We start from the raw sequence: 56373 nt of genomic DNA, 5'->3' as shown, positions 1-56373 counted from the left end.
AAACTCGAGTTTGATAGGGCTACGCATTGTGCATCTCCTGACTCCAATACGCTCACCTTAGGCAGCCAAGCGTTGGCGTCAGGTCATGCTGGTGTGAAAATTTTGTTAGTTTCAACGACAAAAGTTTCAATTAATTACAAACCTTCACACCTGGCCAATGGCCCTACTCAGGTTCCGAGGACCTTTGCGGCCCCAGGCTCAGGTCTACGTGAAAGCGGCAGCCATGCGGCACCATGGCGGTCAGGCCGACCGTCCAGCCCTGGTCATCGCAAATCCTCTGCACCAGTGACAAGCCAAGGCCCAAGCCCTCGCCGCGCTTCTCATCGCCGCGCACGAACGGCCGGAACATGGCTTCGCGCTGCTCTTCGGGGATCCCTACACCACTGTCTTCAACCAGAAAGCCGGCCGGCTCCAGGGTCAGGCGGATAAAGCCCTGATCGGTGTAGTGCGCGGCGTTGCGCAGCAGGTTGCCCATCACCGCCTGGAGGAAAGTGGCGTTGTACAGGCTCGAGGGGGCCGCCTTGGCGTCGTACAGCAAGGTCAGGCCTTTCTGCTCGATGGTGTCGCGCCAGACGCCTATCAGATCATCCGCAACTTCCTTCATGCTCGCCTGCGACGCCACTGCGCCTTCGTCGCGCTGGGCGCGGGCGAGCATCAGGAAGGTCTTCACCAGCTCCTGCATCTCTTCGGTTGCCCGGGCAATACGCTCGACCTGGGAACGCGCCCGGGTGTCGATATTGGGATTGACCAGCAGCAGCTCACAGGAGCTTGCCAGCACCATCAGTGGGGTGCGCAACTCATGGCTGACGTCGCTGGTAAACAGCCGTTCACGGGTCAGGGCATCACGCAGACGCCCCAGGGTGTCGTCGAACGCCACCGCCAGCTGGCCGACTTCGTCTGCGGCGTAGTCAGGTGCCAACGGGGGTGCCAGACCCAGCAACTGGTCACGGTGTCGTACCTGGCGCGCCAGGCGAATCACCGGCGCCATTACCCGGCGGGCCAGCACCCAACCCAGGAACACCGCCAGCGCCAGGCTCAGGACGAAACCGACCACCACCACCGCGAACAGCACCCGCTCGCGCTCTTCGAAGTCGCTCTGGTCCTGCAGCAGCACGTAGCGGCGGCCGTCGACGATCTCGACCATCGCGTGATAGGACAGGTCTTCACGAAACACCTCATGAAAACCGCGGTCGAGGTGACGCAGGTCCTTGGGCAGCTCGAAGTCGTCGCGCCCGCCGCTGAAATAGAACAGTTGATCCGGTCGCGGCCGGTGGCTCCAGTCGCCGACGCTGTCCATGCGCAGCAAACGTTGCAGGTCGCCGCCCAACACCGCGGAAATCAACCGTTCTTCAACCAGGTGGACGGTCGCGACAATACCGAAGGCGAAGGCCCCGGCCACCAACGCGCTCATCAGGGCAAAGGCGATGATGATGCGCTGGGCAAGGCTCTGTCTAAACTCCATCACGACCCTCGGCCAGACGATAGCCGACGCCGTGAACGGTATGCAGCAGGGCCTTTTCAAATGGCTTGTCGATCACCTGGCGCAGTTGGTGAACATGGCTGCGCAGGCTGTCGCTGTCCGGACAATCATCACCCCACAGGGCCTCTTCGAGCACTTCGCGGCGCAGTACATGGGGGCTCTTCTGCATCAGCACTGCCAGCAGCTTGAGGCCGACCGGGTTGAGCTTGAGCAGCTTGCCTTCGCGGGTCACTTCCAGGGTGTCGAGGTCGTAGACCAGGTCGCTGACCTGCAAGGTGCGCCGGCCACCGCCCTGGGCGCGGCGCAACACCGCCTCGATGCGCGCGGCCAGCTCCGACAGCGCGAACGGTTTGAGCAGGTAATCGTCGGCGCCGGAACGGAAGCCCTGCAGACGGTCATCGAGCTGGTCGCGGGCGGTGAGCATGATCACCGGGGTATCACGCCGGGCATCTTCACGCAGACGCTTGCACAGGGTGTAACCGTCGATACCTGGCAACATGATGTCGAGCACGATCAGGTCATAGTGCTCGGTGGCGGCCAGGTGCAGGCCGGACAGACCATCCTGGGCACAGTCTACCGTGTAGCCCTTCAGCCCCAGGTAGTCGGCCAGATTGGCAAGGATATCGCGGTTGTCTTCAACCAGTAGAATTCGCATTGGGGTGTCTCCCGTCCGACGCTTTTGCCTGCATGGCAGGCGCAGCTTAAGGCCATCAGCGGCGCCCGGCTAGGTCGGCGCGACTTTATTGCAGGTTAACGTTTTTTTCACCGAGCCTTCACGGACAGGTGATGGCGGCTGCCCGAGAATTGCCGGTCGGACTGCCCCTTCCACCCGCCTGGACTTGCCATGTCACAACCTGCCTATTCCCGCCCGCTGAATTTCTGGATCGCCCTGGGTATCCCTGCCGTCACCGCAGTCATACTGATCCTGTTGGAGCTGACCTCACTGGACATGGACCTGGCCAAGCTGGCGTTCGACCCGGTGGCCGGGCAGTTCATTGGCCGGCACAGCTACTTTCTCGAAGATATCCTGCATGACCGGGCGAAACAGGCCGTGATCGTTCTGGGCCTGGTGGCCGTGGCAGCCTTTGCGGCGAGTTTCTTCTGGTCGCGGCTGTTCAGTTGGCGCCGGGAACTGGGCTGTCTGGTTCTGGCCATGAGCCTGTCTACCAGCTTTGTCACGCCGATCAAGGCGGTGACTGCGGTGCAGTGCCCGTGGAGCCTGACCGAGTTTGGCGGCAAAGAGACCTACAGCGAACTGCTCAGCCCGCGTCCGGCCACCGACAAGCCCGGGCGCTGCTGGCCGGGCGGTCATGCCGCGACCGGTTTTACCCTGTTTGCCCTGTTCTTTGTCCTGCGTGATCGGCGTCCACGCCTGGCACGGGCGGCGCTGGTGTTCGCCGTTGGCCTGGGCACGCTGTTTTCAGTGGGGCGCATGCTGCAGGGCGCGCACTTCTTCTCGCACAACGTGTGGACCGCAGTGTTTTGCTGGCTGATCAGCCTTGGGTGTTATTACTGGGTGCTGTATCGCCGGCCGGTTGAGCTGCAGCAGAAGGCACGGGTTCCGGTAGGAGCGGGCTTGCCCCGCGATAAGGCTGGAACAGCCAACTCATCGGGTAGGGCCTAGACTGCGATCGCGGGGCAAGCCCGCTCCTGCAAGGTGTAAAAAGCAGGCATAAAAAAGGTTCTTCACGGAATCCTGGGTTGGGGGGCGCGAGCTTATCCATTCGATGTGGCGCTGCTGCTGGCCCCTTCCGCCCTTACGGCGGGTCCCTTTGCCAAGACAAAGGGACCCGCCGTAAGGGCGGAAGGGGCCGGCAGCAGCGCCACAGTGAATGGATAAGCTAGAAACCTCAACATCCCAACCCAAGGATCATAGCCCCCGGCAACCCGTGAAGAACCAAAAAAAAGCCCCGCACAAGGCGGGGCTTTTTATCGAACGGGTAAGGCTGGCTTACATCATGCCGCCCATGCCGCCCATACCACCCATGCCGCCCATGTCTGGCATGCCGCCGCCAGCACCAGCTTCGGCTGGAGCGTCAGCAACCATGGCTTCGGTGGTGATCATCAGACCGCCGATCGAAGCTGCAGCTTGCAGGGCCGAACGGGTTACCTTGGCAGGGTCCAGGATACCCATTTCGATCATGTCGCCGTACTGGCCGGTCGCAGCGTTGTAACCGAAGTTGCCGGAACCTTGCTTGACCTTGTCGACCACTACGCTTGGCTCGTCGCCGGCGTTGGCAACGATCTGGCGCAGTGGCGCTTCAACAGCGCGACGCAGCAGCTGGATACCAACGTTCTGGTCTTCGTTGTCGCCTTTGAGTTCGGAGATCGCTTGCAGCGAGCGAACCAGGGCAACACCACCGCCAGGTACCACGCCTTCTTCGACGGCTGCACGGGTAGCGTGCAGGGCGTCTTCAACGCGGGCTTTCTTCTCTTTCATTTCGACTTCGGTGCCAGCACCGACCTTGATCACGGCAACACCGCCAGCCAGCTTGGCCAGACGCTCTTGCAGTTTTTCACGGTCGTAGTCCGAGGAAGTCTCGGCAACCTGAGTGCGGATCTGGGCGATGCGCGCCTGGATGTCGCCTTCTACACCAGCGCCGTCGACGATGATGGTGTTTTCCTTGGACAGGGTCACACGCTTGGCGTTACCCAGGTGTTCCAGGGTAGCGGACTCCAGGCTCAGGCCGATTTCTTCGGAGATCACGGTACCGCCGGTCAGGACAGCGATGTCCTGCAGCATGGCCTTGCGGCGGTCGCCGAAGCCAGGCGCCTTGACCGCAGCAACCTTGACGATGCCGCGCATGTTGTTGACTACCAGGGTAGCCAGCGCTTCGCCTTCGACGTCTTCAGCCACGATCAGCAGTGGACGGCCGGCCTTGGCAACGGCTTCCAGAACTGGCAGCAGTTCGCGGATGTTGGAGATCTTCTTGTCAACCAGCAGCAGCAGCGGGCCATCCAGCTCGGCGACCATGGTGTCTGGCTTGTTGACGAAGTATGGGGACAGGTAGCCACGGTCGAACTGCATGCCTTCTACGACCGACAGTTCGTTTTCCAGGCCCGAGCCTTCTTCGACGGTGATCACGCCTTCTTTACCGACTTTTTCCATGGCTTCGGCGATGATGTCACCGATGGAGTTGTCGGAGTTGGCCGAGATGGTACCGACCTGAGCGATGGCCTTGGAGTCGGCGCATGGCTTGGACAGGGACTTCAGCTCTTTGACGATGGCGATGGTGGCTTTATCGATACCACGCTTGAGGTCCATCGGGTTCATGCCGGCAGCAACGGCTTTCAGGCCTTCGCTGACGATGGCCTGAGCCAGAACGGTTGCGGTGGTGGTGCCGTCACCCGCTTCGTCGTTGGCCTTGGAGGCAACGTCTTTGAGCAGCTGGGCGCCCATGTTTTCGAAGGCGTCTTTGAGCTCGATTTCTTTGGCAACCGACACACCGTCTTTGGTGATGGTCGGAGCGCCGAAGCTCTTGGCCAGAACAACGTTACGGCCTTTCGGGCCCAGGGTGGCTTTTACAGCGTCAGCCAGAACGTTGACACCAACGAGCATTTTCTTACGGGCGGAGTCGCCGAATTTTACGTCTTTAGCAGCCATGATCGTTTAATCCTTGAATACTTTGGAGTAACGGGAAACCAGCGGAATCAGCCTTCGATGACAGCGAGAATCTCGTTCTCAGCCATCACCAGCAGGTCTTCGCCGTCAACTTTCACAGTGTTGCTGCCCGAGTAAGGGCCGAAAACCACCTTGTCACCCACTTTCACGGCCAGCGCACGCACTTCACCGTTGTCCAGGATGCGACCGGTACCTACAGCGACGATTTCGCCACGGTTAGGTTTTTCAGCGGCCGAACCTGGCAGAACGATACCGCCAGCGGTTTTCGATTCTTCTTCGCTGCGACGGATAACGACGCGGTCATGCAGAGGACGAAGCTTCATTGTCGATCTCTCCTAATTGTGGTTTTCATCGGCCGGTATCGACACCGGCGGGTTGATGCTTGCGGCGTAGCCGCTCGTAGCCCGCGGGGCGGACCACACATGTAATGTCTGGTGCAAATCACCAGAAACCTTGCGGTGACCCATACATGAGGTCGCCAAGAGCAATTACAAGGCTTGGCTGTGAAATTTTTTAGCGATCAGCTCCGTGCAAAGCAAAACGGCCCCCAAAGGGGCCGCAGGCAAAGCACACGTAACCGTTACAGATCCCGAGGATTGCGCAAGTTAGGCTGAGCAGGATCTTCACGGCCCACCACTTCGCCTTCGATTACCGTTGGCTGATGACCACGACCTGGCTGGCCGGGCCGCGCCATGAACGGATCGTCGCCAAAGGCGCGCTGGCGCATGGCCTGGGCCTCGGCGCGTTCGCGCATCTTGCGCCCGAGCAGGCGGCGGGTGAACGGCAACAGGCAGACCAGGCCGATCACGTCACTGATAAAGCCAGGCAACAGCAGCAGGCCGCCACCGAGGGCCAGCATCAGGCCGTGGAACATGTCTTCGGCGGGCAACTCGCCACGTTGCAGGCTCTCGCGGGCACGCAGGGCGGTGGCAAGACCGGCCACCCGCACCACCAGCACGCCCAGGGCGGAGCCGGCGATGATCAGCAGCAGCGCCGGAAAGAAGCCGATCGCGGTGCTGACCTTGAAAAACACATACAGCTCCAGCACCGGAAAAATCAGAAACAGCAATAGAAAAGCACGCATCAACGGTTCCTCTGCGCAAGATGTCCTTGCAGTAGACCTTTAATGGATGCGATCCCTCGCCATTTCAAGCCTCTGCGCTTTCACGCTGTGGCCATTGCTCGGCGCGGGCCAGAAAAACCAGGGCTTCGCGCACTTGTATCGGCGTGTTGCAAGGAGCCGCGAACGGCAGCCAGTGCAGCGCCTGGCCAATGCGCAGGTGCATGCCCTCGCTGTCGATGCCGACCATCTGCGCCGCCGTGGCCTGAGGCAGGCCGCTGAGCTGGACGTAGTGTTCGATGGCGTTGGCATGATCGCTGTTCATGTGCTCGATCATGCTCTGTTCGGCCTTGCCGGCAAAGGGGTTGGCCAGGGTCAGGTGATCGACCCAGTGGATCGCGCCGAAGCCGCCGATGTAGCGATGGCGCACCGGCTTGAGCACCCAGAAGTCGAAATCGTGGGCTTTATGGTAGTTGGCCGACTCGGGGAAGTAACGATAGTAGCGCTCTGCTGCCGCTTCGACCGCTTCGGGCTCGACCAGCTTGTGCGCCTCGGCCAGTACGGTAAGGCGGCCCACCGCCTGGACATCTTCGGCATCACGCTCGCCCACCAGCAACGAGCACTTGGGATCTTTTTGCAGATTGTGGGTGTGCTGGGCAATGCGGCTGATCAGGATCAGCGGGTTGCCGTCGGCATCCAGGCAGTAGGGCACCACCGATCCGAAGGGAAACCCCGGCATCGACTTGGAATGGGTCGACAGCACCCCGCGGTATTCCTTGAGCAGCAGCTCCCGTGCCTGTGTTGCGGCTTTAGCGCTCACTGTATGACTCCCCGCTCGATAATCGTCGTAATCCTGGCCGTGCGTGCAGAGGCACGACCAGGCTGGTTAACCGACAAAATAATCATTATCGCTCAGGCTTGCCAGCGTGCTTACCAGGCGACGCCGAAACCTGCGGTATAGCGGGTCTTGTCCAGGTCGCTGTCGCGGGTGCCGCTGATGATGTCTTTCTCGGCCTTGAGGTTGAGCGAGGCCCATTCGGTGACCTTGTAGCGCAGGCCGACTTCGGCATCCAGCGCGTATTCGGCGACGCCGCCCAGTGGCTTGCCGACTTCGCCATTGGTGAAGAACTCGACGCGTTTGCCGATGAGGTAGCGGTTGTAGTCCCACTTCATGGCCAGCGAGTAGAAGTTGTCCTTGCCGCCGTCGGCGTATTCATAGTCGGTACGGTTGACCAGCGAACCGAGCGAGAACGCCCCCAGCTCGTTGTCCCAGAACTGGTAACCCGGGCCGGTACCCACGGTGCGCTGGCGGGCGAGGTCTTCGATATGGTCACGCTTGTATTCCAGACGGCCCTGCCAGAACCACTTCTCGGTGATGAAGCGGTCCAGCGCGTATTCGGCGCTCCAGTTGTTGGTGGTGGTGACGTCGTCCTTGCTTTCGCGGTTGTATTCACCTTCAGCCTGGTGGCGCCAGCGGCCGTGGCGGGCGGTGGTCTTGAAGTCGATGTCGTAGTCGTCGCTGTTGGTTTCGGCGCGCTTGTAGTCCATGGCCAGGTCGACGTTGCCCTTCCACGACAGGTCTTCGACCACAGGCTTTGGCTTCATGATCTGCTGGATACTGGCCAGCTCGACGGTCTTGGGCGTCTCGCCATTGGCCAGGATGACCTTGCCGTTGTCCGCTGCCTGCAGCGACTTGGCCTTCTCGCCGGTGTAGGCGTCCTGCTTGACCAGCAGCTCCTGGTCGCTCTCCAGGGTCTTGACCTGTTTCCAGTCCAGGGCGATGGAGCCGCCGTAGGGGGTTTCGAGCAACAGTTTGCCGCCATCGAAGACCTTGATCTTGCCACTGAGCTTGTCACCGTTTTTCATCCATACGGTGTCGGCAAGGGCGGGGGAACAGGCAGCAGCGAGGGCAACGCACAACAGGGCTCTAGGCAACATAAGCGGCAACGGACTCGGGTTAGCGAAAAAAGTCGGGCATTATCCAGATACCCGCCATCAGAGCAAGGACTGACCTGCACCATGTCGATGAGTTCAATTCTTATTTGCCCGCTCTGCCCGGCGCTTCGCGCGCGCGATCGGCGAATCCGGCGATGAACGGGATTCCCGGCGATCCGACCGAAAGCACTGAGGCCCGACGAATGGCACTCTATCTGGTACTTGGCCAGGTGCCCGAGGGCAAAGTGATCAGCTACGGGGAGCTGGCGCAATTGGCTGGCCTTGGCCGCGCAGCGCGCTGGGTCGGGCGTACCCTCAGCCAATTGCCCAGCGACACCCAGTTACCCTGGCACCGGGTGCTGGGCGCCGGCGGGCGCCTGAGTCTGGCCCTGGGTACCCCTTCGGGCGATGAGCAGCGTGCCCGGCTACGGGCAGAAGGCATTACCCTGCACAATAATCGTGTGGATATGTTGCGCCATGGCTGGCGCCCGATGGAGCACAGCGGTTAGAGTGCGCGCTTTGTTTTCGTAAACTTGAGGCAGATGTTGGCCCATGCCCCGTAAAACCTGGCGCGCTGCGCTCGCTGCCTATGCCAGCCCGTCGACACTGGTGCTGTTGTTGCTCGGCTTTGCCGCCGGCTTGCCTTACATGCTGGTGTTTTCAACCCTGTCGGTATGGCTGCGCGAGGCCGGCGTGGCCCGTGAAACCATCGGTTATGCCAGCCTGATCGGCCTGGCCTATGCCTTCAAATGGGTGTGGTCACCGTTGCTCGACCAATGGCGCCTGCCGTTGCTCGGCAAACTCGGGCGCCGCCGCTCCTGGCTGGTGCTGTCGCAGATCCTGGTAGTCATCGGCCTGATCGGCATGGGCTTCTGCGACCCGCAAAAACACCTGTCGTGGCTGATTGCCCTGGCGGTGCTGGTGGCCTTTGCCTCGGCGACCCAGGACATCGCCGTCGATGCCTACCGCCTGGAAATCGCCGACGACCAGCGCCAGGCCGCGCTTGCCGCCAGCTACATGGCCGGCTACCGGGTTGCCGCGCTGCTGGCCACCGCCGGTGCGCTGTTCTTCGCCGAAGGTTTCGGCTCTACCGGTTTCAGCTACCTGCACAAAGCCTGGACCGGCACCTATGTGCTGTTCGGCGTCTTGATGCTGCCGGCCGTCATCACCACCCTGTTGATGCGTGAGCCGCCCGTGCCGCTGCGCACCCAACTGTCGGCGGCACGCTACGGCCTGGCCCACCAGCTGGTGTCGGTATTCGTACTGATCGTTCTGCTGGTGTCGGTACCGGCCACCTTCACCCAGCTGTACAACACCGATTTCGCCAGCGTGCTGTTCGAAGGCGTGAGCCTGCTCGACCTGCTGCTCGAAGACCGCGCCTTCCTGCGCGCGATCCTCTACATCACCCTCACCGCGCTGTGCCTGTCGGCCATGGGCCGCCGCGGCCTGGCGCCGGTGCTGACCCCGGTCAACGACTTCATCACCCGCTATCGCTGGCAAGCCCTGCTGCTGCTCGGGCTGATCGCCACTTACCGGATGTCCGACACGGTGATGGGCGTGATGGCCAACGTGTTCTACATCGACCAGGGCTTCACCAAGGACCAGATCGCCAGCGTCAGCAAGATCTTCGGCCTGATCATGACCCTGGTCGGCGCCGGTTTCGGTGGCCTGCTGATCGTGCGCTTCGGCATTTTACCGATTCTGTTCATCGGCGGCGTGGCTTCGGCGGCGACCAACATCCTGTTCCTGATGCTCGCCGACATGGGCGCCAACCTGCAGATGCTGATCGTGACCATCTCGCTGGACAACTTCAGCTCGGGCCTGGCCACCTCGGCGTTCGTCGCCTACCTGTCGAGCCTGACCAACCTGAAGTTCTCGGCAACCCAATACGCCCTGCTCAGCTCGATCATGCTGCTGTTGCCGCGGCTGATCGGCGGCTACTCAGGGGTCATGGTGGAGAAGTTCGGCTACCACGACTTCTTCCTGATCACCGCCCTGCTCGGCGTGCCGACCCTGATCCTGATCGCCCTGCAATGGCGCCAGGAGCGCGGCAAGCCAGAGCCGGTCGAGGACCAGGTTGCAGAACGCCCCTGAGCCGCGCTGAGGCTATCGCCGGAGTTACTCCGGGATAGCCTCGGGCATATCGCCAGAAGCGCTCAGAACGACCCTCAGCGGCCATAGCGCCAGAATCCCCGCAGCGCCTGCCGCCAGCGCGAAGTGCACCAGGCTGGCGCCAGCGCCGAGCATCGCCAGCAACGCCCCGCCAAGGCCCAGCAGGGCAATGGTGATCATCCCCAGCATCGCTGATACCAGGCCCTTGCTCTGCTCGCTGGAGAACAGCGTCATGCGATACAACACGGCGTTGGCGATACCCAGGCCCAGTGCATACACCGACATGCCGATCACCAGGCTCAGTACCGAAGGCAACAGCCAGGTGCCCAGCATCATCCCCAGCAAGCCAATCAGGAACGGCCACAACGCCAGACGTACCAGGGCGGTAAGCGCGTAGCGATCGGCAATCCGGTTGATCACCAGGTTGCCGAGGATCAGCCCGCCGAACACCGGCAATTGCCACAGGGCGTAATCCAGGGTGCTCAGGCCCTCGTCGTTGATCAACAGCACCGGCGACAGGCCGATCCAGCCGATCAGCGGCAAGCCGACCAGGCCCAGGGCGGCACTGCCGGCGACAAAACGGCGGTTGGCCAACAGTTGCCCGTAACCGGCCAGCAACGGCAGCAGGTGGATCGGCTGGAATGCCAGGCGCGAGCCGTCGCGGCGCTCGACGCCGAGGGTTTCCGGCATGAACCGGTACAGGGCAAACCAGGCCAGCACCGCCGCCGCGCCGAACAGCACGAACAGCCAGCGCCAGGACACCCACTCCAGCAGCAGGGTACCGACCAGCGGGCCGAGCAGTGGCGACAGCAAGGCGATATTGGCCAGCAGGGCCATCATCCGCACTGCGTCTGCCTCACTGAACGCCTCGTTGAGCGCCGGGTAGCTGACCGTCACGACAAACCCCAGGCCAATGCCCTGCAGCAGGCGCAGCAGGTTGAACAGCTCGATGCTCTGCACCCAGAAGGTGGCGATGCAGGCCAGGCAAAAGAACGCGCAGCCACCCAGCAGCAGCGGTCGACGGCCATAGCGGTCGGCCAGCGGACCGATCAGCCATTGCAGCACGACGCCACCGAGCAGGTAGAGGTTCAGCGCATGGGGAATGAATTCGGGGCTGGCGTTCAGGTCACCGACCACCACCGGCATGGCCGGCATCACCACATCACTGGCGAGGTAGGTAAGCAATTCGAACAGCGCCAGGGTCATGGCGAAACAAAACGCCCGTAACGGCGTGATGTTGATCAGGGGGGTAAGCATGATAAGACCGGGCAAACAGAAGTAAGCGAGCCTATATGCCAGAAAGCACCGGGCGCAGATAGCGCGAAGACGTGAACAAGTGTAATGGCTGCTGAAAGCATCGCGGGGCAAGCCCGCTCCCACCTGGTAGGAGCGGGCTTGCCCCGCGAAAGGTTTACTGCACCGCCGCTTCCTGCACCACGCGGATCACCCGCTGCGGAAAGGGAATATCGATGCCCTCGGCCTTCAGACGGTCACGGGCATGCTCATTGAGCATGAACATCACATCCCAGTAGTCGGCAGTGTTGACCCAGATACGCAGCGATACGGTGATCGAGCTGTCGCCCAGGGTCGAAATCACCGCCTGTGGCGCCGGGTCCTGGTGCACCCGTGGGTCCTGGGCCAGTTCCAGCAGCACGTTGCGGGCCTTTTGCAGGTCGGCGTCGTAATCAACGCCAACATCGAATACCACCTTGCGCGTCGGCTGGCGGTTGGTGTTGGTGATGATGCCGTTGGACAGGCTGCCGTTGGGCAGGATCACAGTCTTGTTGTCGCCGGTACGCAGCACGGTATGGAAGATCTGGATGCTGTCGACGGTACCCGACACACCCTGGGCTTCGATCCAGTCACCGATACGGAACGGGCGGAACAGCAGGATCAGCACGCCGCCCGCGAAGTTGGCCAGGCTGCCCTGCAGAGCCAGACCGATGGCCAGGCCCGCAGCACCGATGGCGGCGACAAACGAGGTGGTCTCGATGCCGATCATCGACGCCACGCTGACGATCAGCAGGATCTTCAGAATGATGTTGGCCAGGCTGCTGATGAAGCCTTGCAGGGCCAGGTCGGCATTGCGCAGGGCCAACAGTTTGCCCAGACGATAAGTGACCTTGTTGATCACCCACCAGCCAATGGCCAGGGTCAGCAGTGCCAGCAACAGGCGGCTGCCGTACTCCATGATCATTGGAAGCCAGGTTTGCGAAGCTTTGACCAGCTGGTCGACCTCAGCGTTTAAATCCATCGTGTGTTCTCCTGATGCCGGGCGGCAAAGAGCTGAAAAAGACCTGCCGCAAACGTTTCAGCGGCACCTCGGCCCTCGGACGCCAAAAAGGCGCCAAGGTTCCGGGCTCCGTGACTTCAGTCGCGGAAATTGTTGAACTGCAGCGGCATGCCGAACTCTTTGGCGCGCAGGGCGGCGATGGCCTCTTGCAGGTCGTCGCGCTTCTTGCCGGTGACACGAACCTGCTCGCCCTGGATGGCGGCCTGGACCTTGAGCTTGGCGTCCTTGATATGCGCGACGATCTTCTTCGCCAGTTCTTTATCGATACCCTCTTTGAGCACCGCTTCCTGCTTCATGACCTTGCCCGAGGCGAAGGCGTCCTTCACTTCCAGGCACTGCACGTCGATCTTGCGCTTGACCAGGGCCAGCTTGAGAATGTCGATCATCGCCTCGAGCTGGAATTCGGCTTCGGCGGTCAGGTTGACGGTCAGTTCCTTTTCCTTGAACTCGAAGCTGCCCTTGCCCTTGAGGTCATAACGGCGGTCCAGTTCCTTGACCGCGTTTTCCACGGCGTTGGTGACTTCGTGCTTGTCCAGTTCCGATACCACGTCGAACGACGGCATACCTTTTCTCCAAAAAATAAAGGCACCCTCGCGGCTCTGCTGAAAGAGCGCGATGGAGCGCGCAGGGTTTGACGGTTAAAATACCGGATCATTATAACGGTTGCGAAACGCTGATGAGCAGCACCTGGCATATTCTCGGCGCCGGCAGTCTGGGCAGCCTCTGGGCCTGTCGGCTGGCCCGTGCAGGTAAACCGGTCCGGCTGATCCTGCGCGACAAGGCGCGCGTGCAGGCTTATCAAGCCGCGGGCGGCCTGACCCTGGTCGAACAGGGCAAGGCGCAACTGCAGGCGATCCCGGCGCAACTGGCCGACGACAACACGCCGATCCACCGTTTGCTGGTGGCCTGCAAGGCCTACGACGCCGAACAGGCAGTGGCGCAACTGGCGCCGCGCCTGGCCAAGGATGCCGAGCTGATTCTGTTGCAGAACGGCCTGGGCAGCCAGGAAGCGGTGGCCAACCGTGTGCCCCACGCCCGTTGCGTGTTCGCCTCCAGCACCGAAGGCGCGTTCCGCGAGCAGGACTGGCAGGTGAATTTCGCCGGTCACGGCTTCAACTGGCTGGGCGATCCGGCCAACCCCGGCGCCCCGGACTGGCTCGATGACCTGAGCGACGCCGGCATTCCCCACCAGTGGACCCCGGACATCCTTACCCGCCTGTGGCGCAAGCTGGCGCTCAACTGTGCGATCAACCCGCTGACCGTGCTGCATGATTGTCGCAATGGCGGCCTGCAAGCGCATCACTGCGAAGTCGCCACCCTGTGTGGCGAACTTGCCGAGCTCCTGCAGTACTGCGGCCAGCCACAAGCTGCCGAGGGCCTGGTCGATGAAGTCGAACGGGTGATCCACGCCACTGCGGCCAACTACTCTTCCATGTACCAGGATGTTCGCCACGGCCGGCGCACCGAGATCCACTTCCTGCTCGGCCATGCCTGCCGCACCGCCAGCCGTCACGGCCGGCAGCTGCCGCACCTGGAACGGCTGTACCGGCGCCTGGTCGAACACCTGAACACGCGCGGATTGCCCAGCGACTGAGCACGGCGCTACCCTGCCCTTTCACCTACCGACCGGGATTACGCCTTTCACATGACCTTGCGCGAACGCCTGGAGAACCTGCCGGTCGGCCAGAAATTGCTGGCCGCCCTGCTGGTGTTGTTGATCACCATCCTGTTGGTGGCCAACCTGACCTTTATCAGCGCCGCCTACTGGATTTCCCAGGAGAGCATGGCCCCGCAGGCGCTGCAGACCATCGGCCGGCTGGTGTCCAACCCGCAACTGGCGCAACAGGCCAGCGATTCGCCGGAAGCCGCCAAGGTCCTGCTCAAGGAACTCGACAGCTACACCCCGCTGCGCGCCGCCGCCCTGTACGGCAGCGACGGCAAGATGCTCGCGCAACTGCAGCACGGCGAAGCCCTGCCACTGCCCAAGCGCTACCGCAACATCGAGAACTGGCGCCTCACCGAATTTCGCAGTACGCAACTGGTGAACCTGCCGCGCGCGGATGGCCCGCCCGGGCACCTGTTGCTGGTGGCCAGCAGCGAACTGCCGATGGCCTTCTACACCGGCACCCTGACCGCCAGCCTGGGTATCCTGGTGTTCAGTATCCTGCTGTGGATGATCATCGCCCGGCAGATCAAGCGCCTGATCACTCAACCGATCTACCAGCTCGAAGAGCTCTCGCGCCAGGTCACCCGCGAAGAAAACTACGCCCTGCGCGCCAAACGCGGCAACGATGACGAAATCGGCAGCCTGGCCGACGCGTTCAACACCATGCTCTCGCGCATCGAAGCCCGCGAGCAGCAGCTCAAGCGCACCCGCGACGAGTTCCAGGACGCCTACGACCAGGCTCAGGGCCTGGCCGAGGAAACCCGCCACACCAACCGCAAGCTGGAGCTGGAAGTCCAGGTGCGCAGTAAGATCGAGAAAAAACTCACCGGCTTTCAGAATTATCTCAACAGCATCATCGACTCCATGCCCTCGGCGCTGATTGCCCTCGACGAACAGCTCTACGTCACCCAGTGGAACCAGGAAGCCAGCGCGCTTTCCGGCACGCCGCTGGACGAGGCGCTGAACCAACCGATCTTCCTCGCCTTCGAACCGCTCAAGCCGTTCCTGCCGCAGCTCAAGGAGAGCGTCGAGAAGCATCGGGTAGCGAAGATCGAGCGAGTGACCTGGACCAAGGACGACGACGCCCGCCACTACGCCCTGACCTTCTACCCGCTGATGGGCGGCGGTGGCCGTGGCGTGGTGATCCGCATCGACGACATCACCCAGCGCCTGTCGCTGGAAGAAATGATGGTGCAATCGGAGAAAATGCTCTCGGTCGGCGGCCTGGCGGCGGGCATGGCCCACGAGATCAACAACCCTCTGGGCGCCATCCTGCACAACGTGCAGAACATTCGCCGGCGGCTGTCGCCGGATCTGGCCAAGAACCTTGAACAAGCCGACGAGATCGGCATCGATCTACCTACCGTCAACCGCTACCTGGAAAGCCGCGAAGTGCCGCAGTTGCTCGACGGCATCCAGCAGGCCGGTGCCCGCGCGGCAAAAATCGTCACCCACATGCTCAGTTTCAGCCGCCGCAGCAACCGCCAGCTGGCGCCTTGCGACCTGCCGGCGCTGATCGACCAGGCGGTGGAAATTGCCGGCAACGACTTCGACCTGACCATCGGCTTCGACTTCAAAGGCCAAGCCATCGTCCGTCAGTTCGACCCCAACCTCGGCCCGGTGCCGTGCACTGCCAACGAACTGGAACAGGTGCTGCTCAACTTGCTGAAAAACGCCGCCCAGGCCATTCACCTGCGCCAGGACGACAGCGAGCCCGGGCGCATCACCCTGCGTACCCGGCTCAACCCGCCCTGGGCGGAGATCCAGGTCGAGGACAACGGCATCGGCATGCCCGAAGCGGTGCGCAAACGCACCTTCGAGCCATTCTTCACCACCAAGGAAATCGGCCAGGGCACGGGCTTGGGCCTGTCGGTGTCGTATTTCATCATCACCAACAATCACAAGGGGCAGATGGAAGTGCAATCGGCACCGGGCCAGGGCACCTGCTTCACCTTGCGCCTACCGCTTGCCCCACTGAAAACGGAGTCTTGAGCATGGGTTTTCGTTTGTCGAAGATCTACACCCGCACCGGCGACAAAGGTGAAACCGGCCTGGGCGATGGCCGCCGTGTGCCCAAGGACCACCCGCGGATCGAAGCCATTGGCGAGGTGGACAGCCTCAACAGCCAGTTGGGATTGCTGCTGGCCGGGTTGGCCGAACAGGGGCTGGATGAGCTCAGTGAGGTGTTGGCCCCTTGTCAGCACCGGCTGTTCGATCTGGGTGGGGAATTGGCGATGCCAGCCTATCAGGCGTTGAACAATGCTGAAGTGGAGCGCCTGGAAGCGGCTATCGACCGCTGGAACGAAGAGCTGGGGCCGCTGGAGAACTTCATCCTGCCCAGTGGCTCGGCGCTGATTGCCCAGGCCCACGTGTGCCGCAGCCTGGCCCGCAGTACCGAGCGGCGTTGCCAGCAGTTGAACAGTGTCGAGCCCTTGGCCGGGGTGGGGCTGGCGTATATCAACCGGTTGTCGGATTTGCTGTTTGTCGCGGCGCGGTTGATAGCGCGGCGCCAGGGGGTGGCCGAGGTGTTGTGGCAGGCTGCAGCCAAACCCTAAGGGCCTCATCGCTGGCTTGCCAGCGATGGGCTGCAACGCAGCCCTTGTTCAGACCTCAGGCCAGAACGCGCGGATCCCCGCTACCCCTTGAGCCCCGTTCAACCAAGCCTTGTCCCGCTCAGCAACACCCACACCACCGAGCAGATACACCGGCTTGTTGAAGCCGTCGATCAGTTGCTGCGCCTGCTCCCAGCCCAATGGCACGGCATCCGGGTGGGTCTGGGTCGCCTGCACCGGCGACAGGGTGACGAAATCCACGCCCATCTGCTCGGCCAACGCCAGTTCTTCAGCGTTGTGGCAAGACGCCGCCAGCCAGCGTTCCTTGGGGAACGGCCGGCCTTTGCTGGCGTACTTGCGCAGTTGCTCGGAGGTCAGGTGCCAACCGGCCGCGGGGAAATCCCCCAGCCACTCCAGCGGCCCCTTGAGCATCAGTTGCGCCTTGCCGGCGCACAGCCCGACCGCATCCACCGCGACATCGCGGTACTTGGGGTCGTACATGTTCGGCGCCCGCAGTTGCACCAGCTTGATCCCGCCGGCAATGGCCTTCTGGATGCCACGCAGCATCTGCGGGACTTCCAGGCCTTCGGGGGTGATCAGGTATTCAGCCGGCAAACGCGCGGCGGCGACGATCGGCTGGTTGGCTTCGGGGAAGTCGTAATCCGCCAGTTCCCGCGCGCTCACCCAGGCCAGGGGCTGGCCTTCGGCGCCATGGGGCTCGCCAGTAAAGCCGTTGACCTCCCAGACATCCAGCAGCACCTGCTTGTCCGGGTAATCGTGTTTGACCTTGATCAGCGGCCGGGCTGCCGTGACGACGATGCCCAGCTCTTCCTGCAGCTCACGGGCCAGGGCCAACTCGACTGCTTCGCCCTCTTCGACCTTGCCGCCGGGGAATTCCCACAGGCCGCCCTGATGCTGGCTGTCAGCTCGGCGGGCAATCAGGATGCGCCCGTCGCTGCTACGGATGACCGCGGCGGCTACATGTACACGTTTCACCCTTCACGCTCCGCCAGGCCAGCTTTTTGCCAGGCCTGGAAGGCTGGCCACTGGTAGATGGTTTCGATATAAGCCGCCGCGTCTGCCGGTACTTCAACCCGGTAGGTGCGCAGGCGCACGGCGATCGGGGCAAAGAAGGCGTCGGCCAGGCTCAGGCTGCCGAACAGGTACGGGCCGGCCTCTTTGGCTGCCAGGCGGCATTCGGACCAGAGCGCGACAATGCGGTCGATGTCGACTTGCACGTCCAGCGGCATGGTTTCCAGCGCTTGATCCCGGGACAGGTCGAACGGCATGTTGCCGCGCAGGGCGAAGAAGCCGCTGTGCATCTGCGCGCAGGCTGAACGGGCCTGGGCACGGGCAGCGATGTCGGTGGGCCAGAGGTTGGCTTGAGGATGACGCTCGGCCAGGTACTCGGCGATCGCCAGGGAGTCGGCAATTACGCCGTGTTCGCTTTTGAGCAGCGGCACTTTGCCGGTGGGCGAATGCTCGAGCAGGCGCTGACGGGTATCGGCCTGGTTGAGTTTGATCAGGGTTTCATCATAGGAAGCACCGGCCAGCTCCAGGGCCAGGGCGGCGCGCAGCGACCAGGAGGAATACAGCTTGTCGCCGATGATCAGGTGGTAGCTCATGGTTCAGCTCCGTCAGGGACTTTTCGCGGGGCAAGCCCGCTCCTACAGGTTTTGTAGGAGCGGGCTTGCCCCGCGATGAGGTTAGGTACGGTATTCGGCGTTGATTTTCACGTACTCGTGGGACAGGTCAGTGGTCCAGATGGTTTCGCTGCACTGGCCACGGCCCAGCTCGATACGGATGGTGATCTCTTCCCGGGCCATGACCGCCGAGCCCTGGGCTTCGGTGTAGCTGGCGCTGCGCCCGCCCTTGCTGGCGATACACACATCACCCAGGTACACGTCGATCAGGCTGACGTCCAGGTCCGGCACACCGGCACGGCCAACGGCAGCAAGGATCCGGCCCCAGTTCGGGTCGGAGGCGAACAGCGCGGTCTTGATCAGCGGCGAGTGGGCCACGGCGTAGCCGACATCCAGGCACTCTTGATGATTGCCGCCGCCGTTGACTTCAACGGTGACGAACTTGGTCGCGCCTTCGCCGTCACGGACGATGGCCTGGGCCACTTCCATACACACGTCGAACACGGCTTTTTTCAGCGCTTCAAACAGCGGGCCGCTGGCTTCGGTGACTTCGGCGACGTCGGCCTTGCCGGTGGCAATCAACATGCAGCAGTCGTTGGTCGAGGTGTCGCCGTCGATGGTGATGCGGTTGAACGACTTGTTGGCGCCGTCGAGGATCAGGTCCTTGAGCACCGCCGGGGCCACCTTGGCGTCGGTGGCGATGTAACCGAGCATGGTCGCCATGTTCGGGCGAATCATGCCTGCACCCTTGCTGATGCCGGTGACGGTAATGGTCACGCCGTCGTGCTGGAACTGGCGGCTGGCGCCTTTTGGCAGGGTGTCGGTGGTCATGATGCCGGTAGCGGCAGCGGCCCAGTTGTTTTCCGACAGGTCATCCAGGGCAGCCTGCAGGGCGCCTTCGATCTTCTCGACCGGCAGCGGCTCACCGATCACGCCGGTGGAGAATGGCAGCACGGCGCTGGCATCGACGCCAGTCAGCTCGGCCAGCTTGGCGCAGGTGCGCTCGGCCGCAGCCAAGCCCGGCGCGCCGGTGCCGGCGTTGGCGTTGCCGGTGTTGGTCAGCAGGTAGCGCACGGTGCCCTGTACGCGCTGCTTGGCGAGGATCACCGGGGCGGCGCAGAAGGCGTTCAGGGTGAACACGCCGGCGACGCTGGAGCCTTCGGCGCAGCGCATCACCACCACGTCCTTGCGCCCAGGGCGCTTGATGCCCGCAGAGGCGATGCCGAGTTCAAAACCTGGAACCGGGTGCAACGTTGGCAAAGGACCAAGACCAACAGCCATGAAAGCGCTCCTAGAAAAAATGCACCGGGTCGAGATTACCGGCGCTTGAGATGGAACAACGCCGCGACGGTGAGGACCAGTCGCGGCGCGGTGTTCAGATGTCAGCGAGGTGCAACGACGGTGTGATCAGTCGATCTTGCCGTGGCACTGCTTGAACTTCTTGCCCGAACCGCACCAGCATGGCTCGTTGCGGCCCAGCTTCTGCTCGTTGCGTACAGGCGCGGTGGCCACGGCAACGTCAGCGCCCTCTTCCTGCGGCTGCGCTTCCAGGCCAGGGGCCTCGGCGTGCTGGAACTGCATGCGTGCGGCCAGTTCTTCGGCTTCGCGGCGCAGACGGGCTTCTTCCTCGACCGGATCTTCGCGGCGCACCTGAACGTGCGAGAGCACGCGGATGGTGTCGCGCTTGATCGAATCGAGCAGTTCCTGGAACAGGTTGAACGACTCGCGCTTGTACTCCTGCTTCGGGTTCTTCTGCGCATAGCCGCGCAGGTGGATACCGTGACGCAGGTGGTCCATGGTCGACAGGTGGTCTTTCCACAGGTCGTCCAGTACACGCAGCAGGATCTGCTTCTCGAAGGTGCGCAGGGCTTCGGCGCTGGCCTGCTCTTCCTTCTCGTTGTAGGCCGCCAGCAACTCGGTCATGAGCTTGGCGCGCAGGGTTTCTTCGTACAGGTGGTCGTCTTCGTCGAGCCATTGCTGGATCGGCAGCTTGACCCCGAAATCGCTGGCCAGGGCCCCTTCCAGGCCGGCTACGTCCCACTGCTCGGGCAGCGACTGTGGCGGAATGTGCTGGGCGACGGTGGCGTCGAGCACTTCCTGGCGGAAGTCGGCGATGGTGTCGCCAATGTTGTCGGCTGCCAGCAGGCTGTTACGCATGTGGTAGATGACTTTACGTTGTTCGTTGGCGACGTCGTCGAATTCCAGCAGCTGTTTGCGAATGTCGAAGTTGCGACCTTCGACCTTGCGCTGGGCTTTTTCGATGGCGTTGGTGACCATGCGGTGCTCGATGGCCTCACCGGACTGCATGCCCAGCGCCTTCATGAAGTTCTTCACCCGGTCAGAGGCGAAGATACGCATCAGGCTGTCTTCCAGCGACAGGTAGAAGCGGCTCGAACCCGGGTCGCCCTGACGGCCGGAACGGCCACGCAGCTGGTTGTCGATACGGCGCGATTCGTGACGCTCGGAAGCGATCACGTGCAGGCCACCGGACTCGATCACCTGCTGGTGACGCTTCTGCCAGTCGGCCTTGATCTGCGCGATCTGCTCAGGGGTCGGGCTCTCCATGGCGGCGACTTCGACTTCCCAGTTACCGCCCAGGAGGATGTCGGTACCGCGACCGGCCATGTTGGTGGCGATGGTCAGCGCACCCGGGCGACCGGCCTGGGCAATGATCTCGGCTTCTTTTTCGTGGTACTTGGCGTTGAGGACCTTGTGATCGATACCTTCCTTCTGCAGCAGATTGGACATGTGCTCGGAGGTTTCGATGGTCGCAGTACCCACCAGGACCGGACGACCCTGGGTCATGCTTTCCTTGATGTCGGCAATGATCGCCTGGTACTTCTCGTCGGCGGTCAGGTACACCAGGTCGTTGAAGTCCTTGCGGGCCAACGGCTTGTTCGGCGGGATCACCATCACGTTGAGGCCGTAGATCGACTGGAACTCGAACGCTTCGGTGTCGGCGGTACCGGTCATGCCGGACAGCTTGTTGTACAGGCGGAAGTAGTTCTGGAAGGTGGTCGACGCCAGGGTCTGGCTCTCGGCCTGGATGTTCAGGTTCTCTTTCGCTTCGATCGCCTGGTGCAGGCCTTCGGACAGACGACGGCCCGGCATGGTACGGCCGGTGTGTTCGTCGATCAGCAGGATCTGGCCGTCCTGGACGATGTACTCGATGTTGCGATGGAACAGCTTGTGCGCGCGCAGGCCGGCGTAGACGTGGGTCAGCAGGCCCAGGTTGTGCGCCGAGTAGAGGCTCTCGCCCTCGGCCAGCAGGCCGACCTGGGTGAGCATCTCTTCGATGAACTGGTGACCGGCTTCGTTGAGTTCAACCTGACGGCTCTTCTCGTCGATGCTGTAATGGCCTTCCTGGGTAACCTGGCCCTCGACTTCCTCGATGTGCTGCTTGAGGCGCGGGATCAGCTTGTTGATCTCGATGTACAGCTTGGAGCTGTCTTCGGCCTGGCCGGAGATGATCAGCGGTGTACGGGCTTCGTCGATCAGGATGGAGTCGACTTCGTCGATCACGGCGAAATTCAGCTCGCGCTGGAATTTCTCTTCCATGCTGAAGGCCATGTTGTCGCGCAGGTAGTCGAATCCGAATTCGTTGTTGGTGCCGTAGGTGATGTCGGCAGCATAGGCGATGCGCTTCTCTTCCGGCGGCTGGAACGGTGTGACGACACCGACGGTCAGGCCGAGGAATTCGTACAGCGGACGCATCCAGTTGGCGTCGCGGCGGGCCAGGTAGTCGTTCACCGTGACCACGTGCACGCCTTTGCCCGACAAGGCATTGAGGTACACGCCCAGGGTTGCGACCAAGGTCTTGCCTTCACCGGTACGCATTTCTGCGATCATGCCTTCGTGCAAGGTCATGCCGCCGATCAGCTGCACATCGAAGTGACGCATGCCCATGACCCGCTTGCCCGCTTCACGGGCAACCGCGAAGGCTTCAGGCAACAGTTGGTCGAGGGTCTCGCCTTTGGCCAGGCGCTCTTTGAACTCTGCGGTCTTGGCGCGCAGCTGCTCATCCGAGAGGGCCACCATCTGCTCTTCGAAGGCATTGACGATCTGTACCGTCTTGAGCATGCGTTTGACTTCACGCTCGTTCTTGCTTCCAAAAAGTTTTTTTAACAAAGGCGCAAACATATCGGCAGGATCTTCCACACGTGGGGATGGAGGGCGGCCCCGTAAGTCGCCCGTGCAGCCCTAATGGCCGCATGCGAACGAGCATTCTACCCGGAAACGATGGTGAGGAAAGTGGCGGATTTCCACGATGCTGGCACAGCGCTTTGACGGGGCTTGGTTAAAATAAGGCCTTTTTCGCCAACTTCAACCCATTGCAACATGAAGTTTTGCCCTTGCAGCCCAAACAAGGCCTGTCCCGGGCGATCTGCTAAGATGGCAGCTCTGTAACTTCAGGTGTCCCTTCATGGCTTTTCGACCTTCGCCCGCTCGCGCCCCCGCTGTTCTTCTGCGCGAAGCCCGGCCGCTCAAAGCCCTGTTCAACCATGCCCAGCGCCTGGCGCATCTGCAGAAGCTGCTGGATAGCCAATTGCAGCCAGCGGCTCGCGAGCATTGTCATCTCGCCTCCTGGCGCGAAGGCACGCTGCTGCTGATCGTCACCGATGGCCACTGGGCCACCCGCCTGCGTTACCAGCAAAAACGCCTGCAACGCCAGCTACAGACCCTCGAGGCCTTTGCCAGCCTGACCCGGATCCAGTTCAAGGTGCAACCGCCAACCACCCAGAGCCGCGCCGCAGGCCATACCGCCGATCTGTCGACCCGGGCGGCCGAGAGCATCCAGGCAACGGCTGAAGGAATCAGCGATCCGAAGTTGCGCGCAGCGCTGGAGCGGCTGGCCAGCCATGCGCGGGACAAGGATCCCGAGTAGGAGCAGCGGTGCGATGCGTCTGAAACAAAACCGCTATCGCGGGGCAAGCCCGCTCCTACAGAGAACCCCGCAGCCGCCCAATAAAAAAGGCCACCCGAAGGTGGCCCAAAAAAACTAAAGAAGAGAGTGTTCGTACTTACACTGCCGCAACCGGACGCATGTAAGAGATCGGTGCCGTGCTGGCATCTTCGAAAGTCACCACTTCCCAGGCGTCTGTTTCCTCGATCAGCTTGCGCAGCAGCTGGTTGTTCAGCGCGTGTCCGGACTTGTAGCCCTTGAACTCGCCGATCAGGCTGTTACCCAACAGGTAGAGGTCGCCGATGGCGTCGAGGATCTTGTGCTTGACGAATTCGTCTTCATAGCGAAGACCGTCTTCGTTGAGCACGCCGTCCTTGTCGACCACGATGGCGTTTTCCACACTGCCACCGAGTGCGAGGTTGTGCTTGCGCAGGTACTCGATGTCGCTCATGAACCCGAAGGTACGGGCGCGGCTGACTTCCTTCACAAACGAGGTGCTGGAAAAGTCCACGCTGGCACTTTGAGTCCGGTTGCGGAACACCGGGTGATCGAAATCGATCTCGAAACTCACCTTGAACCCGTCGAATGGCAGGAAAGTAGCGCGCTTGTCGCCGTCTTCCACTGTCACTTCGCGCAGGATGCGGATGAACTTCTTGGCTGCGTCCTGTTCTTCCAGGCCGGCAGATTGAATCAGGAATACAAAGGGCCCAGCGCTACCGTCCATGATCGGCACTTCGGACGCGGAGAGCTCGACGTAGGCGTTATCGATGCCCAGGCCAGCCATGGCCGAGAGCAAGTGCTCAACCGTGTCTACCTTGGTATCGCCATTGACCAGTGTCGTCGACATGGTGGTCTCGCCAACGTTGGCCGCGCGGGCGGGAATTTCCACCACGGGGTCGAGGTCGGCACGGCGAAATACGATGCCGGTATCCACAGGTGCAGGTTTGAGGGTCAGGTAAACCTTTTCCCCGGAGTGCAGGCCGACACCTGTGGCACGGATAATATTCTTCAGGGTGCGTTGTTTAATCATGGCATTGGCCGCTTCAGCGCAAATTGCGAACTGGTATCAACAAAGGCTGAGGATAATACCAGACCCGGCCTTTGCTGAACACCAATCACCCTTATACCCCTGATAAATTTCATTAATCGGCCTGACGACGCAGGAATGCCGGGATGTCCAGGTAGTCCAGATCGTCTTGTGGATTAAGTTTTGCAGCAGCGGCAGCACCGGCGTGAGCCTGGTTGCGCATCACGGTCGGACGCTCCAGGTCACGGTAGTTCACCGAAGACTGCTCGTTGCGTACAGGGGCCGGTGCCGGGGTTTGCGCCGCAGCGGTCTGCATGGTGTTGTCGATAACCTTGACCGGCTTCTCGATTTTCGCACCCAGGCCAGTGGCAACCACGGTAACGTGCAGCTCATCGCGCATATCCGGATCGATAACAGTACCGACCTTGACCATAGCGTGATCGGAAGCGAAGGCTTCGATGATGCTGCCGACGTCCGAGTATTCGCCCAGCGACAGGTCAGGACCTGCGGTGATGTTGACCAGGATGCCGCGAGCGCCCTGCAGGTTGACGTCTTCGAGCAGCGGGTTACGGATCGCTGCCTCAGTCGCTTCACGTGCACGGTTAGGACCGCTGGCGCAGCCGGTCCCCATCATGGCCATGCCCATCTCGCTCATCACGGTACGCACGTCGGCGAAGTCGACGTTGATCATGCCCGGACGCTTGATGATGTCGGAGATACCGCGAACGGCACCGGCCAATACGTCGTCAGCCTTGGCGAAAGCCGACAGCAGGCTTGCGTCCTTGCCGAGGATGGTCAGCAGCTTCTCGTTGGGGATGGTGATCAGCGAATCGACGCTGTCAGCCAGTGCACGGATGCCCTCGTCGGCAATCTGCATGCGCTTGCGGCCTTCGAACGGGAACGGCCGGGTGACCACGGCAACGGTGAGGATGCCCAGCTCCTTGGCCACTTCGGCGATGATTGGCGCCGCACCGGTACCGGTACCGCCGCCCATGCCGGTGGTGATGAACACCATGTTGGTGCCTTGCAGCACTTCGGCAATGCGCTCACGGTCTTCCAGCGCGGCCTGACGGCCGACTTCCGGATTGGCACCGGCACCCAGGCCCTTGGTCACGCCGGTCCCCAGTTGCAGGATGGTGCGCGCGCCGATGTTTTTCAGCGCTTGAGCATCAGTGTTGGCGCAGATGAATTCGACGCCTTCGATGTTGCTCTTGACCATGTGATTGACGGCGTTGCCACCGCCGCCACCGACGCCGATCACTTTGATGACCGGACTTTGCGGGACGTTGTCTACGAGCTCGAACATTTTCCCTCTCCTTACAGTTCTCTAGTTTTTTGCGCCTACTACTACTGCTTTGAAACTTTAAAAGTTGCCCTGGACCCAACGTTTGAAGCGTTCAAACGCTGGAGCCTTCGGTTCATCGCCATAGCCGTTGTTGCTGCTGCTGATACCGGTCAGGGTCAAACCGTCGGACTGCTTCTGCAGGCCGTAGGTCAAAAGGCCCACACCGGTGGAATAGATCGGGTTGCGCACCACATCGCTAAGGCCGCGAACACTGTGCGGCACGCCCAGGCGTACCGGCATGTGGAAGATTTCCTCGGCAAGTTCTACCGCGCCTTCCATTTTCGAGGTACCGCCGGTCAGGACGATGCCCGCCGGTACCAGGTCTTCGTAGCCGCTGCGACGCAGTTCGGCCTGGATCAGGGTGAAGAGTTCGTCGTAACGCGGCTCGACCACTTCGGCCAGGGCCTGGCGCGACAGTTCGCGCGGCGGACGGTCGCCGACGCTCGGCACCTTGATGGTTTCACCGGCACCGGCCAGTTTGGCCAGGGCGCAGGCGTAACGGATCTTGATCTCTTCGGCGTACTGGGTTGGCGTACGCAGGGCCATGGCGATGTCGTTGGTCACCTGGTCGCCGGCAATCGGGATCACAGCGGTGTGGCGGATCGCGCCTTCGGTGAAGATGGCGATGTCGGTGGTGCCGCCGCCGATGTCGACCAGGCACACGCCCAGCTCTTTCTCGTCATCGGTCAGCACCGAGTAGGCCGAGGCCAGCTGCTCGAGAATGATGTCGTCGATTTCCAGACCGCAGCGGCGTACGCACTTCTCGATGTTCTGCGCGGCATTGACGGCGCAGGTGACCACGTGGACCTTGGCTTCCAGACGCACGCCGGACATGCCCAGCGGCTCGCGCACACCTTCCTGGTTGTCGATCACGTAGTCCTGCGGCAGGGTGTGCAGGACCCGTTGGTCGGCAGGAATGGCCACGGCCTGGGCGGCGTCGAGCACGCGCTCAAGGTCGGCCGCGCTGACTTCACGGTCGCGGATGGCGACGATGCCGTGGGAGTTCAGGCTGCGGATGTGATTGCCGGCGACACCGACGAATGCCGAGTGAATCCGGCAGCCAGCCATCAGTTGGGCCTCTTCGACCGCACGCTGGATCGACTGTACGGTGGACTCGATATTGACCACCACGCCCTTCTTCAGCCCGCGCGATGGGTGAGTGCCGATACCGACGATTTCCAGGGTGCCGTCGGCGGCGACTTCACCCACCAGTGCCACGACCTTGGAGGTGCCGATATCCAGCCCGACGATCATTTTGCCGCTATGCGCATTTGCCATGGGTCCTGCCTCTCTCTAATTCTTCGCAACGGCGGGTTGGGCCGTCGTCGGTGCATTCGGTTCCCGCCAGCCAACGGCCAGGCCATTGGCATAACGCAGGTCGATGCGGGCGATGTTCGTGATCTGTTCTTTGAGTGTCTTGTCGTAAATGGCAATGAAGCGGCGCATCTTTTCCACCAGATGATCGCGTCCCAGCAGCAGTTCGATACCTGGCCCGGCGCTTCCGGCACCGGTGGTCAGGAACCAGCTGCCGCGCTCGCGCAACTCCAGCCGGGCGATCGAAAAGCCCATCGGCCGCAACATCTGGCTCAGGACCTGATATTGCTGCATTACTTTTTGCTGCGCCCGCTGCGGCCCGAACAGCTGCGGCAGGTGCTCGTAGTTGGCCAGTTCACGCGGGGTGAAGGCCTGGCCCTGGTTATTGAGCAAGGCTTCGTCACCCCAGCGCGCGACTGGCAACTGTTCTTCCAGGCGGATCACCACTTCATCCGGCCATACCCGGCGCACTTCGGCGTGGGCGATCCAGGGCATCTGCTCCAGTTCCGCACGCATGCTCGCCAGGTCGACGGTGAAGAAGCTTGCCGCCACGTACGGTGCGATCCGCTGCTGCACCGCCTGCTGGCTGATGTAGCTCAGGTCACCCTGCACGGCGATCTTGGTGATCGGCCGGTCGGCGTACGGCATCAGGCGCTGGGCACCCTCGTAGGCGCCGAAGCCTGCGACAACCAGCAACACTGGCCAGAGCAGGCGTTTGAACACGCTGAAGTTGGCCTTGGGCAGGCGCGCCGACAGTGGCTCCTTGGCCACCATCCGGCTGGCACCACGCGGCACCGGCTTGTTACGGCCGGGGGCGGGTTGCTGATGACGTAACATCGCGCCTTGCATGGGCTTAACCTCGCGCCTCTACGCTGGCCGCCAGGATCGCCAGCACCAACTGCTGGAAGTCCAGACCGGCCGCGCGTGCCGCCATGGGGACCAGGCTGTGATCAGTCATGCCTGGTGCGGTGTTGACCTCAAGCAGCCAGAAACGCCCCTGCTCGTCCTGCATCACGTCCAGCCGGCCCCAGCCAGCAATGCCGATGGCGTCGCAAGCACGTGCGGTCAGGTCGATCAGCTCTTGTTCCTTGGCCGCGTCCAGGCCGCACGGGATGCGGTACTGGGTATCGTTGGCAATGTACTTGGCGTCGTAGTCGTAGAACGTATGCGGGGTGCCCAGGGCAATCGGTGGCAACACCTGGCCACGCAGGGTCGCGACGGTGAACTCAGGACCGTGAATCCATTGTTCGACCAACACTTGCGAATCGTAGGTAGCGGCGTCCTTCCAGGCGGCGATCAATTCGTCGACACCGTTCACTTTCGCCATACCGATACTGGAACCTTCATGGGCCGGTTTGACGATCAAAGGGAAGCCCAGTTCCGCACCTGCAGAAATACAGTCGGCTTCGCAGGTCAGCACGGCGTGACGCGGGGTCGGAATGCCCAGGCTGTGCCAGACCTGTTTGGTCCGCAGCTTGTCCATTGCCAGCGCCGAAGCGAGGATGCCGCTGCCGGTATAAGGGATGCCCAGGCACTCCAGAAGGCCCTGCATGCTGCCGTCTTCACCGCCACGACCGTGGAGGATGATGAAGGCGCGATCGATCTTCTCGTTCAGCAGGCGCTGCAGCAGGTCGTCAGCGACATCGATGGCGACTACGTCGACACCGGCGCGGGTCAATGCTTCGATGACCGCGGCGCCGGACTTGAGCGAAACCTCGCGCTCGGCGCTCTTGCCGCCGTAAAGCACGGCGACGCGGCCGAAGGCTTTCGGGTCGATGGTCGAGTGCAGCGTGGCGTATGCGTTATCAGTCATTTCGACTTCCCCTGACTGGCAACTGCACCAGCGAACAACGGACTCTTGAGTAATTGCGGGGCCAGGCCACCGATGTCACCGGCGCCCTGGCACAGCAGGATGTCGCCAGCGCGCAGCAGTGGCTTGACCAGCGGCGCCAGCTCGATGCCGCGCTCGATGTAGATCGGGTCGAGCTGGCCGCGCTGGCGGATGCTGTGGCACAGCTGACGGCTGTCGGCACCGGGGATCGGCTCTTCACCGGCCGGGTAGACTTCCATCAGCAGCAGTACGTTGGCATCGGCCAGGACCTGGACGAAATCGTCGTAGAGGTCACGGGTGCGGCTGTAACGGTGCGGCTGGTAAACCATCACTAGGCGCCGCTCAGGCCAGCCACCGCGCACGGCCTTGATCACCGCCGCGACTTCGGTCGGGTGGTGGCCGTAGTCGTCGACCAGCATCACGCTGCCGCCGTCCACCGGCAGTTCGCCGTAGACCTGGAAGCGCCGCCCTACCCCCTGGAACCCCGAGAGGCCCTGGACGATGGCTTCATCGCTGATGCCTTCGTCGGTGGCAATGGCGATGGTCGCCAGGGCGTTGAGCACGTTGTGGTTGCCCGGCATGTTGACCGACACGTCCAACGGCTCGCGATCGCGGCGCAGCACGGTGAAGTGGGTCTGCATGCCCGACTGGCGGACATTGATCGCACGCACGTCGGCTTCTTCGCTGAAACCGTAGGTCACCGCCGGACGCTTGACCTGCGGGAGGATCTCGCGCACTACCGGGTCGTCCAGGCACATCACCGCCAGCCCGTAGAACGGCAGGTTGTGCAGGAACTCGACGAAGGTTTTCTTCAGCTTGTTGAAGTCGCCTTCATAGGTCGCCATGTGGTCGGCGTCGATATTGGTGACAACGGCCACCAGCGGCTGCAGGTGCAGGAAGCTGGCGTCGCTTTCATCGGCTTCGGCGATCAGGTAGCGGCTGGTGCCGAGCTGGGCATTGGTGCCGGCTGCATTGAGGCGGCCACCGATGACGAAGGTCGGATCCAGGCCACCGGCGGCGAACACCGAGGCCAGCAGGCTGGTGGTGGTGGTCTTGCCATGGGTACCGGCAACGGCGATGCCGTGGCGGTAGCGCATCAGCTCGGCGAGCATCTCGGCCCGCGGCACCACCGGAATGCGCCGCTCAAGAGCGGTGGCGACTTCCGGGTTGGCGGTGTTGATGGCGCTCGACACCACCAGCACATCGGCGCTGGCAGCGTTCTCGGCACGGTGACCGATGAAGATCTGCGCACCGAAGGATTCCAGACGTTCGGTGACCGGCGAGGTCTTGAGGTCGGAGCCCGACACCTGGTAACCCAGGTTCAGCAGCACTTCGGCAATACCGCACATGCCCACGCCGCCGATACCGACGAAGTGGATACGACGGATACGGCGCATTTCCGGTTGTGGAATGGCTTTCTGACTTTCAACCATGGGCCACCTCCAGACAGATATCGACCACGGTGCGGGTGGCAGCGGGCTTGGCCAGGCGCCGGGCAGTGGCGGCCATGGTGGTGAGTTTTTCCGGTTGCATCAGCACCTCGTTCAGGCGTTCAGCGAGTTGCGCTGCGCCAGTTGTCGCTTGTGGCATCAGGAAGGCAGCGCCTTCACGGGCCAGATAATGGGCGTTGTGGGTCTGGTGGTCGTCGATGGCATGAGGCAAGGGCACCAGCATCGAGGGCAAGCCGGCCGCAGCCAGCTCGCTGACAGTCAGCGCACCCGCGCGGCAGACCACCAGATCAGCCCAGCCATAGGCATGGGCCATGTCCTTGATGAACGGCTCTACCTGAGCCTCGACACCGGCCTGGCGATAACGCTCGGCGGTAATCTGGTCGTGCTGCTTGCCAGCCTGGTGGAATACCTCGGGACGAATCTCCTGAGGCACCTGGGCCAGGGCCTGGGGCAGCAGCTTGTTCAGCGGTTCGGCACCCAGGCTTCCGCCGAGTACCAGCAAACGAGGCTTGCGCGCGCCCAGGGGCTCGCGCAGGGTTTCCATGAACAGTTCGCTGCGCACCGGGTTACCGGTGGTGCGCAGTTTGTCCGACGCCGCGAAGGTGTCGGGGAAAGCTTCGCAGACTCGGCCAGCCAAGGGCACCAGCAGCCGATTGGCGGTACCGGCACGGGCGTTCTGCTCGTGAATCACCACCGGCACGCCGCACAGCCGGGCAGCGACGCCGCCGGGGCCGGTCACGTAGCCACCGAAGCCGACCACACACACCGGCTTGAGCTGACGGATGATCCGCCGCGCCTGCAGCACAGCCTTGACCAGGGTGAACGGTGCCTTGAGCAGCGACAGCTTGCCCTTGCCACGCAGGCCGGTGACCTGGATCAAGTGCAACTGCAGGCCAGCCTGGGGCACCAGTTCGTTCTCGATACCGCGAGGGGTGCCCAGCCAGTGCACGCTGTATCCGCGCGCCTGGAATTCACGGGCGCAGGCCAGCGCCGGGAACACGTGGCCCCCGGTGCCGCCCGCCATGATCAATACGTTCTTGCCGTTAGCGGCCATGATTCGGCTCCTCGGCAAAATCGCTTTCATCGAATTCGTGTTCTTCACTGCCCAGGTGCGTACGGCTCTCCCATTCGATGCGTAGCAGCAAGCCGACGCAGGCGCAGCAGATCACCAGGGAGCTACCGCCGTAACTGAGGAACGGCAGGGTCAGGCCCTTGGTCGGCAGCAGGCCGACGTTCACACCGATGTTGATCAAGAACTGACCGATCCACAGGAACGCCAGGCCGAAGGCCATGTAGGCGGCAAAGAACTGCTTGGCTTTTTCCGCCCACAGGCCGATGTACAGCGCGCGCACGGTGACGAACACGAACAGCGCCACGGTGACCAGCGAACCGACCACACCCAGTTCTTCGGCCAGTACCGAAAAAACGAAGTCGGTGTGCGCTTCGGGCAGGTAGAACTGCTTCTGCACGCTGTTGCCCAGGCCAACCCCCAGCCACTCGCCGCGACCGAAGGCGATCAGCGCCTGGGTCAACTGGTAGCCGGAGCCGAACTGATCCGACCAGGGGTCGGTAAAGGTGATCAGACGCGCCATCCGGTACGGCTGGGCCTGAACCAGGATGAACACCGCCGCCACCGCCAACACCACCATCAGGCTGAAGCGGAACAGGCCGACGCCGCCGAGGAACAGCATCGCCGCCGCCGCGCCCATCATCACCACCGTGGCACCGAAGTCCGGCTCCATCAGCAGCAGGCCGGCCATCGGCAACAGGACGATGAAAGGCTTGAAGAAGCCCATCCAGCTTTCGCGCACTTCCTGCTGGCGACGCACCAGGTAGCCGGCCAGATAGATGACCACAAAGACCTTGGCGATTTCCGAGGGCTGGACGTTGAAGAAGCTGAAGCCGATCCAGCGCATCGAACCGTTTACCTCACGGCCAATGCCCGGCACCAGCACCAGCACCAGCAGCGCGAAGGCGCCAACCAGCATGGTGAAGCCCATCTTCTGCCAGGTGGCGATCGGCACCATCATGGTGACGATGCAGGCAAAGATGCCGATAGCCACGTACACCAGGTGGCGAAACATGTGATACAGCGGGTTGCCCGATTGCACTGCGGCCACTTCCGAGGACGCCGAGGTGATCATCACCAGGCCAAGGCCCAGCAGCGCCAGGCAACCGGCGAGCAAGGCGAAATCGAGGTCGATGCCGCGGCCGCTGATCAGCGGCGATGGATAAGGCTTGATGATGCCGAAGATCATGCCAGCCCTCCTACGGCCTGGGCGAACAGGCGCCCACGCTCTTCGAAGTTCTTGAACATGTCCAGGCTTGCGCAGGCCGGCGACAGCAGCACGGCATCGCCGGGCTGGGCCAGTTCGGCGCATTGCTGCACCGCGTCTTCGAGCGTTTTCACCCGGATCAGCGGCACGCTGTCACCCAGGGCTTCGGCCAAACGCTCAGCATCACGGCCCAGCAGCACGACGGCGCGGCAATTGGCCGCGACCGGTACACGCAGGGCGCTGAAGTCGGCACCTTTGCCATCGCCACCGGCGACCAGCACCAGCTTGCCTTCAATGTCTGCGCCCAGGCCCTCGATCGCCGCCAGGGCGGCACCGACGTTGGTCGCTTTGGAATCGTCGTACCAGTTCACGCCGTTACGCTCGCGGATCCACTGGCAACGGTGGGCAAGGCCGGCGAAGGTGCGCAGGCTTGAGAGCATGGCATCCATCGGCAGGCCGACTGCGTGACCCAGAGCCAGGGCGGCCAGGGCGTTGGATTGATTGTGCGCGCCGCGAACCTTCAGTTCGCGCACCGGCATCAGGTTCTGGAATTCGAACGCCAGGTACTTCTCGCCGTTCTCTTCACGCAGGCCGAAGGCCTTGAAGTCGGGAGCGTTCAGCCCGAAGGTCCACACCGGCTGACCTTCAGCCAGCAGCGGCCGGCTCAGGGCGTCCTGGCGGTTGACCACGACCTGGCGCGCACCACGGAAGATCCGGTGCTTGGCCAGGTGATAGGCCGGCAGGCCGCTGTAGCGGTCCATGTGGTCTTCGCTGACATTGAGCACGGTGGCCACTTCGGCGTTGAGCTGGTCGGTGGTTTCCAGCTGGAAGCTCGACAGTTCCATCACGTACAGCTCGACGTCATCGCTGAGCAGGTCCAGCGCCGGGGTACCGAGGTTGCCGCCGACCGCCACACGCTTGCCCGCCGCATCGGCCATTTCGCCGACCAGGGTGGTGACGGTGCTTTTCGCGTTGGAACCGCTGATGGCAATGATCGGCGCCTTGGCATTGCGGGCGAACAGTTCGATATCGCCCGACAGCTTCACGCCACGGGCAGCAGCCTGCTGCAGGGCCGGGGTGGCCAGGGCCAGGCCGGGGCTGACGTACAGCTCGTCGGCACGGCAGAGAAACTCTACGTCCAGCTCGCCACAGCGCACTTCCACCTGCGGGAAATCGCGGCGCAGGGTGTCCAGTTCCGGCGGGTTGTCACGGGTGTCGGCAACCGCAAAGGCAACGCCCCGGTTCGCCAGGAAGCGAACCAGGGACATGCCGCTCTTGCCGAGGCCGACAACGATGCGGAAGTGGTCAGAAGCGATCAAGGACACGCGTTTCTACCTCAGTTTCAGGGTGGCAAGGCCGATCAGCACCAGAATCACGGTGATAATCCAGAAGCGGACGATCACCCGAGGCTCGGGCCAACCCTTGAGTTCAAAGTGGTGGTGAATCGGCGCCATGCGGAATACGCGCTTGCCGGTCAGCTTGAAGGAAGCCACCTGGATCACCACCGACAGGGTCTCCATGACGAACACACCGCCCATGATGAACAGGACGATTTCCTGGCGCACGATCACGGCGATGGTGCCCAGTGCCGCGCCCAGTGCCAGGGCACCGACGTCGCCCATGAACACCTGGGCCGGATAGGTGTTGAACCACAAGAAGCCCAGGCCGGCACCGATCAGCGCGCCGCAGAACACGATCAGCTCACCGGCGCCCGGTACGTACGGGATCAGCAGGTATTCGGCGAATTTCACGTTACCCGACAGGTAGCAGAAGATGCCCAGGGCACCACCGACCATCACCGTTGGCATGATCGCCAGGCCGTCGAGGCCGTCAGTGAGGTTCACCGCGTTGCTCGAACCAACGATGACGAAGTAGGTCAGGACCACGAAGCCGATACCCAACGCAATGGTGACATCCTTGAGCATTGGCACGATCAGGGTGGTTTCGACGCTGGTCGGGGCGGTCATGTACAGGAAGATCGCCGCGCCCAGGCCAAACACCGACTGCCAGAAATACTTCCAGCGGCTCGGCAGGCCGCGCGAGTTCTTCTCGATCACCTTGCGGTAGTCATCGACCCAGCCGATGGCGCCGAACAGCAGGGTGACGATCAGCACCACCCAGACATAACGGTTGGTCAGGTCGGCCCACAGCAGGGTGCTGATGCCGATGGCGGACAGAATCAGCGCGCCACCCATGGTCGGGGTGCCGGATTTGGACAGGTGCGATTGCGGGCCGTCGTTACGGACCGCTTGACCGATCTGGCGAATCTGCAGGGTACGAATCATCCATGGGCCCAGCCACAGGGCCAGCGACAACGCGGTCAGTACACCCAGAATCCCACGCAGGGACAGGTACTGAAAGACCGCGAAGCCTTTGTAGAACTGTTGCAGATACTCAGCCAGCAGCAGCAGCATTAATGTTTCTCCCCGCTGGAACCGCACAAAGCCGCCACGACGTTCTCCATCGCAGCGCTGCGCGAACCCTTGATCAAAATAGTGGTGTTGGTGGCCTGCTCGGCGACGCGAACGGCGTCGATCAGGTCAGCTTGATTAGCGAAATGTCGGGCATTGGCGCCGAACGCTGCTACCGCGTGGGCCATGTTGGTGCCCACCGCATAGAGTGCCGAAACCTTGTCTTTGGCGTACTCGCCTACCTGCCGATGCCCTTCCTCAGCCCACTGGCCCAATTCGCCGATATCCCCGAGCACCAGGACGGTGCGGCCGGAAAAGCCGGCGAGTATATCAACGGCAGCGCACATGGAGGTGGGGTTTGCGTTGTAAGTGTCATCAATCACCCGCACACCGTTGGGCGCCATCTGCACCACAGTGCGGCCCTTGACCGGTTGCACGGCATTGAGGCCCTGGACGATACCGGCCAGCGTCAGACCAAAGGCATGCGCGGCGGCGGCAGCGGCCAGCGCATTGGCCACGTTGTGGGTGCCCAGCAGGTTGAGCTGGACCCGCGCCACGCCCAGCGGGCTATGCAGCTCGAACGACGGGCAACCGCGCTCGTCGTGGGCAATGCTGGCGGCGTGGAAATCGGCGTCGGCGTTGTGCAGGGCAAAGGTCAGCACCTGGCGATTGCCGGCGCGCTGTTTCCAGATGGCGAAGGCCTTGTCATCAAGGTTCAATACGGCCACGCCATCCTGACCCAGACCTTCGAGGATCTCGCCCTTGGCTTCGACAATCTTCTCTGGCCCACCGAACTCGCCGACATGAGCGGTTCCGGCATTGTTGATCAGCGCTACCTGCGGCTTGGTCAGGCCGACGGTGTAGGCGATTTCGCCGATACGCGAGGCGCCCAGCTCGATGACCGCCGCAGTGTGTTCCGGGGCCAGTTCGAGCAGGGTCAGCGGTGCGCCGAAATCGTTGTTGAGGTTGCCACGAGTGGCCAGCACCGGGCCACGGGTGCGCAGGATGCTGGCAAGCATTTCCTTGACCGTGGTCTTGCCGCTGGAGCCGGTAATGGCAGCGACCGGCTTGTCGAAGGCGGCGCGGTTCAGCGCGCCCAACTGGCCCAGGGCCAGACGGGTATCGGCAACCACCAGTTGCGCCAGGCTGCTGCCCGGCACTTCGCGCTGCACCAGGGCGGCGACCGCGCCTTTGGCAGCAACATCGTTCAAGTAATCGTGACCGTCAAAGCGCGGCCCGGCCAGGGCAACGAAAAGCTGCCCGGAAGTGATTGCACGGCTGTCGATGCTGACACCATTGAAGGTTGCATCCTGGCCCTGCAGGCGGCCGTTGAGCGGCGCAGTCAGCTGGCTGAGGGACAATGGCTTAAGCATGGGGAGCCTCCCACACGGCGAGGGCTTTCTCGGCTTCGACCAGGTCGGAGAAGTCGTGGCGCTCGCCGTTGATTTCCTGATAGTCCTCATGCCCCTTGCCGGCCAGGACGATGACATCGTCAACACCTGCGCTGGCAATCAACTGCGCGATGGCAGGGCCGCGACCGGCAACGAACTCGACCGCACCGCCCCGGGCAAAGCCTGGGCGGATATCGGCGAAGATCTGCTGCGGATCTTCAGTGCGCGGGTTGTCATCGGTGACCAGCACGCGGTCAGCCAGGCGCTCGGCCACTTCCGCCATCAGCGGGCGCTTGCCGCGATCGCGGTCGCCACCGCAGCCGAACAGGCACAGCAACTGGCCCTTGGCATGCGGGCGCAACGCTTGCAGCACCTGCTCCAGAGCATCGGGGGTGTGCGCGTAATCGACCACCACCAGCGGCTTGCTGCCGCCGCCCAGGCGCTGCATGCGCCCGACCGGGCCTTCCAGCGCCGGGGTGACCTTGAGAATCTCGTCCAGCGGGTAATCCAGGGCCAGCAAGGTGCCGACCGCTGCAAGCATGTTGCTCAGGTTGAAGCGCCCAAGCAGGCGGCTGCGCAGCGAGTGTTCACCCTGGGCAGTGACGATCACGGCGCGCACGCCATCATCATCGAAATGCGCTTCGCGGCAGTACAGCGAAGCGGACGGGTCCTTGAGGCTGTAGCTGATCAGGCGCGATTCGCCCTGCTCGACGGCCAGGCGCCGACCGAAGTCGTCATCGAGATTGACCACCCGGCAGCGCAGGTTCGGCCAGGCGAACAGACGCGCCTTGGCCTCTTCGTAGGCTTGCATGCTGCCGTGGTAATCGAGGTGATCACGGGACAGGTTGGTCATCACCGCGATGTCGAAAGCCAGGGCAGCGACCCGGCCCTGCTCCAGAGCATGGGAGGACACCTCCATGGCCACAGCTTTGGCCCCGGCCTTTTTCAGGTCGTTGAGAGTCGACTGCACGGCAATCGGGTCCGGCGTGGTCAGACGCCCGCTTTGCAGCTCGCCATAAAAGCCAGTGCCCAGCGTACCGATAAGGCCGCAGCGTTGGCCGAGCCGATCCAGGGCCTGGGCCAGCAATTGGGTAACGCTGGTCTTGCCGTTGGTACCGGTGACGCCAACCAGGTTCAGTTGGCGGCTCGGCTCGCCATAAAAACGCCCGGCGATATCCGACAGCTGGGCAATCAGGCCCTTTACCGGAATCAGCGGCGCTTCGGTAATCGGCAACACGGTAGCGCCTTCAGCCTCATAGGCCACGGCGGCGGCGCCGCGCTTGAGGGCATCGGCAATATGCTCGCGGCCATCGACCTTGGCACCCGGCACCGCCAGGAACAGGTCGCCCGGGCGCACGTTACGACTGTCCAGGGTCAGTTCGCGAATCGACGGATCGCGGCTGGCCTGGGTAAAAAGCTTGCTCAATGGCATTGTCATCAACCGCGTCCTCCCTTGGCCGGTGCAGCGTTAACCTGCTGCGGTGGTGTTGCCGGCGGCAGGTTGTCCGGCGGAATGTTCATCAGGCGCAAGGTGCCGGACATGACTTTGCTGAAGACCGGTGCCGACACCAGGCCGCCGAAGTAACCGCCCTTGCTGGGCTCATCGATGACCACCACCACGGCATAGCGCGGGTCGCTCATCGGCCCGAAGCCGGCGAACAGCGAACGGTACGAGTTTTCGGTGTAGCCCTTGGAGCCGATGGTGGCTTTACGCGCCGTACCCGACTTGCCGCCCACGTGGTAGAACGGCACCTGGGCGCGGAACACCCCGCGCGGCGCTTCGATGACCTGCTGGACCATGCCCTGGATGGTTTCGGCAACTTCCTTGGGCACTACCTGGGTGGATTCCGGCACCTTGTCGACCTTGAGAATGCTCAGCGGCACCATCTTGCCGTCGTTGGCCAGCGCCGCGTAGGCGTGCACCAATTGCAGCGCGGTGACCGACAGGCCGTAGCCATAGGACAGGGTCGCGGTCTCGGCCTTGCGCCATTCACGGTGGTTCGGCAGGTTGCCGACACGCTCGCCCGGGAAGCCCAGGCCGGTGTACTGACCCAGACCCAACTGGGACATCACCCGGTAGATCGATTCGCCACCGATATCGAAGGCGATCTTGCTCATGCCGACGTTACTGGAGTTGATCAGGATGCCGGTCAGGTCAAGGATCGGACCCTCGCTCCTGGACACGTCACGAATGGTGTAACGGCCCAGTTGCAGGGTGCCGGGATAGACCTCGACCTTGTCGGTCGGCTTCCAGCGCCCGCTCTGCAGGGCCGCGCTCATGGACAGTGGCTTGACCGTGGAGCCGGGCTCGAAGACGTCGATGATCGCCCGGTTACGCATGGCAGCCGGGAACATGCTGCGACGGTTGTTGGGGTTGTAGGTCGGCTGGTTGACCATGGCCAGCACTTCGCCGGTCTTGACGTCGAGGATCACCAGGCTGCCGGCCTTGGCTTCCTGCTCGGCGATGGCGTTACGCAATTCGCGAGTAGCCAGGTACTGAAGGCGCAGGTCGATCGACAACGCCAAGGTCTTTCCGGCCTTGGCGTTTTTGGTTACCTGGATGTCCTTGATCAGCCGGCCGCGCCGGTCCTTGATCACCTGTCGCTTGCCGGGCACGCCGGCCAGCCATTCATCGTAGGCCAGTTCCACCCCTTCGCGACCGTGGTCGTCGAGGTCGGTAAAGCCGACCATGTGCGCGGCGACATCGCCGGCCGGGTAGAAACGGCGAAATTCCTCGATGCCGTAGACACCGGGGACTTTAAGATCGAGCACCACCTGGCCCTGCTCCGGGGTCAGGCCGCGGACCAGGTAGATGAACTCCTTGCTGGCCTGTTGCTCAAGGCGCGCCGCCAGTTGTTGCGGGTTCTGCTTGAGGGCTGCGGCCAGGGCCGGCCAGCGGTCCTTGGCAGCCTGCATTTCTTTCGGGTTGGCCCACAGGGTGGTCACCGGCGTACTGACGGCCAACGGCTCGCCATTACGGTCAGTGATCAGCCCGCGGTGCGCAGGAATAGGAATATGCCGCAGGCTACGGGCATCGCCCTGGCCCTTGAGGAAGGCACGGTCGACCACCTGCAGGTCAATGATGCGCCAGGCAATCGCGCCGACCATCAGAGCCAGCAGGGCGATGACCACGCGGAACCGCCACGGGTAAAGTGCGCCTTCGAGTTTCATCATGGCGCCACCATCCGTACTTCGTCAGCGGCCGGAATGCGCATTTTCAGCTGTTCGCTGGCGAGGTTTTCGATACGGCTGTGGGCGGTCCAGGTGCTCTGCTCGAGAATCAGCCGGCCCCACTCGGCCTGGGCTTTGTCGCGCTCGCTGAGTTCACCGTACAGGGTGTTGAGCAACTGACGATTCCAGTGCGCGCTATAGGACACCGCTACCGAAGAAACGAGCACGGCAATGAACAGCAGAAGCATCAGGAAGCTTCCGCCTGGCAAAGGCTTGGCGAACAAGCGGCTCACCGCAGCTTCTCGGCAACGCGCATGACCGCGCTACGCGAACGAGGGTTGGCCTTGAGCTCGGCCTCGGAGGCGAACTGGGCCTTGCCGTGAACCTTGATCTTCGGTTCGAAATGCTTGTGCTGGACCGGCAGGTTGCGTGGCAGGTTGTCGGCCTCGCCCTTGACCAGCTTGCGCATGAACAGCTTGACGATGCGGTCTTCCAGAGAATGGAAACTGATCACCACCAGGCGCCCACCGACTTCCAGCGCCTCAAGCGCAGCATCGAGGCCAGCCTCAAGATCACCGAGTTCGTTGTTGACGTGAATGCGCAGGCCCTGGAAGGCACGGGTGGCCGGGTTCTTGCCCTTTTCCCAGGCGGGATTGGCAACCTTGAGCACTTCGGCAAGGTCGGCGGTGCGGGTGAACGGGGTTTCTTCACGGCGCAGCACTACGGCTCGGGCCATGCGTTTGGCAAAGCGCTCTTCGCCGTATTCCTTGAACACCCGGGCGATTTCTTCTTCGGGCGCGCTGGCGATGAACTCGGCAGCACTGACGCCGCGGCTCGGGTCCATGCGCATGTCCAGCGGGCCATCGTTGAGGAAGCTGAAGCCACGCTCAGGGTCGTCCAGCTGCGGCGACGACACGCCCAGGTCGAGCAGGATGCCGCTGACCTTGCCGGCCAGGCCGCGCTCGGCAACTTCGGCGCCCAGCTCGGCAAAACTGCGCTGCACAATGACAAAGCGGCCGTCTTCGGCCGCCAGCGCTTGCCCGGTGGCAATCGCTTGAGGATCTTTATCGAAACCCAACAGCCGGCCCTGCGGCCCGAGCTTGCTGAGGATCAGCCGGCTATGCCCGCCGCGGCCGAAGGTGCCATCCAGATAGCAGCCATCGGCGCGTACGGCGAGAGCCTCAACGGCTTCGTCAAGCAGTACGGTGATGTGGTTAAAGCCGCTATCTATAGTCACAGGATCAAATCACGCAGTTCATCAGGCATGGCGCCCGGTTGTTGGATAGCTGCAAGGTCGGCTGCCGAAACCGCGTTCCAGGCATCCTCGTCCCACAGCTGAAATTTGTTCAGTTGCCCCACCAGCATTGCCTTCTTGTCGAGCTTGGCGTACTCGCGCAAACGCGGTGGCACCAGGAAACGCCCACTGCCATCAAGCTCCAGATCCACCGCATTGCCGATCAGCAAACGCTGCAGGCGACGGTTCTCTTCACGCAATGACGGCAAGGCACGCAACTTGGCTTCAATCAGTTCCCACTCATCGAGCGGGTACACGCACAAACAGGGATCAACCGCATCGATGGTCACGATCAACTGCCCGGAACTACGCGAATCGAGCTCGTCACGGTACCGGCTCGGCATTGCGAGACGGCCCTTTGCGTCGAGGTTGATGGCGTTGGCTCCGCGGAACACGGCTGCGATTCCCCACAATGTTAGCGTTTTTGCGTCAGAAAACCCACTTCATGCCACTTTCTGCCACTTGCGCACACTATAGGAATCCGCCTACCACACCGTCAAGGCACGCTTATAAGGAAATCCCTTACAGATCGGAGATTTAGCGCACACAGAGAAGATAGAAAGGCAATTCGGAAGGGATTTTGACGAAAAAACTCAAACCCACTCAGACGGATAGCGAGCGAAGTTAAAGTAATTTATTAAGAGTAAGATTTTTTCGGTATTACGAAGACGCATCTGCTATCGATTCAAGCAGGAGGGGAGAAAGGTGGAGAGTCGATCTGTAAGCCGGGTTCTGTCGAGGACAGTCATTCCTCTACGACGGCCATCACTGGACGCCTTTAGCAACCTACCCGGTTCCAACGCGGGCCGCGCCATATGGAACCCTATTTGGTCTTGCTCCGAGTGGGGTTTACCTAGCCATGAACTGTTGCCAGTCATGCGGTGCGCTCTTACCGCACCTTTTCACCCTTACCGGCACCGAAGTGCTTAGGCGGTTATTTTCTGTGGCACTTTCCGTAGGCTCGCGCCCCCCAGGCATTACCTGGCACTCTGCCCTATGGAGCCCGGACTTTCCTCCCCCCTCTATTGCGGAACAATAGAAGGCAGCGACTGTCCAATCGACTCTCCGCCGCAAAGGTTAACGGTAGCGGGCGCCAAGAACAAGCGATAAAACCGATAATAGCACTATAACATCAGTGGGCTTTCTGTTTTTCCAGCGCCACCTGGTACAGCAGATTCTTGCGCACTCCAGTGATTTCCGCCGCCAGCGCTGCGGCGCGCTTGAGCGGCATCTCGGCCAAAAGCAGGTCGAGGATGCGCATCGCCTCGGTGCTTACCGCCTGCTCATCCTCCGGCGCGGTATAGCCCCCCACCAGCACCACGCACTCGCCACGCTGCTGATTGCTGTCGGCCTCGACGAATGCACGCAACTGCGCCAGCGGCAAGCCCTTGAGGGTCTCGAAAGTCTTGGTCAATTCTCGAGCCAGCAGCGCCGGACGCTCGCCACCGAACACCTCTTCCATATCCTGCAGGCATTCGAGAATCCGGTGCGGTGCTTCATAGAAGATCAGCGTGCGCGGCTCTTCCTTTACCTGACTCAGGCGCGCGCGCCGCCCTACAGCCTTGGCGGGCAGGAAGCCTTCGAAGATGAAACGGTCCGACGGCAGGCCGGCGGCCGACAGTGCCGCGATCAGGGCGCAGGCGCCCGGCACCGGCACCACCGCTATGCCAGCAGCACGGGCCTGGCGCACCAGGTGATAGCCAGGATCGGAAATCAGCGGCGTACCGGCATCGGAAATCAGCGCGACGTTGTCGCCGGCCAGCAAACGGGTGAGAAAGCGGCTGCCCTCATCACGTTCGTTGTGCTCGTGGCAGGCGGCCAGCGGGGTATTGATACCAAAGTGTTGCAACAGACGAATGGAGTGACGGGTGTCCTCGGCGGCGATCAGCGCCACGTCACCGAGCACTTTCAGTGCCCGGGCACTCATGTCATCCAGGTTGCCGATCGGCGTGGCCACCACGTAAAGCGTGCCCGAAGTGGATTGGGAAGCCCCTGGAACATCAGTCACTGCACACACCTGTCATCATGATCAAAGCGCCATTGTAGCCCGAGACTCGGCAACATTGGGCAATCAGGATTGCCGCAAACCGGCCTTCCAGCACCTATATTGAAGGATTAACGCCAGCAAGATCGCGCCCCGGCCAGCGCTTGGGTACAATTGCCAGTTAATTTGATCGAGTAACAGGACCCTTACATGATCGCTTGCCTGCGGCTGCTCACAGCCCTTTGCCTCGCCGCCCTGCTGGCAGCCTGCGCCAGCTCGCCCTCGTCGAGCCTCGGCGAACTGCCGCGCACACCGGATGCCAGCATCGAGCAACTGCTTGAACAGGCCACCACCAGCAAGACGCCGGAGCAAGCTGCACTGTTGCGCCTGAGCGCCGCCGACCTGGCCTACAAGCAAAAGGACAATGCCCGCGCTGCGCGCATCCTCGAACAGGTGCCGCTGGAGCAGCTCAAACCCGCCCAGCAGATCTTCGCCAGCACCCTGGCGGCGGAACTGGCCATGAGCCGCAACCAGCCCAAGCTGGCCCTGACCGCCCTGAGCCACCCAAGCCTGGCGCGCCTCAACGAGCTGCCGGACGATCAACAAATCCGCACCCGCAGCGTGCACGCCGCCGTGCTCGAAGCCAACGGCCAGCCCCTGGCTGCCGCCCAGGAGCGCGCGCAACTGACGCCGCTGCTCAAGGGCGATGCCGCCAACGCCAACAATGACGCGATCTGGAACCTGGTTGCCGCCACCCCGCGTGACCAGTTGAAAAACCTCAGCACCGGCACCGACACCATGGCCGGCTGGGCCAGCCTGGCCCTGGCGGTCAAAGGCGCCGGCACGGTCGAGCAGCAACAAGCCGCCATCGACGCCTGGCGCGCCCAGCACGCCGATCACCCGGCCGCTGCGCAATTGCCGCCCTCGCTGATCAAACTGATGGAACTGACCAGCCAGCCGCTGACCAAGATTGCCCTGCTGCTGCCACAGGAAGGCCAACTGGCCGGTGTTGCCCGCGCCCTGCGTGACGGCTTCATGGCCGCGCACTTCCAGGCCCAGCAAGCCGGGCAGAAACCGCCGACCATCGAAATCTTCGACAGCTCGCGACTGACTTCGCTGGACGACTTCTACCGCCAGGCCCAGGCCTCGGGCGTGCAACTGGTGGTTGGCCCGCTGGAAAAACCACTGGTTAGAAAACTCGCCGCCTACCCGCAACTGCCCATCACCACCCTCGCCCTGAACTACAGCGACGCTGGCCAGAAAGGCCCGGAGCAGCTGTATCAGTTTGGCCTCGCCGCCGAAGACGAAGCCCGCGAAGTATCCCGCCGCGCCCGCGCCGACGGCATGGTTCGCGCAGTAGCCCTGGTGCCGAAAGGCGAATGGGGCGACCGCGTACTCAAAGCCTTCCGCCAGGACTGGGAAGCCAACGGTGGCAGCCTGCTGGCCGCCCAGCACATCGATCAGCCTGTGGCCCTGGCCCAGCAGATCGCCGAGCTGTTCCAACTGCGCCAGAGCGAAGGCCGCGCCAAGAGCCTGCAAAACACCGTGGGCGGCGCCGTATCGGCCCAGCCGTCGCGCCGCCAGGACATCGACTTCATCTTCCTTGCCGCCACCCCGCAGCAAGGCCAGCAGATCAAGCCGACCCTGAACTTCCAGTACGCCGGCGACGTTCCGGTGTACGCCACCTCGCACGTGTACAGCGCCAGCGGCGACGTCAACCAGTACAACGACCTCACCGGCGTGCGCTTCTGCGATACCCCGTGGCTGCTCGACAGCGGCAACCCGCTGCGCCAGCAGGTGGAGCGTCAGTGGCCACAAGCTGCCGGCAGCCTCGGCCGCCTGTACGCCATGGGCATCGACGCTTTCAGCCTGGCACCGCGCCTGGGCCAACTGCGCGCACTGCCTGAAAACCGCATCGACGGTTTGTCCGGCAGCCTGAGCATGAACGAAAACCAGCGCATCGAGCGGCAACTGCCCTGGGCCGAGTTCTCTGGCGGCCAGGTCAAACGCCTGCCCGACACCCCACGCTGATGCCCGACAGTTCGCGCCAACAGGCCGGCAAGGCCGCCGAACGGCAAGCCCTTGAATACCTTCAGGGGCAAGGCCTGCGGCTGTTGGCGCAGAACTGGCGATGCAAACGCGGCGAGCTTGATCTGGTCATGCTCGACAGCGATACAGTAGTATTCGTCGAAGTACGCTACCGGCTGCACGCGGACTTTGGCGGTGCGCTCGCCAGTATCGACGGGCGCAAGCAGGACAAACTGGTGCTAGCCGCCGAGTCTTTTCTGCAAAAGGAAACACGCTGGGCCAATCACCCCTGCCGTTTCGATGTCATCGCCTTGCAAGGCAGAGGTCATTCGGGCCCACCGCTGGACTGGCTGAAAAATGCCTTCGAGTGCTGAACCCGGCAACCCCCTGCCCCATTACCCCTACAACTTTTTTGCTCTTTGCTTCACGGGCTGCACAGTCATGTGCCGGGACCTTTTTTGTATACTCCCGACGCGCCCGGCCAGCCGCCCTACTTAAGGTCACACTGATGGACATGCAATCCCGAATTCGCCAGCTTTTTCAGGCCAGCATCAACACCAAGCAACAGGCGATGGAAGTCCTTGCACCACACATCGAGCAAGCCAGTCAGGTCATGGTCAATGCGCTGCTCAACGAGGGCAAGATGCTTGCCTGCGGCAACGGCGGCTCAGCCGGCGATGCCCAGCACTTCTCTTCCGAACTGCTCAACCGCTTCGAGCGTGAACGCCCGAGCCTGCCGGCCATCGCCCTGACCACCGACAGCTCGACCATCACCTCGATCGCCAACGACTACAGCTACAACGAAATCTTCTCCAAGCAGATCCGCGCCCTGGGCCAACCCGGCGACGTGTTGCTGGCAATTTCGACCAGCGGTAACTCAGCGAACATTATTCAGGCGATCCAGGCCGCACATGATCGCGAAATGATTGTCGTAGCTCTGACCGGACGCGATGGCGGCGGCATGGCCTCGCTGCTGCTGCCTGAAGACGTCGAGATTCGCGTACCGGCCAACGTCACCGCACGTATCCAGGAAGTCCACCTGCTGGCGATCCATTGCCTCTGCGACCTGATCGACAGCCAATTGTTCGGGAGTGAAGAATGACCCCTAACCGCCTCGGCCTGATGGCCCTGACCCTGTGCCTGAGCCTCACCGGTTGCAGCTCGGTGCTCACCGCCACCCGCGACAAGCCGATCGAGGACGACCGCGGCACCCGCACCTTCGGCAGCAAGATCGATGACTCGCTGATCGAAACCAAGGTATCGGTGAACGTCGCCAAGGCCAGCCCTGACCTGGACAAGAACTCGCACATCGTCGTCAGCAGCTTCAATGGCATCGTCCTGCTCGCCGGGCAAACCCCGCGCGCCGACCTCAAGGGTCTGGCCGAACAGGCCGCCAGCCAGGTCCAGCGAGTGAAGAAGGTGCACAACGAGCTGCAGGTGCTGCCACCCTCCTCGATCCTGGCACGCAACAACGACGCGTGGCTGACTACCAAGATCAAGACCCAGATGCTCACCGACAGCAACATCCCCGGTTCGCGCATCAAGGTGATCACCGAGAACGGCATCGTCTACATGCTCGGCCTGCTGACCCAACAGGAAGCCTCCCGCGCCACCAACCTGGTGCAGGGCGTGTCGGGCGTGCAGAAGATCGTCAAACTCTTCGAATACATCGACTGATAAACCTATCGCGGGGCAAGCCCGCTCCTACCAGTTCTGTAGGAGCGGGCTTGCCCCGCGATCCAACCACCTCTAGGAAGTACCCATGAAAAACGGCCTGCTGCCAACCTTGCTGATTGGCGCCTTCGCCACCCTGGCCGGCTGCTCCACCCCAAGCCAGATCACCCTCAACGACGGCCGCGAATTCCAGGCAGTCGATGCACCTCGCTACGACCGCGCTGCCGGCTTCTACGAGTTCAAGCAACTCGACGGCAAAGTCATCAAGGTCAACAAGGACCAGGTGCGCACCATCACCGACCTGTAATCCAGGCCGGGCAGACACAAAAAAGGCGATCCGCATGGATCGCCTTTTTTGTTACTTGACCACTTTCAGGCTTGGACGCCCGCTTGGCCGTGGCGGCTGGCTACCGGCAGGCGGCCCATCGTCATCCGGCTCGATGGTGTCGTCATCTTCTTCGTCTTCATCGTCGAGCAGCGGCGGCTCGAGCTCGAAGACCATACCCTGACCGTTTTCCCGGGCATAAATACCCAGAATTGCACCAGCAGGCACGAACAGGGTATGGGCAACGCCACCAAAGCGGCCCTCGAAGCTCACAGCCTCGTTATCCATGTGCAGGTGACGTACGGCACTGGGTGAGATGTTCAGGACGATCTGGCCGTCACTGGCGAAGCTCTGGGGTACCTGGACAGCCGGGTATTCGGCGTTGACCAGCATATGCGGTGTGCAGTCGTTGTCCACGATCCACTCATAGAGTGCACGTACCAAATAGGGGCGACTGGAGTTCATCGACAGCTCCTTAAAACCTAGCGCATTTCACGTTCAGCAGCGGACAGGCTTGCCTGGAAGGCTTCGCGGGCAAACTGTCGCTCCATGTAATCGAGCAACGGCTTGGCTGGCCGCGGCAGTTCGATACCCAACACTGGCAAACGCCAGAGTATGGGCAATAGACAACAATCGACCAGACTTTGCTCCTCACTGAGGAAACAAGGCTTGTCGGCAAACAATGGCGACACCCCGGTCAGGCTCTCGCGCAACTCCTTGCGCGCCTGCACGCGTGCAGGCTCCTTGCTGCGCGGGTCGAGTATCAGGTCGACCAGTGCACACCAATCGCGCTGAATGCGATGGATCAGCAGGCGGCTGTTGGCCCGCGCCACCGGATACACCGGCAACAGCGGCGGGTGCGGGTAACGTTCATCGAGGTATTCCATCACCACGGTCGACTCGTACAACGCCAGGTCGCGATCGACCAGGGTTGGCACGCTGCCATAGGGGTTCACTTCAACCAGCTTGGGCGGAAGGCGACCAGGATCGACGTTGATGATCTCGACACTGACACCCTTCTCGGCGAGAACGATGCGCACCCGATGAGAATAATGGTCAGCGGGGTCGGAGTAGCAGGCTAACCGGTTGGTCACGCCCATAGTGGTCCTCCTCGCGTATGAATTTATAAATGCTGCAAATGCAAACGCGCCCTGCGAACGCCCCTGTGAATCCAGAGGCGCCCCAGGGCGCGTTCAACTACCAGAAACTACTGCGTGATCAGTGCACGTCCTTCCAGTATTCGCGCTTGAGCAGGTAAGCGAATACGAAGAAGAAGGCCAGATACAGCAGCACATAGGTGCCGATGCGCTGGCTTTCCAGTTTGACCGGGTTAGCCGAGTAGGCCAGGAAGGTCACCAGGTTCTTGACCTTCTCGTCGAACTGCTCTGGCGTCAGGGTACCGGATTTCGGCTCCACGGTCAGCTGGTCACATGCTTCATGGGTCAACGGCGAGCCAGTCAGCGGGTCGTATTGCTTCTTGCCATCGACCACGGTCTGCACTTGCTTGCAGCCAATCACCTGGTTGCCTTGCAGGCCAACCAGCACGTTAGGCATACCGACGTTCGGGAAGACCTTGTTGTTCACACCCCATGGGCGCGACTTGTCTTCGTAGAAGCTGCGCAGATAGCTGTACAGCCAGTCGGTGCCGCGCACGCGGGCTACCAGGGTCAGGTCGGGCGGTGCGGCACCGAACCAGGCCTTGGCGTCGTTGGGCTCCATGCCGATCTTCATGTGGTCGCCAATCTTGGCGCCGGTGAACACCAGCTTCTCGAGCATCAGCTCGTGAGGAATGCCCAGGTCATCGGCAACCCGCTCGTAACGCTGGAACTTGGCGCTATGGCAACCCATGCAATAGTTTGCGAAGGTGCGCGCGCCGTCCTGCATGGCGGCCTTGTCGGTCAGGTCGATATCGACCTTGTCCAGCTCCAGGCCATGTTCGGCGGCGAAGGTGAACGCGGGCATCACTGCCAGAATCAATACTGCAAATAGCTTTTTCATCAGCCAGTCACCCTTTCCGGAACCGGTTTGGTCTTCTCAAGCCTGGTGTAGAACGGCATCAGAATGAAGTAGGCGAAATACAGGAAGGTGCATACCTGCGACAGCAGCGTACGGCCCGGGGTAGGTGCCAGAACGCCCAGCACACCGAGGATCACGAACGAGATGCAGAACACCAGCAGCCAGACCTTGCTCATCCAGCCCTTGTAGCGCATGGATTTGACCGGGCTGCGATCCAGCCACGGCAGGACGAACAGCACGGCAATCGCAGCCCCCATGGCGATGACGCCCAGGAGCTTGTCCGGCACCGCCCGCAAGATTGCGTAGAACGGAGTGAAATACCAGACCGGGGCAATGTGCTCAGGGGTCTTGAAGGCGTTGGCCTGTTCGAAGTTCGGTTTTTCCAGGAAGTAACCGCCCATTTCCGGGAAGAAGAACACGATGGCGCAGAACACGAAGAGGAACACGACGACGCCGACGATATCCTTCACGGTGTAGTAAGGGTGAAACGCGATACCGTCCAGCGGTACGCCGTTCTCGTCCTTGTGCTTCTTGATGTCGACGCCATCAGGGTTGTTCGAACCCACTTCGTGCAGCGCCAGGATGTGCAGCACTACCAGGCCGAGAATGACGATCGGCAGGGCTACCACGTGCAAGGCGAAGAAGCGGTTCAGGGTGATGCCGGAGATCAGGTAGTCACCGCGGATCCACTGGGTCAGGTCGTCGCCGATCACCGGAATGGCGCCGAACAGCGAGATGATCACCTGGGCACCCCAGTAGGACATCTGGCCCCACGGCAGCAGGTAGCCCATGAAGGCCTCGGCCATCAGCGCCAGGTAGATCAGCATGCCGAACACCCAGACCAGCTCACGAGGCTTCTGGTACGAGCCGTACAGCAGGCCGCGGAACATGTGCAGGTAGACGACGATGAAGAACGCCGAGGCGCCGGTGGAGTGCAGGTAGCGCAGGATCCAGCCGTATTCGACGTCACGCATGATGTATTCGACCGAGGCGAACGCCTCTTCGGCCGAAGGGGTGAAGCTCATGGTCAGCCACACGCCGGTGACGATCTGGTTGACCAGAACCAGCAGAGCCAGGGAGCCGAAGAAGTAAAAGAAGTTGAAGTTCTTCGGTGCGTAATACTTGCTGAGATGGTCTTCCCACATCTTGGTCGCGGGGAAGCGGGCGTCAACCCAATCCATGAACTTACTCATCACGCGTTCTCCTGATCGACGCCGACGACGATGATGTCGTCCGACTCATAAGAGTGCGGCGGCACTGGCAGATTGAGCGGCGCCGGCTGAGATTTGTAGACGCGGCCAGCCAGGTCGTAGTGGGAACCGTGGCACGGGCAGAAGTAGCCACCGACCCACTTCGGACCCAGGTCGACAGGTGCCACTTCCGGACGGAAGGTCGGCGAGCAGCCCAGGTGGGTGCACAGACCGACCAGCACGAGGATCTCCGGCTTGATCGAGCGATTTTCCGGGTCCACGTAGGTGGGCTGAACCGATGCCTTGGATTCAGGATCGGAGAGGTCGCCGGTGATCTTCTTGAGGTTACCGAGGATCTCTTCGGTACGACGGACGATGAACACCGGTTGGCCGCGCCACTCAGCAATCATCTGCTGACCAGGCTCTACCTTGGCAATATTGACCTTCACCGGTGCACCTGCGGCTTTCGCCTTGGCACTGGGGAACCATGACCCTACGAACGGGACCGCAGCCCCCACCGCTCCTGCAGCACCCACCACGGACGTGGCTGCTACGAGGAAGCGACGCCGGCCTGCATTGACGCCGTCATTGCTCATTCAGTCCTCTCCCATCAGCTTTATGGCCTGTTGCAACAGGCATCTACTAAGTAATTTCTGAACTGCTAAAAATTTGCCGCATGGTAATGAAAAGACCCTTCTCTGACAAGGTGATTAGCCTTGTGCCACCCCGCTATCCCTTGTAACTCTTGACTTGCGTCTATGCGGCAAGTTGTCACAGTAAAGAACAGCATAGTTATTCAAGACATAAAAAAAGCCCGGTTCCACCAGGAACCGGGCTTTTTTTGAACACCGAAGCGAAATTAACGCTTGGAGTACTGAGGACGCTTACGTGCTTTACGCAGACCCACTTTCTTACGCTCGACTTCACGAGCGTCGCGGGTGACGTAGCCAGCTTTGCGCAGAGCGCCACGCAGGGTTTCGTCGTAGTCCATCAGTGCACGGGTGATACCGTGACGGATTGCACCGGCCTGGCCGCTGACACCACCACCGATAACGGTGACGTAGATGTCGAACTTTTCGGTGGTCTCGGTCAGTTCCAGCGGCTGGCGTACTACCATGCGCGCGGTTTCACGACCGAAGAACACGTCCAGGGAACGGTTGTTGATGGAGATGTTACCGGTACCTGGACGCAGGAAAACGCGAGCGGTTGCGGTCTTGCGACGGCCAGTGCCGTAATTTTGAGTCGCCGACATAATGAACTATTCCGTTAAATCTTCAGTTCTTGGGGCTGCTGAGCAGTATGAGGGTGAGTAGCGCCCGCATAGACTTTCAGCTTACGGTACATGTCGCGACCCAGTGGGTTTTTAGGCAGCATGCCTTTAACCGCGGTCTCGATCACGCGCTCTGGGGCCTTGGCGATCAACTTCTCGAAGTTGATTTCCTTGATACCGCCCGGGAAGCCGGAGTGGGAGTAGTACATTTTGTCCGAAGTCTTGGCACCAGTGACACGAACTTGCTCAGCGTTGATGACGACGATGTAGTCGCCGGTGTCAACGTGAGGAGTGTACTCTGGCTTGTGCTTGCCACGCAGACGGCTCGCGATCTCAGTGGCCAGACGACCCAGGGTCTTGCCAGCAGCGTCAACGACGAACCAGTCACGCTTTACTGTTTCCGGTTTAGCAGTAAAAGTTTTCATTCTTTATAGCCTCAGGGGCCGCCCAGCGAAAATAAGACGGCAGATCTTACTGGATAGTGCGCACCTTGACAAGTCAAGGACACAGCCGCACACGGACGCTATCGGGGGCTCGGGTCAGCGCGTCCAATATTCGGCAGGGTTCTTCTATGGGGCGGGGCATCACTCCCACCGCACGGAGAGGGGCTGAATTATCCAGATTGCGAAAAAAAATTCAACCTGCTTTTATGCTTCTTTTAGACAGGAGGCAGCCGAATGGACTATCGCCAGCTGGGCCGAACCGACCTCAACGTCAGCGCCCTGTGCCTGGGCAGCATGACCTGGGGCGAGCAGAACGACCAGGTCCAGGCCTTCGCCCAGATCGAACGGCCAAGGCCGCCGGATCAATTTCATCGATACCGCCGAGATGTACCCCGTCCCTCCCCGCCCGGAAACCTACGCCGCCACCGAGCGCATGATCGGCAACTGGTTCAGCCAGCGCGGCGACCGCGCCGAGTGGATCCTGGCCAGCAAGGTGGCCGGCCCTGGCAACGGCATCAACCATATTCGCGACGGCCTGCTCAAGCACAACCGCCAGCACATCGTTGCCGCCCTGGACGACAGCCTCAAGCGCCTGCAGACCGACTGGATCGACCTCTACCAGCTGCACTGGCCCGAGCGCAGCACCAACTTCTTCGGCAAGCTGGGTTACCAGCACGCGCCGCAGGACCTGTTCACCCCGCTGGAGGAAACCCTCGAAGTGCTCGACGAGCAGGTCAAGGCCGGCAAGATCCGTCACATCGGCCTGTCCAACGAAACCCCGTGGGGCACCATGAAGTTCCTGCAACTGGCCGAAAGCCGTGGCTGGAGCCGTGCAGTGTCGATCCAGAACCCCTACAACCTGCTCAATCGCAGCTTCGAGGTAGGCCTGGCGGAAATCGCCATTCGCGAACAGTGCGGCCTGTTGGCTTACTCGCCCCTGGCCTTCGGCATGCTCTCAGGCAAGTACGAGAACGGCGCACGCCCGGCCAATGGCCGCCTGAGCCTGTTCAGCCGCTTCTCGCGCTACTCCAACCCGCAAACCGTGGCCGCCTGCAGCCGCTACGTGAAGCTGGCCCGCGACCATGGCCTGGACCCGGCGCAGATGGCCCTGGCCTTCGTCACCCGCCAGCCGTTCGTGACCAGCAACATCATCGGCGCCACGACGCTCGAGCAACTGGACAGCAACCTGGCCAGCTTCGACCTCAAGCTCAGCGACGAGCTGCTGGCAGGCATCGAGGCCATCCATCAGGACCAGCCCAACCCCGCGCCCTGAGGCGCGACCCCGGCTCCCACCAACAAGGTGGGAACCGAGGGTAGACACAATCGCCAAAAAATAAGACGATCCAGCCGGTGATTGACCACTCTACCCTATAAGAATAAAGAAAATGATGTTTACCCAACCCACGGCGTCCTTGCGGCGCGTCAGTATCCTGGCCATCGACAACGTCTTTGCATCGACCCTGATGCAGGCCAAGGATTTCTTCCACCTGGCCAGCCTGCGCTACAGCAAACAATTGGGCCTGGGCCTGCAGCCGATATTCGAAACCCGCCTGGTGAGCCCTGACGGCCAGCCCGTACGCAGCTTCAGCGAGGTGATGCTGCCGGTCGACAGCGGCCTGGAGCAGGCCGACATCATCATCCTGCCGGCGTTCTGGGACGATTTCGATGCCCTCTGCCAGCGCTACCCGCAAGTACTGCCCTGGCTACGCGAGCAGCACGCGCACGGCGCGGTGCTCTGCGGCGAGGCCAGCGGCGTGTTCTGGCTGGCCGAAGCCGGGCTGCTCGACGGCAAGGAGGCAACCACCTACTGGCGCTTCTTCGGCCAGTTCGAAGAGCGCTTCCCCAAGGTCAGCCTCAACCAGGACAAGCACCTGACCGACGCCGACAACCTCTACTGCGCCGGCGGCGCCACCTCGGCCTGCGACCTGTACATCTACCTGATCGAGCGTTTCTGCGGGGCCAACGTGGCGCAAGCGGTGGCCCGCGACATCCTCTACGAAGTACAGCGCAACTACACCCCGGGGCGCATGGGCTTTGGCGGGCAGAAACTGCACCAGGACCTGATCATCCTGCAGATCCAGCACTGGCTCGAAGAGCATTTCGCCGACAAGTTCCGCTTCGAGGACGTGGCCCGCAATCACGGCATGAGCATTCGCAACTTCATGCGCCGCTTCCAGAGCGCCACCGGCGACAAGCCGCTGCACTACCTGCAACGACTGCGGATCGAAACAGCCAAGGGCTTGCTGTCGGGCACGCGCAAGAGCATCAAGACCATCAGCTATGAAGTGGGTTACGACGATGCGAGTTTCTTTGCCCGGTTGTTCAGGCAGCACACGGAGTTGTCGCCGAATCAGTATCGGCAGCAATTTATGCAGGAGGCCTGAAAGGCCTCATCGCGGGCAAGCCCGCTCCTACCGGTAGGAGCGGGCTTGCCCCGCGATGAAAGCACCGCCGATTAAGGCTTATGCGCCCGCGACAGGAATTCGTGGGACTGCATCTCCAGCAAGCGGCTCAAGGTGCGCTGGAATTCGAAGGTCAGGCGACCACCGGTGTACAGGTCCTTGAGCTCAACCTCGGCCGAGATGATCAGCTTGACGTTGCGGTCATAGAACTCGTCGACCATGTTGATGAAGCGCCGGGCGATGTCATCGGTGGCCACGCTCATCTGTTCGACGTCGCTCAGCAGCACGGCATGGAAGATCTTGCCCAGTTCGATGTAGTCGTTCTGGCTGCGCGGGCCGTCGCACAGTTCGCGGAATTCGAACCAGGCCACGTCATCACAAGTGCGCAACGCACGAATCTCGCGGTTCTCGATCACCAGCACGTCGTTCTCAACCGCCTGGGTGCACTCCGGCGTCAGTGCCTTGAAGCTTTTGCGCAGGCTTTCGTGAGCGGCTTCGTCCAGCGGGAAGTGGAACAGTTCAGCCTGCTCCAGGTGACGCAGGCGGTAGTCGACGCCGCTGTCGACGTTGACGATCTCGGTGTTCTGCTTGATCAGGGCAATCGCCGGCAGGAAACGCGCGCGCTGCAGGCCGTCCTTGTACAAGCCGTCGGGCACGATGTTGGAGGTGGCCACCAGGGTCACGCCGTTCTTGAACAGCTCCTCCATCAAGGTGCCGAGGATCATCGCGTCGGTAATGTCGGAGACGAAGAACTCGTCGAAGCAGATCACCCGCGCTTCATCGGAGAAACGCTTGGCGATGATGGTCAGCGGGTTCTTCTCGCCCTTGAGGGTTTTCATTTCCTCATGGACGCGCTTCATGAAGCGGTGGAAGTGCGTGCGCACCTTCTGCTTGAACGGCAGCGCTTCGAAGAACGTGTCGACCAGGTAGGTCTTGCCGCGGCCTACCCCACCCCAGAAGTACAAGCCCTTGACCGGTGCCTGGTCCTTCTTGCCGAACAACTTGCCGAACACGCCCGGCTTGTTGTTCTGCGCCGCGATCAGATCGTCGTACAGGCGCTGCAGATGACGCACTGCAGTTTCCTGCGCCGCATCATGGAAGAATTCGGGACGTTTCAGATCTGCTTGATATCGTTCTAGGGGCGTCATAATTCGTTAGCAAGGTAACAAAAACGGGCCGTCACTGTAGCGACGGCCCGGGATAATGGCAATCAGACTTCCGATAAGCCGTTCAGTCCTGCTGGGGCACCAGGGCCGCGCGCAGGGTGTCGATCGCGCTGTCACGGGCAGCGGCATCGACGAACTGCGGGCCGTCACCGACGCACTCGCCTTCCAGCCACAGGCTGAAGCCCAGGCCTTCGTGACGCACATCGAGCTCGCCGCCCTGTTGCAGTTGCTTGCTCACCGCACCAGCGGTCTTGCCGTCGGCGAAGTTGCGCGACAGCAGCAGTTGCTCGCCATCGGCAGCCAGCAGACGGAAGCGGAAACTGCCGTCGTCTTCGCGGAAGCTGACAAAGCGCGCAGTCTTGGCCGCCTTCTTCTTGACCTGGGCAGTTGCCTGCTCGATGTTGCGGAACGAGCGCAGGCCCACCGCCTCACGCAGCTGCCCAAGGAACGGCGTGGCCACCTTGCGGGCTTTCTGCGCACCGGCCAGGAGGATGTCCTCAAGGTCGGCCGGGCGGCTGATCAGCTGGTGATAACGCTCACGCGGCTCGCTCAGTTGGCCGTCGAGCAACTGGAACAGACGCTGCTTGGCTTCGCCCCAGCCCAGGCCCTGCAGCAGTTCGCTGCGGAATTCTTCAGCTTGCGAGGCAGTGGCGAAGGCCTGGAACAGGGTGAACAGGTGCGAGTTGTCCGGGTCTTTGGCTTCGCCCGGGGCGCGGGAGTCGGTGACGATGCGCGAAATGGCATCCTTCATGTCCTTGGCGCTGGTGAACAACGGGATGGTGTTGTCGTAGCTCTTGGACATCTTGCGCCCATCAAGGCCCGGCAGCGTCGCCACGCTTTCCTCGATCAGCGCTTCGGGCATGGCGAAGAACTCCTTGCCCTGGCCGAACAGGTGGTTGAAGCGCTGGCCGATGTCGCGGGCCATTTCCACGTGCTGGATCTGGTCGCGGCCGACCGGCACCTTGTTGGCGTTGAACATCAGGATGTCGGCGGCCATCAGTACCGGGTAGCTGTACAGGCCCATGCTGATACCGGCATCCGGGTCTTCGCCGTTCTCGACGTTCTTGTCCACCGAGGCCTTGTAGGCGTGCGCACGGT

54 protein-coding genes, 1 other RNA gene and 1 pseudogene (2 of these 56 only partly in view) are annotated in these 56373 nt (G+C 62.1%); 14 read left to right on the top strand and 42 right to left on the bottom strand.

Annotation, left to right across the window (positions count from 1 at the left end; genetic code table 11):
- The 3 genes from F8N82_RS02445 to colR form a co-directional block, all read right to left on the bottom strand.
- Positions 1-27: the beginning of a class I SAM-dependent methyltransferase gene (locus F8N82_RS02445; RefSeq protein ID WP_038998898.1), read on the bottom strand. Its footprint begins 654 nt before the window's first position; 27 of the gene's 681 nt are visible here — the first part of the coding sequence; it begins with the start codon at positions 25-27; its stop codon lies beyond the left edge, outside the window.
- 136 nt (positions 28-163) lie between these two features.
- Positions 164-1462 (bottom strand): sensor histidine kinase, encoded by a 1299-nt coding sequence (locus F8N82_RS02440; protein WP_038998897.1) that lies wholly within the window; start codon positions 1460-1462, stop codon positions 164-166.
- Positions 1452-2135, bottom strand: a complete 684-nt coding sequence (colR, locus tag F8N82_RS02435; protein WP_038998896.1) for a two-component system response regulator ColR — start codon at positions 2133-2135, stop codon at positions 1452-1454. The genes F8N82_RS02440 and colR overlap by 11 nt, the downstream gene beginning before the upstream one ends.
- A gap of 189 nt (positions 2136-2324) precedes the next feature.
- Here colR and F8N82_RS02430 point away from each other — a divergent pair, with 189 nt between their 5' ends.
- Positions 2325-3104: a phosphatase PAP2 family protein gene (locus tag F8N82_RS02430; RefSeq protein ID WP_052251633.1), complete on the top strand. Its 780-nt coding sequence runs from the start codon at positions 2325-2327 to the stop codon at positions 3102-3104.
- 327 nt (positions 3105-3431) lie between these two features.
- Here the strand turns inward: F8N82_RS02430 and groL are convergent, their stop codons facing one another.
- The 5 genes from groL to F8N82_RS02405 form a co-directional block, all read right to left on the bottom strand.
- The gene (groL, locus tag F8N82_RS02425; RefSeq protein WP_038998895.1) at positions 3432-5084 is read right to left on the bottom strand and encodes a chaperonin GroEL; all 1653 of its coding nucleotides are present in this window, start codon (positions 5082-5084) and stop codon (positions 3432-3434) included.
- Between the two features lie 47 nt (positions 5085-5131).
- Positions 5132-5425, bottom strand: coding sequence for a co-chaperone GroES (locus tag F8N82_RS02420; protein WP_009050540.1), 294 nt, complete (start codon positions 5423-5425; stop codon positions 5132-5134).
- A gap of 257 nt (positions 5426-5682) precedes the next feature.
- Entirely contained in the window at positions 5683-6186 is a 504-nt protein-coding gene (locus F8N82_RS02415) for an FxsA family protein (protein WP_038998894.1), read from the bottom strand.
- 64 nt (positions 6187-6250) lie between these two features.
- Positions 6251-6982, bottom strand: a complete 732-nt coding sequence (locus F8N82_RS02410; RefSeq protein WP_038998893.1) for a HugZ family protein — start codon at positions 6980-6982, stop codon at positions 6251-6253.
- A gap of 110 nt (positions 6983-7092) precedes the next feature.
- Positions 7093-8100 carry a DUF481 domain-containing protein gene (locus tag F8N82_RS02405; protein ID WP_038998892.1) on the bottom strand — a complete coding sequence of 336 codons (1008 nt, stop codon included), beginning with the start codon at positions 8098-8100 and terminating at the stop codon, positions 7093-7095.
- Between the two features lie 152 nt (positions 8101-8252).
- Here F8N82_RS02405 and F8N82_RS02400 point away from each other — a divergent pair, with 152 nt between their 5' ends.
- Both F8N82_RS02400 and F8N82_RS02395 read left to right on the top strand, forming a co-directional pair.
- On the top strand, positions 8253-8606 hold the full coding sequence (locus F8N82_RS02400; RefSeq protein WP_038998891.1) for an MGMT family protein: 354 nt from the start codon (positions 8253-8255) through the stop codon (positions 8604-8606).
- Positions 8607-8649: 43 nt separating this feature from the next.
- The gene (locus F8N82_RS02395) at positions 8650-10191 is read left to right on the top strand and encodes an AmpG family muropeptide MFS transporter (RefSeq protein ID WP_038998890.1); all 1542 of its coding nucleotides are present in this window, start codon (positions 8650-8652) and stop codon (positions 10189-10191) included.
- Positions 10192-10215: 24 nt separating this feature from the next.
- Here the strand turns inward: F8N82_RS02395 and F8N82_RS02390 are convergent, their stop codons facing one another.
- The 3 genes from F8N82_RS02390 to F8N82_RS02380 form a co-directional block, all read right to left on the bottom strand.
- Complete coding sequence (locus tag F8N82_RS02390; protein ID WP_038998888.1) at positions 10216-11466, bottom strand: MFS transporter; 1251 nt, start codon at positions 11464-11466, stop codon at positions 10216-10218.
- Positions 11467-11620: 154 nt separating this feature from the next.
- Positions 11621-12463: a mechanosensitive ion channel family protein gene (locus tag F8N82_RS02385; RefSeq protein ID WP_038998887.1), complete on the bottom strand. Its 843-nt coding sequence runs from the start codon at positions 12461-12463 to the stop codon at positions 11621-11623.
- Positions 12464-12579: 116 nt separating this feature from the next.
- The gene (locus tag F8N82_RS02380) at positions 12580-13065 is read right to left on the bottom strand and encodes a YajQ family cyclic di-GMP-binding protein (RefSeq protein ID WP_010220808.1); all 486 of its coding nucleotides are present in this window, start codon (positions 13063-13065) and stop codon (positions 12580-12582) included.
- 113 nt (positions 13066-13178) lie between these two features.
- Here F8N82_RS02380 and F8N82_RS02375 point away from each other — a divergent pair, with 113 nt between their 5' ends.
- From F8N82_RS02375 to F8N82_RS02365, 3 genes are read left to right on the top strand one after another with little or no spacing between them, the layout of a single operon-like run.
- Entirely contained in the window at positions 13179-14096 is a 918-nt protein-coding gene (locus F8N82_RS02375) for a putative 2-dehydropantoate 2-reductase (protein WP_038998886.1), read from the top strand.
- Between the two features lie 51 nt (positions 14097-14147).
- Positions 14148-16160: a sensor histidine kinase gene (locus tag F8N82_RS02370; protein ID WP_038998885.1), complete on the top strand. Its 2013-nt coding sequence runs from the start codon at positions 14148-14150 to the stop codon at positions 16158-16160.
- 2 nt (positions 16161-16162) lie between these two features.
- Entirely contained in the window at positions 16163-16723 is a 561-nt protein-coding gene (locus tag F8N82_RS02365; RefSeq protein WP_038998884.1) for a cob(I)yrinic acid a,c-diamide adenosyltransferase, read from the top strand.
- 48 nt (positions 16724-16771) lie between these two features.
- Here the strand turns inward: F8N82_RS02365 and F8N82_RS02360 are convergent, their stop codons facing one another.
- The 4 genes from F8N82_RS02360 to secA all read right to left on the bottom strand — a co-directional run bounded on the left by F8N82_RS02360 (position 16772) and on the right by secA (position 22503).
- Complete coding sequence (locus F8N82_RS02360) at positions 16772-17716, bottom strand: Nudix family hydrolase (protein ID WP_038998883.1); 945 nt, start codon at positions 17714-17716, stop codon at positions 16772-16774.
- A complete protein-coding gene (locus F8N82_RS02355) occupies positions 17713-18345 on the bottom strand; it encodes a glutathione S-transferase (protein ID WP_038998882.1) in 633 nt (210 codons plus the stop codon). The genes F8N82_RS02360 and F8N82_RS02355 overlap by 4 nt, the downstream gene beginning before the upstream one ends.
- Positions 18346-18426: 81 nt before the next feature.
- Positions 18427-19644 (bottom strand): bifunctional glutamate N-acetyltransferase/amino-acid acetyltransferase ArgJ, encoded by a 1218-nt coding sequence (gene argJ / locus F8N82_RS02350; protein ID WP_038998881.1) that lies wholly within the window; start codon positions 19642-19644, stop codon positions 18427-18429.
- A 126-nt stretch (positions 19645-19770) separates the two neighbouring features.
- On the bottom strand, positions 19771-22503 hold the full coding sequence (secA, locus tag F8N82_RS02345) for a preprotein translocase subunit SecA (RefSeq protein ID WP_038998880.1): 2733 nt from the start codon (positions 22501-22503) through the stop codon (positions 19771-19773).
- Positions 22504-22786: 283 nt separating this feature from the next.
- On the opposite strand from secA, the gene F8N82_RS02340 reads away from it, so the two are divergent.
- Positions 22787-23248 carry a DUF721 domain-containing protein gene (locus F8N82_RS02340; protein WP_038998879.1) on the top strand — a complete coding sequence of 154 codons (462 nt, stop codon included), beginning with the start codon at positions 22787-22789 and terminating at the stop codon, positions 23246-23248.
- A 136-nt stretch (positions 23249-23384) separates the two neighbouring features.
- Here F8N82_RS02340 and lpxC read toward each other — a convergent pair whose 3' ends face one another.
- The 18 genes from lpxC to rsmI form a co-directional block, all read right to left on the bottom strand.
- Complete coding sequence (lpxC, locus tag F8N82_RS02335; protein ID WP_028943297.1) at positions 23385-24296, bottom strand: UDP-3-O-acyl-N-acetylglucosamine deacetylase; 912 nt, start codon at positions 24294-24296, stop codon at positions 23385-23387.
- A gap of 112 nt (positions 24297-24408) precedes the next feature.
- Positions 24409-25599 carry a cell division protein FtsZ gene (ftsZ, locus tag F8N82_RS02330; protein ID WP_038998877.1) on the bottom strand — a complete coding sequence of 397 codons (1191 nt, stop codon included), beginning with the start codon at positions 25597-25599 and terminating at the stop codon, positions 24409-24411.
- 57 nt (positions 25600-25656) lie between these two features.
- Entirely contained in the window at positions 25657-26916 is a 1260-nt protein-coding gene (gene ftsA, locus F8N82_RS02325) for a cell division protein FtsA (protein ID WP_010220793.1), read from the bottom strand.
- A gap of 15 nt (positions 26917-26931) precedes the next feature.
- The gene (locus F8N82_RS02320; RefSeq protein ID WP_038998876.1) at positions 26932-27801 is read right to left on the bottom strand and encodes a cell division protein FtsQ/DivIB; all 870 of its coding nucleotides are present in this window, start codon (positions 27799-27801) and stop codon (positions 26932-26934) included.
- Between the two features lie 4 nt (positions 27802-27805).
- Positions 27806-28765: a D-alanine--D-alanine ligase gene (locus F8N82_RS02315; protein ID WP_038998875.1), complete on the bottom strand. Its 960-nt coding sequence runs from the start codon at positions 28763-28765 to the stop codon at positions 27806-27808.
- Complete coding sequence (murC, locus tag F8N82_RS02310; RefSeq protein ID WP_038998874.1) at positions 28762-30216, bottom strand: UDP-N-acetylmuramate--L-alanine ligase; 1455 nt, start codon at positions 30214-30216, stop codon at positions 28762-28764. The genes F8N82_RS02315 and murC overlap by 4 nt, the downstream gene beginning before the upstream one ends.
- Positions 30209-31288, bottom strand: a complete 1080-nt coding sequence (murG, locus tag F8N82_RS02305) for an undecaprenyldiphospho-muramoylpentapeptide beta-N-acetylglucosaminyltransferase (RefSeq protein ID WP_038998872.1) — start codon at positions 31286-31288, stop codon at positions 30209-30211. The genes murC and murG overlap by 8 nt, the downstream gene beginning before the upstream one ends.
- On the bottom strand, positions 31278-32492 hold the full coding sequence (ftsW, locus tag F8N82_RS02300; protein WP_038998870.1) for a putative lipid II flippase FtsW: 1215 nt from the start codon (positions 32490-32492) through the stop codon (positions 31278-31280). Before ftsW ends, murG begins: the two co-directional genes overlap by 11 nt.
- Positions 32489-33835 carry a UDP-N-acetylmuramoyl-L-alanine--D-glutamate ligase gene (murD, locus tag F8N82_RS02295; RefSeq protein ID WP_038998869.1) on the bottom strand — a complete coding sequence of 449 codons (1347 nt, stop codon included), beginning with the start codon at positions 33833-33835 and terminating at the stop codon, positions 32489-32491. Before murD ends, ftsW begins: the two co-directional genes overlap by 4 nt.
- Positions 33836-33841: 6 nt before the next feature.
- Positions 33842-34924, bottom strand: a complete 1083-nt coding sequence (gene mraY / locus F8N82_RS02290; RefSeq protein WP_038998867.1) for a phospho-N-acetylmuramoyl-pentapeptide-transferase — start codon at positions 34922-34924, stop codon at positions 33842-33844.
- Positions 34924-36294: a UDP-N-acetylmuramoyl-tripeptide--D-alanyl-D-alanine ligase gene (locus tag F8N82_RS02285; protein ID WP_038998866.1), complete on the bottom strand. Its 1371-nt coding sequence runs from the start codon at positions 36292-36294 to the stop codon at positions 34924-34926. The genes mraY and F8N82_RS02285 overlap by 1 nt, the downstream gene beginning before the upstream one ends.
- Positions 36287-37750: a UDP-N-acetylmuramoyl-L-alanyl-D-glutamate--2,6-diaminopimelate ligase gene (locus F8N82_RS02280; protein WP_038998865.1), complete on the bottom strand. Its 1464-nt coding sequence runs from the start codon at positions 37748-37750 to the stop codon at positions 36287-36289. Before F8N82_RS02280 ends, F8N82_RS02285 begins: the two co-directional genes overlap by 8 nt.
- Positions 37750-39483 carry a peptidoglycan D,D-transpeptidase FtsI family protein gene (locus F8N82_RS02275; protein WP_162195931.1) on the bottom strand — a complete coding sequence of 578 codons (1734 nt, stop codon included), beginning with the start codon at positions 39481-39483 and terminating at the stop codon, positions 37750-37752. Before F8N82_RS02275 ends, F8N82_RS02280 begins: the two co-directional genes overlap by 1 nt.
- Complete coding sequence (gene ftsL, locus F8N82_RS02270) at positions 39483-39776, bottom strand: cell division protein FtsL (protein WP_028943284.1); 294 nt, start codon at positions 39774-39776, stop codon at positions 39483-39485. Before ftsL ends, F8N82_RS02275 begins: the two co-directional genes overlap by 1 nt.
- The gene (gene rsmH / locus F8N82_RS02265) at positions 39773-40720 is read right to left on the bottom strand and encodes a 16S rRNA (cytosine(1402)-N(4))-methyltransferase RsmH (protein WP_038998863.1); all 948 of its coding nucleotides are present in this window, start codon (positions 40718-40720) and stop codon (positions 39773-39775) included. Before rsmH ends, ftsL begins: the two co-directional genes overlap by 4 nt.
- Positions 40717-41172 (bottom strand): division/cell wall cluster transcriptional repressor MraZ, encoded by a 456-nt coding sequence (mraZ, locus tag F8N82_RS02260; protein ID WP_010220775.1) that lies wholly within the window; start codon positions 41170-41172, stop codon positions 40717-40719. The genes rsmH and mraZ overlap by 4 nt, the downstream gene beginning before the upstream one ends.
- A 310-nt stretch (positions 41173-41482) precedes the next feature.
- Positions 41483-41842: RNase P RNA component class A (rnpB, locus tag F8N82_RS02255), an RNA gene on the bottom strand.
- Between the two features lie 67 nt (positions 41843-41909).
- Entirely contained in the window at positions 41910-42785 is an 876-nt protein-coding gene (gene rsmI, locus F8N82_RS02250; protein ID WP_038998862.1) for a 16S rRNA (cytidine(1402)-2'-O)-methyltransferase, read from the bottom strand.
- A 186-nt stretch (positions 42786-42971) separates the two neighbouring features.
- Here rsmI and F8N82_RS02245 point away from each other — a divergent pair, with 186 nt between their 5' ends.
- The 5 genes from F8N82_RS02245 (at position 42972) to F8N82_RS02225 (ending at position 46770) form a co-directional block, all read left to right on the top strand.
- The gene (locus tag F8N82_RS02245) at positions 42972-44792 is read left to right on the top strand and encodes a penicillin-binding protein activator (RefSeq protein WP_038998861.1); all 1821 of its coding nucleotides are present in this window, start codon (positions 42972-42974) and stop codon (positions 44790-44792) included.
- Positions 44792-45163 carry a YraN family protein gene (locus F8N82_RS02240; protein ID WP_038998860.1) on the top strand — a complete coding sequence of 124 codons (372 nt, stop codon included), beginning with the start codon at positions 44792-44794 and terminating at the stop codon, positions 45161-45163. The genes F8N82_RS02245 and F8N82_RS02240 overlap by 1 nt, the downstream gene beginning before the upstream one ends.
- 134 nt (positions 45164-45297) lie before the next feature.
- On the top strand, positions 45298-45891 hold the full coding sequence (locus tag F8N82_RS02235) for a phosphoheptose isomerase (RefSeq protein WP_026001179.1): 594 nt from the start codon (positions 45298-45300) through the stop codon (positions 45889-45891).
- Complete coding sequence (locus F8N82_RS02230) at positions 45888-46466, top strand: BON domain-containing protein (RefSeq protein ID WP_038998859.1); 579 nt, start codon at positions 45888-45890, stop codon at positions 46464-46466. The genes F8N82_RS02235 and F8N82_RS02230 overlap by 4 nt, the downstream gene beginning before the upstream one ends.
- Before the next feature lie 85 nt (positions 46467-46551).
- Positions 46552-46770 (top strand): YgdI/YgdR family lipoprotein, encoded by a 219-nt coding sequence (locus F8N82_RS02225; protein ID WP_038998857.1) that lies wholly within the window; start codon positions 46552-46554, stop codon positions 46768-46770.
- A gap of 51 nt (positions 46771-46821) precedes the next feature.
- Here the strand turns inward: F8N82_RS02225 and F8N82_RS02220 are convergent, their stop codons facing one another.
- The 7 genes from F8N82_RS02220 to rplM all read right to left on the bottom strand — a co-directional run bounded on the left by F8N82_RS02220 (position 46822) and on the right by rplM (position 51689).
- Entirely contained in the window at positions 46822-47253 is a 432-nt protein-coding gene (locus tag F8N82_RS02220; protein WP_038998855.1) for a ClpXP protease specificity-enhancing factor, read from the bottom strand.
- Positions 47254-47270: 17 nt separating this feature from the next.
- Entirely contained in the window at positions 47271-47888 is a 618-nt protein-coding gene (locus F8N82_RS02215) for a glutathione S-transferase N-terminal domain-containing protein (RefSeq protein WP_010220766.1), read from the bottom strand.
- Between the two features lie 118 nt (positions 47889-48006).
- Positions 48007-48786 carry a cytochrome c1 gene (locus tag F8N82_RS02210; RefSeq protein WP_038998854.1) on the bottom strand — a complete coding sequence of 260 codons (780 nt, stop codon included), beginning with the start codon at positions 48784-48786 and terminating at the stop codon, positions 48007-48009.
- Positions 48786-49997 (bottom strand): cytochrome b, encoded by a 1212-nt coding sequence (locus F8N82_RS02205; RefSeq protein WP_038998852.1) that lies wholly within the window; start codon positions 49995-49997, stop codon positions 48786-48788. The genes F8N82_RS02210 and F8N82_RS02205 overlap by 1 nt, the downstream gene beginning before the upstream one ends.
- A complete protein-coding gene (gene petA, locus F8N82_RS02200; RefSeq protein ID WP_038998851.1) occupies positions 49997-50590 on the bottom strand; it encodes a ubiquinol-cytochrome c reductase iron-sulfur subunit in 594 nt (197 codons plus the stop codon). Before petA ends, F8N82_RS02205 begins: the two co-directional genes overlap by 1 nt.
- 263 nt (positions 50591-50853) lie before the next feature.
- On the bottom strand, positions 50854-51246 hold the full coding sequence (gene rpsI / locus F8N82_RS02195; protein ID WP_038998850.1) for a 30S ribosomal protein S9: 393 nt from the start codon (positions 51244-51246) through the stop codon (positions 50854-50856).
- Positions 51247-51260: 14 nt separating this feature from the next.
- The gene (gene rplM, locus F8N82_RS02190; protein WP_010220758.1) at positions 51261-51689 is read right to left on the bottom strand and encodes a 50S ribosomal protein L13; all 429 of its coding nucleotides are present in this window, start codon (positions 51687-51689) and stop codon (positions 51261-51263) included.
- 252 nt (positions 51690-51941) lie between these two features.
- On the opposite strand from rplM, the pseudogene F8N82_RS02185 reads away from it, so the two are divergent.
- Positions 51942-52980, top strand: a pseudogene (locus tag F8N82_RS02185) (NADP(H)-dependent aldo-keto reductase).
- 214 nt (positions 52981-53194) lie between these two features.
- Positions 53195-54091: a GlxA family transcriptional regulator gene (locus F8N82_RS02180; RefSeq protein ID WP_167336615.1), complete on the top strand. Its 897-nt coding sequence runs from the start codon at positions 53195-53197 to the stop codon at positions 54089-54091.
- A gap of 71 nt (positions 54092-54162) precedes the next feature.
- Here F8N82_RS02180 and zapE read toward each other — a convergent pair whose 3' ends face one another.
- Together zapE and F8N82_RS02170 are read right to left on the bottom strand one after the other, a co-directional pair.
- Positions 54163-55257 (bottom strand): cell division protein ZapE, encoded by a 1095-nt coding sequence (zapE, locus tag F8N82_RS02175; protein ID WP_038998846.1) that lies wholly within the window; start codon positions 55255-55257, stop codon positions 54163-54165.
- Positions 55258-55339: 82 nt separating this feature from the next.
- A protein-coding gene (locus F8N82_RS02170; RefSeq protein ID WP_038998845.1) for a tryptophan--tRNA ligase crosses the window boundary here: on the bottom strand, positions 55340-56373 show its 3' portion. Its footprint extends 316 nt past the window's final position; the window shows 1034 of its 1350 coding nt (coding positions 317-1350); the start codon falls outside the window, past its right edge; the stop codon is at positions 55340-55342.

Origin of the sequence: Pseudomonas fluorescens (genome assembly GCF_902497775.2) — a bacterium.
In the GTDB taxonomy this organism is placed as follows: Bacteria; Pseudomonadota; Gammaproteobacteria; order Pseudomonadales; family Pseudomonadaceae; genus Aquipseudomonas; species Aquipseudomonas putida_F.
This window is presented reverse-complemented; position numbering and strand designations above follow the sequence as displayed.

What these genes read in the sequence shown, in the direction of transcription:
- F8N82_RS02440 (WP_038998897.1), bottom strand. Translation starts at nt 1,462, where the DNA reads ATGGAGTTTAGACAGAGCCTTGCCCAGCGCATCATCATCGCCTTTGCC.
- colR (WP_038998896.1), bottom strand. Translation starts at nt 2,135, where the DNA reads ATGCGAATTCTACTGGTTGAAGACAACCGCGATATCCTTGCCAATCTG.
- F8N82_RS02430 (WP_052251633.1), top strand. Translation starts at nt 2,325, where the DNA reads ATGTCACAACCTGCCTATTCCCGCCCGCTGAATTTCTGGATCGCCCTG.
- groL (WP_038998895.1), bottom strand. Translation starts at nt 5,084, where the DNA reads ATGGCTGCTAAAGACGTAAAATTCGGCGACTCCGCCCGTAAGAAAATG.
- F8N82_RS02420 (WP_009050540.1), bottom strand. Translation starts at nt 5,425, where the DNA reads ATGAAGCTTCGTCCTCTGCATGACCGCGTCGTTATCCGTCGCAGCGAA.
- F8N82_RS02415 (WP_038998894.1), bottom strand. Translation starts at nt 6,186, where the DNA reads ATGCGTGCTTTTCTATTGCTGTTTCTGATTTTTCCGGTGCTGGAGCTG.
- F8N82_RS02405 (WP_038998892.1), bottom strand. Translation starts at nt 8,100, where the DNA reads ATGTTGCCTAGAGCCCTGTTGTGCGTTGCCCTCGCTGCTGCCTGTTCC.
- F8N82_RS02400 (WP_038998891.1), top strand. Translation starts at nt 8,253, where the DNA reads ATGAACGGGATTCCCGGCGATCCGACCGAAAGCACTGAGGCCCGACGA.
- F8N82_RS02395 (WP_038998890.1), top strand. Translation starts at nt 8,650, where the DNA reads ATGCCCCGTAAAACCTGGCGCGCTGCGCTCGCTGCCTATGCCAGCCCG.
- F8N82_RS02390 (WP_038998888.1), bottom strand. Translation starts at nt 11,466, where the DNA reads ATGCTTACCCCCCTGATCAACATCACGCCGTTACGGGCGTTTTGTTTC.
- F8N82_RS02385 (WP_038998887.1), bottom strand. Translation starts at nt 12,463, where the DNA reads ATGGATTTAAACGCTGAGGTCGACCAGCTGGTCAAAGCTTCGCAAACC.
- F8N82_RS02380 (WP_010220808.1), bottom strand. Translation starts at nt 13,065, where the DNA reads ATGCCGTCGTTCGACGTGGTATCGGAACTGGACAAGCACGAAGTCACC.
- F8N82_RS02375 (WP_038998886.1), top strand. Translation starts at nt 13,179, where the DNA reads ATGAGCAGCACCTGGCATATTCTCGGCGCCGGCAGTCTGGGCAGCCTC.
- F8N82_RS02370 (WP_038998885.1), top strand. Translation starts at nt 14,148, where the DNA reads ATGACCTTGCGCGAACGCCTGGAGAACCTGCCGGTCGGCCAGAAATTG.
- F8N82_RS02365 (WP_038998884.1), top strand. Translation starts at nt 16,163, where the DNA reads ATGGGTTTTCGTTTGTCGAAGATCTACACCCGCACCGGCGACAAAGGT.
- F8N82_RS02355 (WP_038998882.1), bottom strand. Translation starts at nt 18,345, where the DNA reads ATGAGCTACCACCTGATCATCGGCGACAAGCTGTATTCCTCCTGGTCG.
- argJ (WP_038998881.1), bottom strand. Translation starts at nt 19,644, where the DNA reads ATGGCTGTTGGTCTTGGTCCTTTGCCAACGTTGCACCCGGTTCCAGGT.
- secA (WP_038998880.1), bottom strand. Translation starts at nt 22,503, where the DNA reads ATGTTTGCGCCTTTGTTAAAAAAACTTTTTGGAAGCAAGAACGAGCGT.
- F8N82_RS02340 (WP_038998879.1), top strand. Translation starts at nt 22,787, where the DNA reads ATGGCTTTTCGACCTTCGCCCGCTCGCGCCCCCGCTGTTCTTCTGCGC.
- lpxC (WP_028943297.1), bottom strand. Translation starts at nt 24,296, where the DNA reads ATGATTAAACAACGCACCCTGAAGAATATTATCCGTGCCACAGGTGTC.
- ftsZ (WP_038998877.1), bottom strand. Translation starts at nt 25,599, where the DNA reads ATGTTCGAGCTCGTAGACAACGTCCCGCAAAGTCCGGTCATCAAAGTG.
- ftsA (WP_010220793.1), bottom strand. Translation starts at nt 26,916, where the DNA reads ATGGCAAATGCGCATAGCGGCAAAATGATCGTCGGGCTGGATATCGGC.
- F8N82_RS02320 (WP_038998876.1), bottom strand. Translation starts at nt 27,801, where the DNA reads ATGCAAGGCGCGATGTTACGTCATCAGCAACCCGCCCCCGGCCGTAAC.
- F8N82_RS02315 (WP_038998875.1), bottom strand. Translation starts at nt 28,765, where the DNA reads ATGACTGATAACGCATACGCCACGCTGCACTCGACCATCGACCCGAAA.
- murC (WP_038998874.1), bottom strand. Translation starts at nt 30,216, where the DNA reads ATGGTTGAAAGTCAGAAAGCCATTCCACAACCGGAAATGCGCCGTATC.
- murG (WP_038998872.1), bottom strand. Translation starts at nt 31,288, where the DNA reads ATGGCCGCTAACGGCAAGAACGTATTGATCATGGCGGGCGGCACCGGG.
- ftsW (WP_038998870.1), bottom strand. Translation starts at nt 32,492, where the DNA reads ATGATCTTCGGCATCATCAAGCCTTATCCATCGCCGCTGATCAGCGGC.
- mraY (WP_038998867.1), bottom strand. Translation starts at nt 34,924, where the DNA reads ATGCTGCTGCTGCTGGCTGAGTATCTGCAACAGTTCTACAAAGGCTTC.
- F8N82_RS02285 (WP_038998866.1), bottom strand. Translation starts at nt 36,294, where the DNA reads ATGCTTAAGCCATTGTCCCTCAGCCAGCTGACTGCGCCGCTCAACGGC.
- F8N82_RS02280 (WP_038998865.1), bottom strand. Translation starts at nt 37,750, where the DNA reads ATGACAATGCCATTGAGCAAGCTTTTTACCCAGGCCAGCCGCGATCCG.
- F8N82_RS02275 (WP_162195931.1), bottom strand. Translation starts at nt 39,483, where the DNA reads ATGAAACTCGAAGGCGCACTTTACCCGTGGCGGTTCCGCGTGGTCATC.
- F8N82_RS02245 (WP_038998861.1), top strand. Translation starts at nt 42,972, where the DNA reads ATGATCGCTTGCCTGCGGCTGCTCACAGCCCTTTGCCTCGCCGCCCTG.
- F8N82_RS02240 (WP_038998860.1), top strand. Translation starts at nt 44,792, where the DNA reads ATGCCCGACAGTTCGCGCCAACAGGCCGGCAAGGCCGCCGAACGGCAA.
- F8N82_RS02235 (WP_026001179.1), top strand. Translation starts at nt 45,298, where the DNA reads ATGGACATGCAATCCCGAATTCGCCAGCTTTTTCAGGCCAGCATCAAC.
- F8N82_RS02230 (WP_038998859.1), top strand. Translation starts at nt 45,888, where the DNA reads ATGACCCCTAACCGCCTCGGCCTGATGGCCCTGACCCTGTGCCTGAGC.
- F8N82_RS02225 (WP_038998857.1), top strand. Translation starts at nt 46,552, where the DNA reads ATGAAAAACGGCCTGCTGCCAACCTTGCTGATTGGCGCCTTCGCCACC.
- F8N82_RS02220 (WP_038998855.1), bottom strand. Translation starts at nt 47,253, where the DNA reads ATGAACTCCAGTCGCCCCTATTTGGTACGTGCACTCTATGAGTGGATC.
- F8N82_RS02215 (WP_010220766.1), bottom strand. Translation starts at nt 47,888, where the DNA reads ATGGGCGTGACCAACCGGTTAGCCTGCTACTCCGACCCCGCTGACCAT.
- F8N82_RS02210 (WP_038998854.1), bottom strand. Translation starts at nt 48,786, where the DNA reads ATGAAAAAGCTATTTGCAGTATTGATTCTGGCAGTGATGCCCGCGTTC.
- F8N82_RS02205 (WP_038998852.1), bottom strand. Translation starts at nt 49,997, where the DNA reads ATGAGTAAGTTCATGGATTGGGTTGACGCCCGCTTCCCCGCGACCAAG.
- petA (WP_038998851.1), bottom strand. Translation starts at nt 50,590, where the DNA reads ATGAGCAATGACGGCGTCAATGCAGGCCGGCGTCGCTTCCTCGTAGCA.
- rpsI (WP_038998850.1), bottom strand. Translation starts at nt 51,246, where the DNA reads ATGTCGGCGACTCAAAATTACGGCACTGGCCGTCGCAAGACCGCAACC.
- rplM (WP_010220758.1), bottom strand. Translation starts at nt 51,689, where the DNA reads ATGAAAACTTTTACTGCTAAACCGGAAACAGTAAAGCGTGACTGGTTC.
- zapE (WP_038998846.1), bottom strand. Translation starts at nt 55,257, where the DNA reads ATGACGCCCCTAGAACGATATCAAGCAGATCTGAAACGTCCCGAATTC.